At 56.3% G+C, this 57671-nt stretch carries 54 protein-coding genes (1 of these 54 running past the window's edge); 33 read left to right on the forward strand and 21 right to left on the reverse strand.

Annotated features, from left to right (window positions below; genetic code table 11):
* From AC5S3R_RS09945 to AC5S3R_RS09955, 3 genes are all read right to left on the reverse strand, one after another.
* Positions 1 to 1438: YXWGXW repeat-containing protein (locus tag AC5S3R_RS09945; RefSeq protein WP_494266879.1), on the reverse strand; the 1438-nt coding region annotated here is incomplete at its 3' end.
* An 80-nt stretch (positions 1439 to 1518) separates the two neighbouring features.
* On the reverse strand, positions 1519 to 2409 hold the full coding sequence (locus tag AC5S3R_RS09950; RefSeq protein ID WP_494266880.1) for a hypothetical protein: 891 nt from the start codon (positions 2407 to 2409) through the stop codon (positions 1519 to 1521).
* Positions 2409 to 4019, reverse strand: coding sequence for a UbiD family decarboxylase (locus AC5S3R_RS09955; protein WP_494266881.1), 1611 nt, complete (start codon positions 4017 to 4019; stop codon positions 2409 to 2411). The genes AC5S3R_RS09950 and AC5S3R_RS09955 overlap by 1 nt, the downstream gene beginning before the upstream one ends.
* A gap of 174 nt (positions 4020 to 4193) precedes the next feature.
* Between AC5S3R_RS09955 and AC5S3R_RS09960 the strand changes: the two genes are divergently transcribed.
* Positions 4194 to 5546 (forward strand): S53 family peptidase, encoded by a 1353-nt coding sequence (locus AC5S3R_RS09960; protein WP_494266882.1) that lies wholly within the window; start codon positions 4194 to 4196, stop codon positions 5544 to 5546.
* A gap of 796 nt (positions 5547 to 6342) precedes the next feature.
* Here AC5S3R_RS09960 and AC5S3R_RS09965 read toward each other — a convergent pair.
* Both AC5S3R_RS09965 and AC5S3R_RS09970 read right to left on the reverse strand, forming a co-directional pair.
* A complete protein-coding gene (locus AC5S3R_RS09965) occupies positions 6343 to 6780 on the reverse strand; it encodes a (deoxy)nucleoside triphosphate pyrophosphohydrolase (protein WP_494266883.1) in 438 nt (145 codons plus the stop codon).
* A 99-nt stretch (positions 6781 to 6879) separates the two neighbouring features.
* The gene (locus AC5S3R_RS09970; RefSeq protein ID WP_494266884.1) at positions 6880 to 7608 is read right to left on the reverse strand and encodes an HAD family hydrolase; all 729 of its coding nucleotides are present in this window, start codon (positions 7606 to 7608) and stop codon (positions 6880 to 6882) included.
* A gap of 223 nt (positions 7609 to 7831) precedes the next feature.
* Here AC5S3R_RS09970 and AC5S3R_RS09975 point away from each other — a divergent pair, with 223 nt between their 5' ends.
* Positions 7832 to 8815: a tyrosine recombinase gene (locus AC5S3R_RS09975; protein WP_494266885.1), complete on the forward strand. Its 984-nt coding sequence runs from the start codon at positions 7832 to 7834 to the stop codon at positions 8813 to 8815.
* Entirely contained in the window at positions 8812 to 9798 is a 987-nt protein-coding gene (locus tag AC5S3R_RS09980) for a tyrosine-type recombinase/integrase (protein ID WP_494266886.1), read from the forward strand. The genes AC5S3R_RS09975 and AC5S3R_RS09980 overlap by 4 nt, the downstream gene beginning before the upstream one ends.
* A 124-nt stretch (positions 9799 to 9922) precedes the next feature.
* Here the strand turns inward: AC5S3R_RS09980 and AC5S3R_RS09985 are convergent, their stop codons facing one another.
* Positions 9923 to 10630, reverse strand: a complete 708-nt coding sequence (locus AC5S3R_RS09985) for a thiamine pyrophosphate-dependent enzyme (RefSeq protein ID WP_494266887.1) — start codon at positions 10628 to 10630, stop codon at positions 9923 to 9925.
* A gap of 58 nt (positions 10631 to 10688) precedes the next feature.
* On the reverse strand, positions 10689 to 11948 hold the full coding sequence (argJ, locus tag AC5S3R_RS09990) for a bifunctional glutamate N-acetyltransferase/amino-acid acetyltransferase ArgJ (protein WP_494266888.1): 1260 nt from the start codon (positions 11946 to 11948) through the stop codon (positions 10689 to 10691).
* A gap of 54 nt (positions 11949 to 12002) precedes the next feature.
* Here argJ and AC5S3R_RS09995 point away from each other — a divergent pair, with 54 nt between their 5' ends.
* Positions 12003 to 12800, forward strand: coding sequence for an ABC transporter ATP-binding protein (locus AC5S3R_RS09995; RefSeq protein WP_494266889.1), 798 nt, complete (start codon positions 12003 to 12005; stop codon positions 12798 to 12800).
* 208 nt (positions 12801 to 13008) lie between these two features.
* Positions 13009 to 13890: an aldo/keto reductase gene (locus AC5S3R_RS10000; RefSeq protein ID WP_494266890.1), complete on the forward strand. Its 882-nt coding sequence runs from the start codon at positions 13009 to 13011 to the stop codon at positions 13888 to 13890.
* Positions 13891 to 14059: 169 nt separating this feature from the next.
* Here AC5S3R_RS10000 and AC5S3R_RS10005 read toward each other — a convergent pair whose 3' ends face one another.
* Positions 14060 to 14200: a hypothetical protein gene (locus AC5S3R_RS10005; RefSeq protein WP_494266891.1), complete on the reverse strand. Its 141-nt coding sequence runs from the start codon at positions 14198 to 14200 to the stop codon at positions 14060 to 14062.
* A gap of 434 nt (positions 14201 to 14634) precedes the next feature.
* On the opposite strand from AC5S3R_RS10005, the gene AC5S3R_RS10010 reads away from it, so the two are divergent.
* Positions 14635 to 15861: a tyrosine-type recombinase/integrase gene (locus AC5S3R_RS10010; RefSeq protein WP_494266892.1), complete on the forward strand. Its 1227-nt coding sequence runs from the start codon at positions 14635 to 14637 to the stop codon at positions 15859 to 15861.
* Positions 15862 to 16638: 777 nt separating this feature from the next.
* Here AC5S3R_RS10010 and AC5S3R_RS10015 read toward each other — a convergent pair.
* The 3 genes from AC5S3R_RS10015 to AC5S3R_RS10025 all read right to left on the reverse strand — a co-directional run bounded on the left by AC5S3R_RS10015 (position 16639) and on the right by AC5S3R_RS10025 (position 19727).
* Positions 16639 to 17214, reverse strand: coding sequence for a hypothetical protein (locus tag AC5S3R_RS10015; protein ID WP_494266893.1), 576 nt, complete (start codon positions 17212 to 17214; stop codon positions 16639 to 16641).
* A 572-nt stretch (positions 17215 to 17786) separates the two neighbouring features.
* Entirely contained in the window at positions 17787 to 19169 is a 1383-nt protein-coding gene (locus AC5S3R_RS10020; protein WP_494266894.1) for a phage major capsid protein, read from the reverse strand.
* Positions 19170 to 19400: 231 nt separating this feature from the next.
* Positions 19401 to 19727, reverse strand: a complete 327-nt coding sequence (locus AC5S3R_RS10025) for a hypothetical protein (protein ID WP_494266895.1) — start codon at positions 19725 to 19727, stop codon at positions 19401 to 19403.
* Positions 19728 to 20504: 777 nt separating this feature from the next.
* On the opposite strand from AC5S3R_RS10025, the gene AC5S3R_RS10030 reads away from it, so the two are divergent.
* The gene (locus AC5S3R_RS10030) at positions 20505 to 20684 is read left to right on the forward strand and encodes a hypothetical protein (protein ID WP_494266896.1); all 180 of its coding nucleotides are present in this window, start codon (positions 20505 to 20507) and stop codon (positions 20682 to 20684) included.
* 4 nt (positions 20685 to 20688) lie between these two features.
* Here AC5S3R_RS10030 and AC5S3R_RS10035 read toward each other — a convergent pair whose 3' ends face one another.
* Both AC5S3R_RS10035 and AC5S3R_RS10040 read right to left on the reverse strand, forming a co-directional pair.
* On the reverse strand, positions 20689 to 21183 hold the full coding sequence (locus AC5S3R_RS10035; protein ID WP_494266897.1) for a hypothetical protein: 495 nt from the start codon (positions 21181 to 21183) through the stop codon (positions 20689 to 20691).
* A gap of 15 nt (positions 21184 to 21198) precedes the next feature.
* Positions 21199 to 21612, reverse strand: a complete 414-nt coding sequence (locus AC5S3R_RS10040) for a hypothetical protein (RefSeq protein ID WP_494266898.1) — start codon at positions 21610 to 21612, stop codon at positions 21199 to 21201.
* Between the two features lie 263 nt (positions 21613 to 21875).
* On the opposite strand from AC5S3R_RS10040, the gene AC5S3R_RS10045 reads away from it, so the two are divergent.
* Complete coding sequence (locus tag AC5S3R_RS10045; RefSeq protein ID WP_494266899.1) at positions 21876 to 22733, forward strand: DUF4238 domain-containing protein; 858 nt, start codon at positions 21876 to 21878, stop codon at positions 22731 to 22733.
* A gap of 730 nt (positions 22734 to 23463) precedes the next feature.
* Here AC5S3R_RS10045 and AC5S3R_RS10050 read toward each other — a convergent pair.
* Both AC5S3R_RS10050 and AC5S3R_RS10055 read right to left on the reverse strand, forming a co-directional pair.
* The gene (locus AC5S3R_RS10050) at positions 23464 to 23682 is read right to left on the reverse strand and encodes a hypothetical protein (RefSeq protein ID WP_494266900.1); all 219 of its coding nucleotides are present in this window, start codon (positions 23680 to 23682) and stop codon (positions 23464 to 23466) included.
* On the reverse strand, positions 23679 to 23843 hold the full coding sequence (locus tag AC5S3R_RS10055) for a hypothetical protein (protein WP_494266901.1): 165 nt from the start codon (positions 23841 to 23843) through the stop codon (positions 23679 to 23681). The genes AC5S3R_RS10050 and AC5S3R_RS10055 overlap by 4 nt, the downstream gene beginning before the upstream one ends.
* A 109-nt stretch (positions 23844 to 23952) precedes the next feature.
* On the opposite strand from AC5S3R_RS10055, the gene AC5S3R_RS10060 reads away from it, so the two are divergent.
* The gene (locus AC5S3R_RS10060; protein WP_494266902.1) at positions 23953 to 24132 is read left to right on the forward strand and encodes a hypothetical protein; all 180 of its coding nucleotides are present in this window, start codon (positions 23953 to 23955) and stop codon (positions 24130 to 24132) included.
* Between the two features lie 397 nt (positions 24133 to 24529).
* The gene (locus AC5S3R_RS10065; RefSeq protein ID WP_494266903.1) at positions 24530 to 25954 is read left to right on the forward strand and encodes a glycosyltransferase family 87 protein; all 1425 of its coding nucleotides are present in this window, start codon (positions 24530 to 24532) and stop codon (positions 25952 to 25954) included.
* Positions 25955 to 26073: 119 nt separating this feature from the next.
* On the opposite strand, the gene AC5S3R_RS10070 is transcribed toward AC5S3R_RS10065, so the two are convergent.
* Genes AC5S3R_RS10070 through AC5S3R_RS10085 form a run of 4 tightly spaced genes read right to left on the reverse strand, consistent with a single transcriptional unit; the run spans position 26074 to position 28635 of the window.
* Entirely contained in the window at positions 26074 to 27054 is a 981-nt protein-coding gene (locus tag AC5S3R_RS10070; RefSeq protein WP_494266904.1) for an ABC transporter permease, read from the reverse strand.
* On the reverse strand, positions 27051 to 27932 hold the full coding sequence (locus AC5S3R_RS10075) for an ABC transporter ATP-binding protein (RefSeq protein WP_494266905.1): 882 nt from the start codon (positions 27930 to 27932) through the stop codon (positions 27051 to 27053). Before AC5S3R_RS10075 ends, AC5S3R_RS10070 begins: the two co-directional genes overlap by 4 nt.
* Positions 27933 to 27935: 3 nt before the next feature.
* Positions 27936 to 28352, reverse strand: coding sequence for a GntR family transcriptional regulator (locus tag AC5S3R_RS10080; RefSeq protein ID WP_494266906.1), 417 nt, complete (start codon positions 28350 to 28352; stop codon positions 27936 to 27938).
* The gene (locus AC5S3R_RS10085; RefSeq protein ID WP_494266907.1) at positions 28342 to 28635 is read right to left on the reverse strand and encodes a hypothetical protein; all 294 of its coding nucleotides are present in this window, start codon (positions 28633 to 28635) and stop codon (positions 28342 to 28344) included. Before AC5S3R_RS10085 ends, AC5S3R_RS10080 begins: the two co-directional genes overlap by 11 nt.
* 221 nt (positions 28636 to 28856) lie before the next feature.
* On the opposite strand from AC5S3R_RS10085, the gene ftsY reads away from it, so the two are divergent.
* From ftsY to AC5S3R_RS10190, 21 genes are all read left to right on the forward strand, one after another.
* Positions 28857 to 29828: a signal recognition particle-docking protein FtsY gene (ftsY, locus tag AC5S3R_RS10090; RefSeq protein ID WP_494266908.1), complete on the forward strand. Its 972-nt coding sequence runs from the start codon at positions 28857 to 28859 to the stop codon at positions 29826 to 29828.
* Positions 29829 to 29980: 152 nt separating this feature from the next.
* On the forward strand, positions 29981 to 30922 hold the full coding sequence (locus tag AC5S3R_RS10095) for an FAD:protein FMN transferase (RefSeq protein WP_494266909.1): 942 nt from the start codon (positions 29981 to 29983) through the stop codon (positions 30920 to 30922).
* Entirely contained in the window at positions 30912 to 32219 is a 1308-nt protein-coding gene (locus AC5S3R_RS10100) for a Gfo/Idh/MocA family protein (RefSeq protein ID WP_494266910.1), read from the forward strand. The genes AC5S3R_RS10095 and AC5S3R_RS10100 overlap by 11 nt, the downstream gene beginning before the upstream one ends.
* Entirely contained in the window at positions 32216 to 32437 is a 222-nt protein-coding gene (locus tag AC5S3R_RS10105; protein WP_494266911.1) for a hypothetical protein, read from the forward strand. The genes AC5S3R_RS10100 and AC5S3R_RS10105 overlap by 4 nt, the downstream gene beginning before the upstream one ends.
* A gap of 742 nt (positions 32438 to 33179) precedes the next feature.
* Complete coding sequence (locus tag AC5S3R_RS10110; protein WP_494266912.1) at positions 33180 to 36671, forward strand: carboxypeptidase-like regulatory domain-containing protein; 3492 nt, start codon at positions 33180 to 33182, stop codon at positions 36669 to 36671.
* Positions 36672 to 37011: 340 nt separating this feature from the next.
* Positions 37012 to 39000 carry a hypothetical protein gene (locus tag AC5S3R_RS10115; RefSeq protein ID WP_494266913.1) on the forward strand — a complete coding sequence of 663 codons (1989 nt, stop codon included), beginning with the start codon at positions 37012 to 37014 and terminating at the stop codon, positions 38998 to 39000.
* Between the two features lie 340 nt (positions 39001 to 39340).
* On the forward strand, positions 39341 to 39901 hold the full coding sequence (locus tag AC5S3R_RS10120) for a HEAT repeat domain-containing protein (protein ID WP_494266914.1): 561 nt from the start codon (positions 39341 to 39343) through the stop codon (positions 39899 to 39901).
* A gap of 474 nt (positions 39902 to 40375) precedes the next feature.
* Positions 40376 to 41056: a DUF305 domain-containing protein gene (locus AC5S3R_RS10125; RefSeq protein ID WP_494266915.1), complete on the forward strand. Its 681-nt coding sequence runs from the start codon at positions 40376 to 40378 to the stop codon at positions 41054 to 41056.
* A 9-nt stretch (positions 41057 to 41065) separates the two neighbouring features.
* The gene (locus AC5S3R_RS10130; RefSeq protein ID WP_494266916.1) at positions 41066 to 43099 is read left to right on the forward strand and encodes an LVIVD repeat-containing protein; all 2034 of its coding nucleotides are present in this window, start codon (positions 41066 to 41068) and stop codon (positions 43097 to 43099) included.
* Between the two features lie 295 nt (positions 43100 to 43394).
* The gene (locus tag AC5S3R_RS10135) at positions 43395 to 44162 is read left to right on the forward strand and encodes a VOC family protein (RefSeq protein WP_494266917.1); all 768 of its coding nucleotides are present in this window, start codon (positions 43395 to 43397) and stop codon (positions 44160 to 44162) included.
* A 1079-nt stretch (positions 44163 to 45241) separates the two neighbouring features.
* Complete coding sequence (ribD, locus tag AC5S3R_RS10140; RefSeq protein ID WP_494266918.1) at positions 45242 to 46396, forward strand: bifunctional diaminohydroxyphosphoribosylaminopyrimidine deaminase/5-amino-6-(5-phosphoribosylamino)uracil reductase RibD; 1155 nt, start codon at positions 45242 to 45244, stop codon at positions 46394 to 46396.
* A gap of 9 nt (positions 46397 to 46405) precedes the next feature.
* Complete coding sequence (locus AC5S3R_RS10145) at positions 46406 to 47080, forward strand: riboflavin synthase (RefSeq protein WP_494266919.1); 675 nt, start codon at positions 46406 to 46408, stop codon at positions 47078 to 47080.
* 48 nt (positions 47081 to 47128) lie between these two features.
* The gene (locus tag AC5S3R_RS10150) at positions 47129 to 47401 is read left to right on the forward strand and encodes a type II toxin-antitoxin system Phd/YefM family antitoxin (RefSeq protein WP_494266920.1); all 273 of its coding nucleotides are present in this window, start codon (positions 47129 to 47131) and stop codon (positions 47399 to 47401) included.
* 2 nt (positions 47402 to 47403) lie between these two features.
* A complete protein-coding gene (locus AC5S3R_RS10155) occupies positions 47404 to 47808 on the forward strand; it encodes a type II toxin-antitoxin system VapC family toxin (RefSeq protein ID WP_494266921.1) in 405 nt (134 codons plus the stop codon).
* Between the two features lie 127 nt (positions 47809 to 47935).
* A complete protein-coding gene (locus AC5S3R_RS10160) occupies positions 47936 to 49135 on the forward strand; it encodes a type II secretion system F family protein (RefSeq protein ID WP_494266922.1) in 1200 nt (399 codons plus the stop codon).
* A 1-nt stretch (position 49136) separates the two neighbouring features.
* The gene (locus AC5S3R_RS10165) at positions 49137 to 50780 is read left to right on the forward strand and encodes a GspE/PulE family protein (RefSeq protein ID WP_494266923.1); all 1644 of its coding nucleotides are present in this window, start codon (positions 49137 to 49139) and stop codon (positions 50778 to 50780) included.
* A complete protein-coding gene (locus AC5S3R_RS10170) occupies positions 50780 to 51697 on the forward strand; it encodes a type IV pilus biogenesis protein PilM (protein ID WP_494266924.1) in 918 nt (305 codons plus the stop codon). Before AC5S3R_RS10165 ends, AC5S3R_RS10170 begins: the two co-directional genes overlap by 1 nt.
* Positions 51697 to 52434 carry a fimbrial assembly protein gene (locus AC5S3R_RS10175; protein ID WP_494266925.1) on the forward strand — a complete coding sequence of 246 codons (738 nt, stop codon included), beginning with the start codon at positions 51697 to 51699 and terminating at the stop codon, positions 52432 to 52434. Before AC5S3R_RS10170 ends, AC5S3R_RS10175 begins: the two co-directional genes overlap by 1 nt.
* Entirely contained in the window at positions 52431 to 53102 is a 672-nt protein-coding gene (locus AC5S3R_RS10180) for a hypothetical protein (protein ID WP_494266926.1), read from the forward strand. The genes AC5S3R_RS10175 and AC5S3R_RS10180 overlap by 4 nt, the downstream gene beginning before the upstream one ends.
* On the forward strand, positions 53099 to 53713 hold the full coding sequence (locus AC5S3R_RS10185) for a hypothetical protein (RefSeq protein WP_494266927.1): 615 nt from the start codon (positions 53099 to 53101) through the stop codon (positions 53711 to 53713). Before AC5S3R_RS10180 ends, AC5S3R_RS10185 begins: the two co-directional genes overlap by 4 nt.
* A complete protein-coding gene (locus AC5S3R_RS10190) occupies positions 53713 to 54675 on the forward strand; it encodes a type II secretion system protein (RefSeq protein WP_494266928.1) in 963 nt (320 codons plus the stop codon). The genes AC5S3R_RS10185 and AC5S3R_RS10190 overlap by 1 nt, the downstream gene beginning before the upstream one ends.
* A gap of 81 nt (positions 54676 to 54756) precedes the next feature.
* Here AC5S3R_RS10190 and AC5S3R_RS10195 read toward each other — a convergent pair whose 3' ends face one another.
* Positions 54757 to 55125, reverse strand: coding sequence for a HesB/IscA family protein (locus tag AC5S3R_RS10195; RefSeq protein WP_494266929.1), 369 nt, complete (start codon positions 55123 to 55125; stop codon positions 54757 to 54759).
* 345 nt (positions 55126 to 55470) lie between these two features.
* Between AC5S3R_RS10195 and AC5S3R_RS10200 the strand changes: the two genes are divergently transcribed.
* Positions 55471 to 55743: a hypothetical protein gene (locus AC5S3R_RS10200; protein ID WP_494266930.1), complete on the forward strand. Its 273-nt coding sequence runs from the start codon at positions 55471 to 55473 to the stop codon at positions 55741 to 55743.
* Positions 55744 to 56162: 419 nt separating this feature from the next.
* Here AC5S3R_RS10200 and AC5S3R_RS10205 read toward each other — a convergent pair whose 3' ends face one another.
* Positions 56163 to 57365, reverse strand: coding sequence for a VWA domain-containing protein (locus AC5S3R_RS10205; protein ID WP_494266931.1), 1203 nt, complete (start codon positions 57363 to 57365; stop codon positions 56163 to 56165).
* Positions 57366 to 57494: 129 nt separating this feature from the next.
* Here AC5S3R_RS10205 and AC5S3R_RS10210 point away from each other — a divergent pair, with 129 nt between their 5' ends.
* Positions 57495 to 57671, forward strand: partial view of a SpoIVB peptidase S55 gene (locus AC5S3R_RS10210; RefSeq protein ID WP_494266932.1) — the 5' end (the start) only. It continues 1608 nt past the right edge of the window; the window shows 177 of its 1785 coding nt (coding positions 1-177); it begins with the start codon at positions 57495 to 57497; the stop codon falls past the right edge of the window.

Here is a 57671-nt window from a genome sequence, read left to right on the forward strand (position 1 = left end):
GGGCTTGATGTTGCTGTTGAGCCTGCTGCTGTTGGCGTTGTTGTTCCTGCCGTTGCTGCTCCGCCCGCTGCTGTTGTTGCTGCTGGGCTTGATGTTGTTGCTGCTGTTGCTGCGCCTGACGTTGCTGTTCCTGCTGCGGCATCTGATGTTGCTGCTGTTGTTGCTGGACCTGGCGCTGCTGCTCGCCTCGCTGTTGCGCCTGTCTCTGCTGCTCAGTCTGTTGTTGCTGCAGAGCCTGGCGTTGCTGCTCCGCCTGTTGTTGCTGACGCTGCTGCCCAAAACGCCCTGCTTCCTGCTGTTGCTGCGGCCCACCCGGACGCTGCTGTTGCGGCTGGCCGGGCTGCTGGCCGGACCTTCCTATCTCGGGCCGTTGCGTCGGCGCATAACGCACTACCGCTGGCGGTTTCACATTACGGTCCGCAATAATCGGACGATTGTTCACCAGCGTCTGCGGACGACCATTGTTCACATGCGCAAAGTTATTCTGGTTCGCACGCGCCTGCTGCACCATCTGCCTCTGCGAATTCATCGGCGGCGTATGCTGCTCGTGCAGAGCCACCAGTTCCGCCGCACGCGGACGGTAATTCACGCCGCCTCTGCCGCCGTTGAAGCTCACACGGTTCCCGTTCACGTTGTTGATATGGTAGTCATACACATTCCGCACATTCGTCGTGTTGATGTTGTTCACCGTGCGGTTGTAAGAGAAGTTATTGCCGCGCCAGTAACCACCCTGGTAGCCCGAGCCGACATATCCATTGCCATAGTTAATGCCGCCATAGTAGCCAACATGCCGGCCCCAGTAGCCTGGATAATACGCATACCGGTTGCCGCTATAGCCCCAGTAGCCCGGCGTCCACAGCGCGCCGACATAAGGAGCCATCACCCACGCGCCAGTCACCCAGTAGTAGCCGGACGACGCATAATGCCAATACCCCGGAGTCCAGATATATCCATCCCCAGGGCAAGGCGGCTGGTCATACTCAGGCAGCGGCGGAGGCGGTTCCTGCGCATAAGTTTCAGCCTGCACGCCATAGCCGTTATCCGCGTTATATTCCGTATCCGGATATTGCTGCTCCACACTCTGATCCGTAGGAGCCTGGTAATCGTCTGAATAAGCAGCCGGCTCCGCATCGGGAGCGGGCGCTGGAATCGGAGCCGGGGCCGGAGCAGCCGCTTGAGCGGGCGCAGGTGCCGGTGCCGGAGCGGGTGCCTGGGAAGGAGTGGAAGCAAATGCAGGAGCACTTGTCGGACTATTCGACACCGGCACCACATTCGCATTCGCCGGATCCTGAGGCTGCTGCAGTCCCTGGTCTTGTGTTGCATTTGTATTCGTATTATCAGCAGTTTGGGGAGCGGGATTGCTCTTGCATCCACCCACAGAGAGCGCGAGCGAAGTTGAAAAAGCTGTAAAAACAAAAGCCCTTGAGAATCTATTCATATACGTCCCTCTAGGCATCGTTGGATGCCTGGAGCTCCAAGGCCGTTGCACACAGGCACAAACACAAGCCGTTCCGCCAATCAGTTATGCTTCGGCTTGCTCCCCGGCGGCGCGCTCCGCCCCTGCGCATTCGCCGGCGGAGTCGTCACCACTCTGCGCTCCGTCCGCGCATGCGGCACAATCCCCACGCACACATCCGAATCCTGTCCCCGCGCCAGCCCAGCGCCCTGTACCGTCTCGCCGCACAACCGCACCTTCATCGCATCCGCATCTTTGCTGCCCAACGTCATAAAGCGGTCCAGCCCCGTCTGCGGATCGCGGTCATAGCGAAACACATAATCCTGCTCCGGCTTCGCCTTTCCAAAATCAAAGTGGTTCCACACCGCCAGAAACTCACTCCCCGCGCCAGCCCCTGTCTTATCTCCCACACCCGTCACCGGCAGCACCGCATACACTTGCGTCTGCGTCACATCCGCCTGCGTCGCATTCGTCCACACCGGAACCCCTTGCGTCCCGCGTAGCCACCGCGCCACAAAAATGTGCTGCCGCAAATCATAGTGAAACGCCGTCAGGTAAGTTGTAGCCGCGCATTCGCTGCAATCGTCATACAGCACTGCGGGCTCACGCGTCCCAGCCACAAGCTGCAACCCATCCAGCCAACGCAAATTCACGCCTTTCAAAACCGGCGTCAGCAAATGGCTCTTCAGCGAAATGTTGTAAATCTGAAACGTATCCGCCGCAGGCGAAGCATCCGCCGCAGCCCTCAGCGTAGTCACCACCAGCGCCTGGTCATACTGCACGCCAATCTCGCGAATCGCCGACCACTTCTCGCCTTCCAGCGCCTTCGTCACCCAGATAACAATGCTCTGGTCCTTGTCGGAGTGAAAGTCCACCCAGCGAAAGCTATCCTGCGCACCGGCAAATATCGCCGCGCACAACATCCCAGCAAGAACCAGAAAAAGTCGTCGCATCAAAGTCCCAGCTTCTCCCAAATCGAATCCACACGCGCCTTCGTCGCCGCATCCATCTCAATCATCGCGGGCCACGGCCTCTCAAACCCTTCCGCCTTCCACTTCCGCGTAGCATCAATGCCCATCTTCGACCCATAGTTCGGCAACCGCGAAGCATGATCCAGCGAATCCACCGGCCCCAGCGTGAACTGAATATCCCGCTCCGGATCGATGTTATTCGCCACGCGCAAAGTCACCTCGCTCATGTCATGCACGTCGCAATCCTCATCCACCACAACAATGATCTTCGTAAACATCGCCTGCCCCAGCGACCAGATCGCATTCATCACCTTGCGCGCCTGCCCCGCATAGCTCTTGCGAATCGAAACAATCATCAAGTTGTGAAACACCGCCTCAACAGGCAAATGCACGTCCACCAGTTCAGGAATCTGCATCTTCATCGCCGGCAGAAAAATCCGCTCCACCGCATGTCCCATCCACGCATCTTCCATCGGAGGCTTGCCCACAATCGTCGCCGCGTAAACCGGATTCTTCCTATGCGTAATCGCCGTCAGATGAAAGACCGGATACTGATCCTCCATCGTGTAGAACCCCGTGTGATCGCCAAACGGTCCTTCCGTCCGCATCTCACCCAGTTCCACATATCCCTCAAGCACAATCTCCGCCTGCGCCGGAACTTCTAAATCAACGGTCTCGCACTTCACAATCTCAACCGGCTTGCCGCGCAAAAATCCCGCGACCAGAAACTCCTCAACCTCTGGCGGAGCAGGCACAATCGCCGCAAACGTCGTCGCCGGGTCCGTTCCAATCGCCACTGCCACTTCCAGACGGCTTCCCTTCTGCTTCGTCAACGTAACCTGCGGCAATCCGCCAATCGGTCCATCGGGAATCGTCACCGAACCACCCGCCGACTCCGCCATCACCTGCACGCTAGCCGTTCGCGCATCCTCACTCGCGCCAGTCTCAGCCGCAGCCCGCAACGCATTCCGGTAATGCTCCGCCGCAACCTTCTGCCGCTGCCAGTGCATCCCCGTCGTCTGCCCATCAAACACCTGCATGCGATACATGCCAATGTTCCGCTTGCCCGTCTTCGGGTCCTTCGTATGCACCAGCGGCAGCGTAATAAACCGCCCGCCATCATGCGGCCAACACTTCAACACCGGAAACGCATTCAAATCAAAGTTGTCTTTCAGCACAACCTCTTTGCAAGCCGCGTCCTTCGCGCTCACCGTCTTGGGAAACGCACTCACCAGTTCCCCCAACTGCGGCAACATCTTCAGCTTGTCCAGAAAACCGCCCGCAGGCGGCTTCATATTCATCAGCGCGGAAATCCGCTCCGCAATCTCATCAACTTTCTTCACGCCCAGCGCCAGCGCCATCCTGCGCTCGCTGCCAAACTGGTTCATCAGAACCTGCTGCCCCGGAAACCCCTTCACATTCTCAAACAGCAGCGCCGGACCACCCGCGCCCCACTTGCCGTCTTTCATTTTGGACACGCGATCCGTAATCTCCGTAATCTCCAGCTCCGAAGAAACCTCTTCGCGGATGCGCTTCAGCTCGCCCTCTTTTTCCAGCGTCTTAATCCAGTCGCGCAAATCGTCGTATGCCAATGTCTCGTAATCTCCTTCCCTGATTCTAAAGCGCACTCACCATAGTGGACCTCCGTGCCATTGCCGGGCACACTCTCTTGTGTCACACTCGCAGGCACGTAACGGCCTCAGTTCCCCACCACTATCCAGACGCGCTCGCTTACGTCGAACACAGCCATAAGGAGTCACCTAAAAATGAGCACTCTTCCGGCAATACCCAATAAACCCTATTTCAAACGCCGCAAAATCTTCTCCCCGCAGGCCCGTGCCGCCAAGGCCTCCGGAGCAGCCCCCTGGAGCGTCCCCGCACTCGCCACCGCCTACAACTGGCCAACCAACCTTTCCGGAGGAGGCGTCATCGGCATCATCGAACTCGGCGGAGGATGGGTCCAGTCCGACATGACCGCCTTCTTCCAGTCCATCAGCCAGCCCAATCCATCCATCACAGATGTCTCCGTAGACGGCACCACCAACAGCCCCAACCAGAACCCCGGCTCCGCCGACGACGCCGACTACGAAGTAGCCCTCGACATCCAGGTCGCCGCAGCAGCCTACTACGCCGCCACCGGCAAAGCCGCCACCGTCCGCGTCTACTGGTCGCAGGACATCGCCACCGCCGTCCAGAAAGCTGCCTCCGACGGCGTAGACGTCATCTCCATCTCCTGGGGAGCCGACGAATCCAGTTGGGGCACCTCCGCCGCCGAGCAGATGGAGTCCGCCGCACAGGCCGCCACCGCCGCCGGAGCCATCGTCTTCGCCGCCGCCGGAGACAACGACTCCTCCGACGGAGGCTCATCCGCCGCCAACGTCGATTGCCCTGCCTCCTGCCCCCACGTCATCGGCTGCGGAGGCACCCTCAAAACCAAAACCGCCGAAACCGTCTGGAACGACAATCCCGGCGAAAACGACGGCGAAGGAACCGGCGGCGGCTACTCCACCATCTTTCCCACGCAATCCTGGCAAATCGGAGCCCCAACCCCCTCCACCACAAAGTCCAAAGCCAGTTCCGGCGCTGGCCGCATGGTCCCGGACGTAACCGGCAACGCCGACCCCAACTCCGGCTACGAAATCTACGTCCATGGAGCCAGCACCGTCGTAGGCGGAACCTCTGCCGTAGCCCCGCTCTACGCCGGCCTCTTCGCCAGCTTCGGAACCAAGCTAGGCTTCGTCACTCCCACGCTCTGGGAAAACCAATCAGCCTTTACCGACATCACCAGCGGCAGCAACGGCGCATACTCGGCAGCCGCGGGCCCCGACCCCTGCAGCGGCATCGGCGCCCCCATAGGCAACAAAATAGCCGCCCTCTTCACCACCGGCAGTTCCTCAACCACCACAACGGCACGCCCCACCACCACGCAACATCCAACGACCACAACCCCACACCCCACCACCACACATAAACAGACGACAACCACGCATCCCCCAGCTACCACCACACACCATCCGACCACGACGACAACGCCCCGCCCCACCACGACGCACCATCATCATCCAACCACCACCACCCCGCGTCCCACCACCACGCATCACCACAAGCACCACAAGTAGCCGCAACTTCCGGCGGGTGCCCCCGGTCCCTAATTTGGGGACCGGGGATACCCATACCGCCAGCCCTTCCGTTTTTCGTGCACCCACAAAAATAACGTTGTCATCCTGAGCGAAGCGCATTGGGGCCCCGCGAACGGCATTATCGTTCGTGGCGTAGGCGGAGTGAAGGATCTGCGGTTGCCCTTTACATAGCTTTTGCCCTTTACGGCCTTTCCATCTTTTATGTTTTTGCCGAGTATCTAAAACCCCTTGCCCCTTGCTCTCTGTGGAAATCTCTTGTCAAGCTCTGCGAGCGAAAATATTTTCTAACTCATTGATTCCATTAAGCAAAAAACCTCAAACAGTTTGCGCTCAATTATGGTGCTTTATGCCAAACTAAAAATAAGCAGAAATAAAGCAGAAAAACGGCCCGATTCCTTGGGAATCGGGCCGTTCTGTTTTTATCCACTAACTAGCCAATACGAAAGAAAGGAGATCCCAATGCACTCAAAGGCAGGCACAACCCTCTGTAACCTGACACATGAAACCTGTAACCTGCCTTCCCCACAGTTCCACAGTTCACAAATAAAGATTCTGCACAGGGACTGTGCAATCCACCGCAACCCAAACAAAACAAATGGCTCCGAAAACGGGGACACTGTGCTTATACACACAGAACATCAAAAAACGAGCAACCGCCAAAGCCCACACACAAGAAAAGAGGCCTCCGCCTCCGACATACGCCTTTTATCTATAACGTCTTTCCGTTCTTTATCTAAAACCCTGTACCCTGCACCCCGTTACCCTATCCCCTGCTTTAGAGCAGCTTCCCCTGCGCCAGATCCCGCACCAATCCCCGATCCGCAGGCAGAAAATCATACTCCGGCAGCTTCTCCAGCGGCGACCAAACCACCTGCGCATAGATATGGTTCACAATCTCGCCGGAAAACTCCCGCACCGAGAAGAACTGCAAATCCACAGCCCCGCCATTGCGGTAGTTATGCCGAATCCGCGTCACCAGCGGCCCAACCGTCGCATGAATGCCAAGCTCTTCATGCAACTCCCGCTGCAGCGCCTCTTCCGCGCTCTCGCCCTGCTCAATCTTGCCGCCCGGAAACTCCCACTGCAACGCCATCGGCTGGTCCACCCGCCGCTGCCCAATCAGAATCTCATTTCCGCGCACAATCAGCGCCGCCGCCACAAACCGCAGCGCGCCAACCGGACGATTCAGAGATTCGTGCTGAGGATTCTCCACGAACCCAGTCTACTCGCACCCGGCTCCAAGCACATCCGCAACCCGCGCAAAGGTAACGAGTTAAGCACCTTGAAGCGCAATTGCCATAAGCGCTTACATTTACTTTTTCAGCAAAAGCGTATCGTTCGGCTGAAAATATCCCCAGCCCTTTGCCGTCAGCACTTCCAGCAACTCCGCCGTAGGATTGATCGGAAACGGATGCGCCGCAATCTCCAGCATCGCCAGATCGTGGATAGAGTTGCCAAAAACAGCATCCGGCCGCGTCACGCCGGCACGCTTCAGAGCCTCAGCCTTGCCCTCATCGGTCGGCACATCCACCAGGTCGCTCGTAATCACGCCATTCACAACCGCAACCTCGGCAGCCAGCACGCGGCTCTCCGGAATGCCGAACTCCCGCACGCCTTCCGCCACAACCCACTTGTTGGTGGAGCTAACCGCCCACAAATCCGCGCCGGCCTTGCTCAGTCCGGTCACCAGCTTCTCCATATCGGCAAAAACATCCTGCCGCACAAACTCGCGAACATACTCCGCCGCCGCCTTGCGCACTTCGTCCTCACGCAGCCCGGCATAAATCTGCACCATCTCGCCGCAAATCTGCAACTCGCTCACATCCCCTGCGCGATACCCCCTGTAACGCGTATCAATCCAGTCGCTTGTGGAGCGCGAAACCAGCCCCTGCTCAATCGACCACTCCATAAAGCCCACGCCGGAATCCAATCCCCAAAGCGTCCCATCGCAGTCAAACACGGCCACCGCAGGCTTTACATCCTGAACCTTAGCTTCCAACTCACCAGCGCTCCAACGCGCGGCTTCCAACTGTGTTGTCATCCAGTCTTCTTTCCCGTACCCAAAAAATCTCTTCCCACTATTTTCCGTGAATCCTGACGAATTTGCACGTAAACGTTTCTTAACAGGACTACCTCACTTCAACAATCCGCTGCAATTCACTCGTATTGCTGGTCATATTAGCATCCTTGATTCCGTAATTAACCAGATGCCGAACCACTCCGATAATCCTCCGCCGCGAGCAGAGCGGGCAGATAATCGACCTGTGAACCCAGCCTCCAACCCGGCACTGCTCAAGGACTACCAGTCCTACCTGCGCGTCGAAAAGGGCTTGCGTCCACTCACCTGCGAAGCCTACTTGAGCGATCTCCGCACCTTCGCCGAGTTCCTCGAATCGCGCCACGGCGTGCTTCTCTCCGCCACACAAGAAGATGTTTCCGCATTCCTCGAACACCTCCGCACCCACAACATTGACTCACGCTCCTCCGCACGCAAACTGAGCTGCCTGCGCGGCTTTTACAAGTGGCTCCTACTCGACCGCCGCATCCACCACGACCCCACGCTCAACATCGAGTCGCCCAAAGCGTGGAAAGTCCTTCCGAAATCGCTTGCCGAGCCGGAAGTTTCCGAAATGCTGGAACGCGCCGCACTCGCCGCGACACATCCGCAGGCCCGTGCCACCGCTCTCCGCGACCGCGCCATTCTCGAACTGCTCTACGCCGGCGGCCTCCGCGTCTCCGAAGTCACCACGCTGAATACCAGTGACCTGAAGCTCGATGAGGGTCGCGTCATGGTCCGAGGTAAAGGCGACAAGGAACGCATCGCTCCAATTCACGCGCAAGCGGTCGAAGCCCTCGAAACCTACATCAACGAAGGCCGCCCGCACTTGGCGCGCATCACAACCAAACGCAGCAACCCACACAGCCACGCCAATAATGCGCGCCTCTTTCTTTCCTTGCGCGGAGCGCCGCTCACCCGCCAATGGGTTTGGCACCTTGTAAAAATGGCGGACAATAATGCCAGCCCGCACATGCTGCGTCACAGTTGCGCCACGCATATGGTTGAGCACGGCGCAGACCTCCGCAGCGTACAAACGCTGCTAGGCCACGCCGACATCTCAACCACGCAGGTCTACACGCATCTGGCTCTCGGCAGACTGAAAGAAGTCCATCGCCTGCATCATCCCCGCGCCAAGCGCGCCGCCGCAGAGCCAACACCTGCCCCCGCGCTGCTTGAGGAAACCGCATGACCGCGACTCTTGCCGAGCCCATCACAGCTTCGGCTCTGTACACTCTCGTCGCAGACTACCTCCGAACCTTAGCTAACGAACGCAGTGCATCGGCTCACACCCTTCGCGCCTACGAACGCGAACTAAGCAGCTTTGCAAGCTACGCGGCAGAAGTTCTCGGGGAAGATTCCTCACCCGAAAAAATCGAACACACCCACATTCGCGCCTATCTCGGAGTCCTCTACGAGCGCGGCCTCTCAAAAGCCTCTGCCGCACGCGCCCTAGCCGCCATCCGAAGCTGGTTCAAGTGGCTCGCCCGCACCAATCGCGTCCAGCAGAACGTGGCCTCACTGGTCTCCACGCCCAAGCTGCCGAAGCATCTTCCCCGCGTCCCCTCTATCGAGCAGATGAACCGCGTAGTGGACAACATAAGCGAAGACGCCGCAAGCTGGCCTTCCCGCGACCGAGCCATTCTCGAACTGCTCTACGGCTGCGGCATGCGTAACGCCGAGCTCACCGCACTCAACCTCAACGACATCCATTGGGCCAACGACGCCATCCTCGTCCGCGGCAAAGGCCAGAAGCAGCGCTATGTGCCGCTGGGCGACGCCGCAGCGCAGGCTCTCCGCGAGTACCTGGCCGAGCGCAGCGCACGCCTTGCCGCCAGCGAAGGCAATCAAGCCGCTGCACGCAACACCCAAGCCGTTTTCATCAACCTGAAATTACGTGGCCTGAATCAGCCCGGCGGCGAAGCCCGCCTGACAACGCGCTCCGTAGGCCGCATCGTCAAGCGAGTAGCCATCACACGCGGTCTCTCCTCCGACGTGCATCCGCACACACTGCGGCACGCCTTCGGAACGCATCTACTGGAAGAAGGCGCAGACCTCCGCGCCATACAGGAGCTGCTAGGCCACGAACGCCTGTCCACCACCCAGCGCTACACACAACTAACCGCCGCCCAGCTAACGAAGGTTTACGACGATACGCACCCGAGAGCGAAGTGAAACAGCTATCAGCTATTAGCCCTATACTCAAAATCGAAAATTTGCTTTTTTGCCAAATTCAACAACACTGCGGGTACTGCCACAATCGAGCTAACAGCTAATAGCTAACAGCTAGGAGCTCCCTTTACAGCAGCCCCTTACCAATCAAATACTTTTCCATATTCTCAACCGCATCCGCAGCCACGCGTTTCCCTTCCGGCTTGAACGGCACTCCCTCAATCCATGAAGGCCCGCGCCCTCTGCGCGCCCGGTCAATCGACTCATGCGCCACGCGGTACACTGCCACCACATCATTCGCGTCCACATGGATGCGTGGCAAATACCCTTCACTTGCAGCACTCTTCGCCTTCTTGCTCTTCTTCTTTGCGGCGCGCATCTCCCGTGCCAGATCTTTCTCGTCGATATCCTTTGCACGGCTCACAAAAATCAGCGGCAGATCCAGCCTCTTCGCAAGCCCCAGCGCGTCCGTCCACTCCTCGCTGCACGGCTCGCCAAAAATCACGCCCACCTTGCCGCTCTTGCGCGACTTCGATAGCAGCCCCGCACCCAGCACCAGCCCGAACTCCAAGCTATGCGACGCAGCAGGCTTGCCCTTGCGCTTCAGCCTGACCGGCGCATCGGCAAGTGCCGTAACCACAGCATCGCCATCCACAAGGTCCATCATCACGGCTGCGGGAATTCCATCCACCACTCCGCCGCCGCGCTTTGCCGCCTTCTCGCACTTCTGCAAATCCGCATAAAGCGCCTTCAGCGTCGCATTGGAAATCAGGGAAAACTCTTGTTTCTTCTCCGGCGCAGTCTTCGCAACGCGCGGCTTCTTCTTACCAGCCATCCAGGAAACTCCCTCACATACTTAGCAGTGCTGTGATTGTAGCGTTGAACGCATAAAACTACGTCGAATAATCGGCGTTGATGCTCACATATTCTTTCGTAAGGTCTGTGGTCCAGAAGACGCACTTCCCCTCGCCCTGATGCAACGCGATCGAAATCGTAAACTCGCCCTGCTTCAGGTATTCATGCGCCGCAGCTTCATCAAACTCGTCCGCGCGGCCACCATCGCGGCAAATCCGCAAATCGCCAAACCAGATATCAATCTTTACCGGGTTAATCTGCGCACCGGAGTAGCCAATCGCCGCCACCAACCGGCCCCAGTTCGGGTCCATCCCCGCCCACGCCGTCTTAATCAGTGGCGAGTGCGCAATAGCCTTTGCAATCTTCAACGCATCCGCGTCCGTGGCAGCGCCATCAATATGCAACTCGACAACGTGCGTCACTCCCTCGCCATCGGCAACAACCTGCTTCGCCAAGGAAGTTGCAACCTGCGTCAGCGCGTTCGCAAACTCTTCATCGCCCGCAAAAATCTTCGCGCCGCTCGCTCCGCTGGCCAGCAGCAGCACCGTGTCATTCGTTGAGGTATCGCCATCCACCGAGATGCAGTTAAAGCTCACCTCAACCGCCGAGCGAAGATACGCATCCAGCACCGCCGGTTCTACATCCGCATCCGTCAGAATATAAACCAGCATGGTGGCATGCGGCACAAGCTGCGGATGAATCATCCCCGAGCCCTTACAGACCGCTGCAATGCGAACTTCCTTGCCGCCAACATCCAGCCGCGCAAACGCCGTCTTCTCCACAATGTCGGTCGTAAGAATTGCCTGCGCCACCTGCTGAAAGTGGTCGCTCTCCGAGCCAATCTGTTCGGCCAGCCCCGGCAACGCTGCAATCAGCTTTTCCGCAGGCAGAGGCACGCCGATAATTCCTGTGGAAGACGGAAAGACTTCCGTCTCGTCGCAGCCAAATACCTTTGCCGCAGCAGCGCACGTCGCATTCGCGGCATCAATTCCCGCCTGCCCCACCGCGCAGTTCGCATTGCCCGCGTTAATGGCAACCACGCGAACCTTGCCGCCCGTCGCCTTCAGATGTTCCTTATCGACAGCCAGCGGAGCGGCGCTCACCTTGTTGGAGGTAAACATCGCCGCGGCGCTTGCCGCTTCATCCGCCACAATCAGCGCAAAATCCGTGCGGCCACTGGCCTTTAAGCCAGCCTTTGCCGCGCCAAACCGAAACCCCTTCGGCATTAAGAATGTAGAAATCTCGCTCATCACACTCACAATCACTGGATTTCCTGCTGGCTCATTGCGTTTGCGCATACTTCAAGCACAGCCCAATGCAAGATTTAATCTAACAAAGAGGACATCAGATACGTGAACACATCATCCACAGCCGCTCCCAATTTTCTCGAACTCCAAAATGTCAACGTCGCCCGCGGCGAGCGCATCGTCCTCCAGAACATCAATCTCACCATCCGCGCCGGTGAGCATGTCGTCATCCTCGGCCCCAACGGCTGCGGCAAATCCACGCTCATCCAGACAATGAACTGCCAGCTCTACCCGCTCGTGCAGCCGGGCATGAAGGTGAGCATCTTTGGCCGCGACCGCTGGGACCTTACCCAGCTACGCAAGCACTTTGGCATCGTCACCACCAATCTCCCCGGAGAGCGCACCGCGACCACCACTGGCCTCGACGCCGTCATCGCCGGATTCTTCTCCGCATCATCGCTCTGGCCCAACCTCCACGTCACTGACGAAATGCGCTCCCGCGCTGTGGAAGCACTCGAACGCCTCGATGCCACGCGCCTTGCCAATCAGCTTGTCGGCGAAATGTCTGCCGGAGAAACCCGCCGCATCCTCATTGCCCGCGCCCTCGTCCACGGCCCGCAACAGCTTCTCTTCGACGAGCCTTCCAACGCGCTCGACCTGGCCGCACAACGTGAACTGCGCGACACCATGCGCCGTCTCGCCAACGAAGGCACCGGCCTTGTTCTCGTTACGCACCACCTCGGCGACATCCCACCGGAAATCGACCGCATCATCCTGATGAAGCAGGGACAAATCATCGCCGACGGCCCAAGAGAAGAGTTATTAACCGAACCGCGCCTGAGCGAACTTTTCAACACGCAGGTCCGCATCGGCCGCGATGATGAATGGCTGCATAGCTGGTAGAAAACAGGGAATAGGGAGTAGAAAGCAAAAACAACGGCAACAGCACCCTCTTCACCCACGCAAAAACAGCTTCGTTCCAAATGGCATTTTGGTGAAAAGGAAACGGGATTTGGTTTTCTATTCCCTGTTCCCTACTCCTATTCCCTGCTTTTCTGCTACCATTCTCCCGTCCGCCCGTCCATACTTCACACGCTCACGGAGGTTCCCGATGAGTTCCTATTCTCGCCGCGATTTCATCAAGACCACAATTGCAGCCACCACCATCGCCGCCACTGCCGCACCCGCTCTTGCAGCCAAGCAGACCGCCACCGATAAAGTCGCCCTCGGACGCTCCGGCGTCACTGTCACGCGCCTCGCTTTCGGCACCGGAACCAACAATGGCTACGTGCAGGCATCGCTAGGTCAAAAGGAATTCAATCGCCTCGTCGCCTACGCGTACGACCACGGCATCCGCTTCTTTGAAACAGCGGAAGCCTACATGACGCCCGCGATGCTTGGCGAAGCGCTCAAGCCCTATCCGCGTGAGAGCTACGTGCTCATGAACAAGGTAACAACCAACGACGGCGATCCGCACAAGCGCTTCGACGACATGTTGAGCACCATGCAGACGCCATACTTCGATATCATGCTGCTCCACTGGCAGCACACGGCAGACTGGTGGGCCACCACCAAGCCCTGGCAGGACGGCATTGAAGCCTTCCAGGCGCAGAAGAAAATCGTCTCCCGCGGCGCAAGCTGCCACGGCCTTCCCGCATTGCGCCTGGTTCCCGGCAACCAGTGGCTGCAGGTTTCGCTCATGCGCATGAACCACAACGGCACCCGCATGGACGGCCCCAGTTACATGGACGGCAACAATCCCAGCAATCGCGATGAGGTTATAGCCCACGCCAAGCAGATTCGCCAGGAAGGCATGGGGCTGCTCGGCATGAAGCTCGTTGGCGGCGGCAGCTTTGAAAACAGCCACGAAAATCGCGCCGCGGCCATGCGCTTCGCCTTCCAGAACGCAGGAGTACAGGCCGTCACCGTAGGCTTCAAGAGCACGCAGGAAATCGACGAAGCATTCAGCAATCTCAACGCCGCATTGGCGTAGCTTCTAATCTGCATTCCCTTGTCGCGCATGGCAATCCTGCGCGACAAGGGAATGCTTTTTCGTTCTACCGGAATGCCGCCCTCAGATAATCCGCCTTCTTGGCCGCTTCCCCCCGGTTATTTCCAGCAGCGCAAACTTATTCTGATTGTGTTGCAACTCAGTTACCAACTCACGATACGCGGTAGTATTCGCTATCCTCTTCAGTAAGTTTCTCTTTGGTGATCCTCTCTATCAGCTTGTTGATCGCTTCGAGCGCTTCCGCAACTGGCTTTGCAACGCTCAGAGCCGTTGCAATCAGTGGTACTGCCATAGAGCACCTCTGCACGAAGCATAGGCCTTCCCAAAATTTATATTCAAGAAAAAACGAGGCTAGCTGTATTCACCCGAAAGCTGATTCCTGGCAGGCAATATCAGCCACAACAGTTTTACCGCTCTTGACGCGCTTCTCCTGGGCGATTAGGTTGTAGTTACACGGGAAAGGAGGATGATCCAGCCTATGAAATTTGATTTACCAAGTAGCTCGGTACGTGAGGTGACTGAGGCCTAGGGCATCGCGCTCTTAGCCCCATGTAAGCTCCCGGCGGAATCCTCCGCAGGGCCTTGGCACTCGCGGCAGCGCGATGGCCTTAGTCCAATCCCAACAGCTTCACCGCTAAGAAAGCCCGCGTAAATCGCGGGTTTTCTTATGCCTCCCGGAAAATTGTGCTAATTTTGTGCTACGAGGATTCCCGCGAAAGGCACTCCATGAGCACACCCGTTATCACGATTTACGTCCGCCACGGCCAAGACAAAAAGACCGGCAAGCCATGCAAGTACGCGGATGATGAAATGTCGCGCCGCTGCAACTGCCCCAAGCACTTCCGTTGGACACAGAACGGGAAGCAATACCGCCGCAAGGCCGGGACGCGCTCTTGGGAGATTGCAGAAGAGATAAAGCGGCAGCTTCAGGACCAACTGACCGGACGCACCCCCGAAACAAGACCTGAGGACAACACACGCCTAATCGCGGAAGCCATTAAGCTCTTTACCACGGACAAGAAGGTTCAGGGAGTAGGCTCCGGCCAAGTCTCCCGGTATGTATGCGAGTTGGGCCGTCTCCAGTCGTACTGCGAAAGCCAAAACGTCTTTACTGTTCCCGGTATCACACGGGAATTGCTCACAGGCTACGCGGAGACTTGGGAGGACCACTACGCGGCAAGCAGTACGCGGGCCGGTGTACGGGAACGGCTCCGCACATTCCTCCGGTACTGCTATGACGCTAAATGGCTGGACCGTGTGCCGGGAATCACCAAGATCGAAGTGGACGAATCACCCACGATGCCACTCGTAGGCAATGAATACGAAAGACTGTTAAAGGCTCTCCCTACCCTTCATCCATTGCGGGGAACGGGCGAACCATCCCCCAACGTGATTACGCCCAAAATGTTGATTGTTGTGCGTGGTGTCATACAGCTCATGCGCTGGAGCGGGTTGGCAATCACGGACGCGGTGGCGCTCCCCAAGGCTTCATTCACTAAGGCCGGAGGATTGTGGCGCGTGGTGACACACCGGGAAAAGACGGGTACGGACGTATCCGTTGTAATCCCGGAAGAAGCGGCTAAAGACGTAATGGCGGCTTGGGAGCTGTCACCCAACAAGAAATATATTTTTTGGAGCGGTGAGGGTACAGCGGTCGCGGCGGGGAATAGGATGGGCAAGCGGTTTATCACGCCCGCGTTTGAATCCGCTGGATTGACGGACGGGACACACATGAAGTCTCACCGGCTCCGGGATACCTTTGCCGTTCATCTCTTGCAAAAAGGCGTACCGCTGCCGGACGTATCCAAGGCACTCGGTCACAAGTCCATCAAGACCACGGAGAAACACTATGCAAAGTGGGTGCAAGGACGGCAAGACCGCCTAGACGCGCTTGTGATGGGAACGTGGCAATCAGCCGGTGCGAAGCGCCGTAAAAAGTCCGTAGCCGCGTAACTCCAGTCTTTTCAGTGGATATGAAATTTGGTATAAAAACACACAAAAATTCCAAAATCCGTAGATTGTTTGTTTATGTAAATTTATGGGTTGCGGCGCTCTATTGCGGGGTTGTTTTGAAGATTTGACCCCACCCCTTATGCCACTAAGCAATTTATAATGAATGATTTAGCAGCAATTCAGAAGTGATATTCGCGCCGTGGTTGTTGCTTGTGGCGTACTGAGTCATTGCCCACGCACAGACGGCATCCGCACAATTCACCCGGCTTGGTCTGGTGGATGAAATGCGGACGGGCGCGGGGATTCGGACACCACTTGGATTGGAACCGTTCTTGTCCCGGTTCGGCGGGTGGGATTGCCCAATTACACACGCAACGGTGCCGGTATTGGTTCACGTCAATTCCTCCAGATTCCCGATGAAGTTTGCGTCCGTCCACTGTCACCAAGGCGTATTCACTGTCACCACACGGCATGACTACACTTGGTGACAACCTAAACCATTGTTATTGTGCGACTTGCGGTGTCCGTCACCACTGTCACCACTAAAACACCGCGCCTAGAGAGAAAGAAGGTAATAAAAGGACGTAAGTATATGAAAATATATATATTTAATTATTATTTTTTATCTACTTAGGTCTTTCTCTGTGCCAACGGATGTTTTTCTCCCTATCTAGGGCACCCATTTTGGTGGTGCCAATGGTGACAGTCTCTCTAACTTATTGATATTGAATTGGATAGATTGTCACCACCTGTAGTCATGGCCATTGGTGCCAATGACTACGGCTTGGTGACAACCCACATACGCTTTGGGTGTTCGGCATCCGGCTCAAGTGTCAGCTCACCCTCATCCACCAACGTCTGCAAGCACGCATCAAACTGCGGCAGTCTTGCGGCATGGAGCTTGCGTTTGAGGTCACGCAACGGCATCCGTTTCACCGGCTCCAGCGTGGCAAGGATAGCGTCCTCAATGTTGAATGAGCGGACTTGCTCCGGCTCTTCCGTGGAATTGTTGATCGGCTCCGGCTTAGTGGTGCCTTCATAAGCGGCTAAGTAACCGGGCGGTGTCTCCAACTCCACGGTGACGCGATACCGGCCCAACAGTTTGGGACCACCGGCAACGTCCATTCCCCAACGTGGCTGCTCAAAGACGCTGATAAAGTGCCGCTTTCCTTCTGGACGATATTCCTGCTCTGGAGCGGAGAAAGGGCCATTGCTCCACGCGGGACAACGGCCCCAATCTGTAAACCGGAATACTTTTGTTTCTGGGTCTGGAGTGTCAATCACTTCACATACAGCCGGGAGCGCATTCATCCCCTCTTTTCCCGCCGCCATTACTGCTCTTGTCGTTTCCATATCTGCTGTCTCCAATCTTGAATCTGCGCGCCTACAATGCCCCGTAATCGCATTACAAAGCCCGTAGGCGCATTGCTACTGCTGTCCGGCGGCACCCCTAGCTTGGGTTTTTGCAGTATGCCTACCCCCCGGTTCCCAAGCGTTCACTCTCCACTTAAAAGTCCCGTTGCACGCCCCCGTCCAAGAAGAAACGTGCCACAGTTGGAGCCGCAGATAGCGCCTTGCCAAGCGGAACCGCTACGGCGCGGTTACAGCGGCCCCGGCTGCTCAGTTCGGAGCCGCAGTCTCAAAAGGTGTCCGGCTTTCCACCGGACTCGTCCTCTACAACCAATCACGCGGGTCATGGCTGCTTTGGCTTGCCTATGCCCGTCCCATCCGTAACGGCATAAGCAGGTTCTCCGTGCTGCTGAATCTAGGCGGACCTGATACGCCTTGTGGGGACAGCACGGAGAATGCACCCCACACTCTGAATGTGTGGCTACTTCCGGGACTGGCCCCAACACTCCCCGGTTGAGGCCGTCTCCCGTTTCGCTCAAAGCCCGTTTACATCGGCGCGGGCCAAGCCGGTTGGTTTACGAGTGGGAAATCTTCACGGACTGCACGGCCTCCGGCATCACCACGCGGCCATCAACGCGGCGGTACGCCAGAATTGCTACCTGCCCCTGAAGCGCAAGCGGCTGATCGAGCACCTTCACGTTGATGCCCGCTCCACCACGCACACCAATGTAGTAAGCGCGTTTGAAGTCACCGTAGAGGATGGGCAGCACACCCGCGCTTGTTGCCGTAGGCAGCGCCGGAGCGTTCTGGTCGTAGTAGACCGGGCGGCCAAGCAGCAAGTGGGTACCATCCGCGCCCTCCGTCCAGACAGGCGCAAAGAGGTTGGCTTGCATCTGTGCGCGGCGGATTGTCAAGCCGGTTGCACGGCTCATAATCCACGATGCGTTGGACTGATACAAGGACTTTAAGGTGGACGTAACGTCGAAGAGCGAGTTGAGCAAGAGCTGTCCGTCAGTGGCCGCGCCGGTCAACTCATACGCATTGCCTGTGCCGGTCCCCGTATTGCCAAAGACACCCTGAGCCTGTCCAGTCCCAGTGCCATTTGCAAACAGATTCGCTTCATAGATACGCTGCGAGTTCAGCAAGTCCCCAACGATGAACTGCTGGAAAATGTCCACGTCCTGCAACAGTTCCCAACTCGCAATGGCAACACGGCCCGCCATATACGCATCAAGCTCAACCTGCCCAAGCGTGAAGTCCGTCCCTCCGAAGCTGCTCGTAGTGCCGGTGCTCTCAGCCTTTGCCGCTGACGTACCAAAGGCCGTTTGCGTGGGCAGTTTGATCGGCGTGGCGGTGGGAATAACCGTGGCCGCATCATAAATGCCCATGTCGGGCAGACCAAGCGGCACAATTTGCTGAATGGTAGGCACGTTAAGCGCATAGCCACCCGCCGCGTTGGAACTGCCGCCAGCGCCCTCATACAGCGCCGCGCTCATCCCCGGTGCCGGAAGGAAGGCACTATTGGGACCGCGCTGCCGTGTGTACAGTTCGGAACCGGGGAGATGGTATCCCCCGTTACCGTCCGCGCCCACAACCAGTTCATCACCGTGAGCCTTGCCGCCCGTCCTGAAGAAGCTCATCAGCGCGGTTTTGTATTCCGGGCGCTGCGTTCCTGCAAAATCGGGGGCGGTCGCAATGGTCTGCATGAAGCCTACCGGCTGCGCGGCGTTGGGGGAAAGGCCGGGGGTGGGGAATGGCGTGCCGTTCGCAAACATTCCACGGATGGTGTTGACGGATTCACTTGCCTTGATAAGCGTCTGAGTATGCGCGGCCTGTGCCATGTGCGACTCATACGCCGCAGTCTCAGCTTGGGTCATGATGTGGTCTTTACCACCAAGCAGCGCTTCCGCCGCATCCAGAGATGCCTTGTACTGCTGTTTCAAATCGTGCAGATTCATTTGGAGAGTTCTCCTAATTCCTGTTACGGTTCAGGCGCATGAGCGCGTTTGGACGCACGGCCTCCCCTGCCGCATTAACAGCTATTTGCGCGTGTCCTTGCTTATGCCGCTAACGCGCACGGCCCCGTCCTCATGCCCCTCTTTGGGGGATTAGGATGAAGCCAGCAAACTTGTACGAAAGTGAAAGCTCGAAAGGTGAAGCTCGAAAGGTGAAGCTCGAAAGACGAAGCCCTATGCGTTGAAGGGCGCGGAGATATACTGCCGGGTGAGCCAATCGTAGTAAGGTTCCCCGTTAATCAGTGTGCAGACGTACTCCCGGAATGCCTTGAGGATTACGGAGACCGTCTCCGCTGCCAGCGGCTCTTGAGGAACGAAGACGGGTTGCAATCCCTTCAATGCGACTACACCAACGGGCCGCAACTTCCGGGAGACGTAATCAGCCTTGTCCGGCGTAGCGTCCAGCGGTTCCATGCTGATGTCACGGTTATCCGGGCTAAGCGAAACCATGACGGACACGGCGCTTCCGATAGCGGCAGATGCCGCCCGTTCGATATACATTGCTTGCATCATTCCTCCGTCCCCCTCTTAAAGACAGTACCGTTAATGTGACCGTATCCCCCTTATACGGTGAATTTTTTTGCCCTACATCCACACTAGCGAAAATGAAGAGCTGAAGTTTACAAGGCAGAATCTTTTTTCTTAAAGACGGTCTGCCATTCGTTCCCGCCAATGACCCGTCAGCACTCTACTTTTTTTCGTGCTCTTTCAACTTCATTGAACCATCGACTATGGACTTATCCCCGTCAGCGCCCCGATTTATTTATCGCATCCGTTTTTGCCGATGTGCCACACAGCGCATTTTTCTTTAGAGCTTGCCGTTCATGTCACGTTTAGAGAGTAACGTTAGTTTTGCCACAGGTGTCTTATGCGGCAGAATCTTTTTTCAAAAAGTTTTCAGCCTCAGCTTTGCGACGGCGGAGCAGCCCCGGCAGCTCAACGCCACTACTTTTTTGAGCTGCTTCACTTACACCCCATAGTGGCATGGAGTCCGCCGTTCCTGTCGTGAGCGTTCCGCATTTATTTTGTGCTCCACTGAAACCGCCATCTCACGGGTTTTGCCGTATTCCCCATGTGAGCACATTTTTCTTTTGCGCTTTCTGTGCTAATGAAAACGTCCTTTTTGTGCTAAATGAAAATGGCCCCTCCGCTGAACTACTACGAAAAGGCCACTTAGGTACTACTGCTTTGTGTCAGGACATGATCGCAGCAATCTCACAGCGTGAAACATGGTGAAGCGGGTGTGGCATTCTTGCTCCAAGCAGGGAGGATTTGCGAATGACATACCAAAAAATCAACGTACTTACTGAGTTGCGGAAACTAGCCAAGGGCAAGCCAACAAAGACACCGGCATGGCTCATTGCAGAGCTATCAATTCCGCGTGTGCAAGCTGGTATGCGAAACCTTGAGATTGAAAAGTTGGAAAGGCTCTTTGATCTACCGGACACAAGAGATTAAGCGCCTAGCGCCTTTTGAGTATGCCCTTGATTGCCGCTATTAGCTCTTTCTCGATTACGGTTGAGCTTACGGTGTCATCCGGGCCTATGCGGAGAATTACATCCTCCCGGTATTCATTCTTTTCGTCCACGCGCCGCACAATGAGCACAAGCGGGTCACTCGGATGATCGCCTTTCTTGATGCCAGCGGAGCGGGCCTTGAATATTTCCGTTATCAGCTCAATCACGCTCTTTGCAAGAGACAAAGCACCGGCAGCCACGGCCAGATAAAGTAGTAACTCCGGGCCGCTTTCATGCTCAATGACATCCAGTTCCATGCGCTCCGGCTGCTTCCTAAGCCATGCGTCAATGATCTTGTACGCTTCTGGCGAGTGCTCCCGATGAAAACACCCGGACTCCACACGCACCTTGACTGAGACAACATCCCCACTGCCCGCTTGCCGCTGCTGAAAATCACCAACGGTATGCCGAAAGCCCGCTAACCAATGCTCATCCACCATAAGGCGCATCCTTTTTCAATCAATCCCCGTGAAGTCCTTTTCTAGCCAATCCTTCATGTCCGGCCACCAAACTCCCGTTACGTCCGGGTCATCCGCCACATAAGAGCCGTCTTGCTCAAGCACCCGTTGAGTGGGAACGTATTCGATTGGTCCCCAATACGGCGCGGCTTGGACACCTTGAGGCACCATAGGATTTTCTACGATGCTGTCTGTATTCCCGTCAATCAACTCCCTCCCAACGCGCACCCATGCGTGTTGCCATGTGTGTTGCCTCTTGCCCTTTGCGGAGAGATACGTTGCCGTGCCGGTTACGGCGAAACTGTTAAACCCGATATGCCGCAACGCAAGATTGAGCAAGCCCGCGAACTGAAGGCACATATCCGAGCGCCCGCCCACGTTTTCATCAACCAACTCGGCAACCTTGTCCAAGAGCGCGGCTCTTTTCCCCGGTGTGAGCATGGCGGACTTGTCTATCAGAGTTATAGAGGGCCGGGCGCGAGAGTCTGACTCTTTCTGCGCCCGGATTCTTGAGATGATGCCTTGAAGCGGAGGCGGTATCCGTGAGACGTACTCGTCAGCGGACACGTTTAGAGCCGGGGATATTTCACGCTTCTTGGGCATTACGCAAGGATAACGCCAAGTACCGGGCCTAATCCTGAAAGTCTTTTTGGTTCCGCGTTACACTTTCCGTAATGTCACAGCGTCAGAAAGCCAAGAAGCAACGCGGCAGAAAGGACCATTGGCTCCCGCAAGGGTACTTGCGCGGGTTTATAGCTCCGTCCCACGCTACGGATGACAAGCCGCTTTGGTGTTTCCAGCGGCACTCACAAAAATGGGAGAACGTAAGCACAAGTGAAATTGCTTTTGGAAAGGGTTTCTATGACTACGCAAGCGGGACGGATTACTCCGTAATAACGCACCCGGATTCTGTTTTTGCACGGCTAGAGCGGGAGTTTCCGCAAAGACGTGAGCAAATGGCCGCTAATCAGTTTGCGACATGGGAGCAGCACAAAGATTTTCTGTTGGAGTTTATGCAAATGATGAGGGCGCGGTCCCCGCTTGCTATGCAGCAACAGGAAGCGGAAGCCCGCCAAGTCCGCGCCTCAACCATTACAAGCATCAGCCCGGACAGGCGCTCAGTCACCGTAGATTCATTAGAGCTACGGCCATTAAATGAGCAGGGCGTGAGAAATTTCACCATCTCGCGGATGCTGCAAGATGTCCGAAACGGGATTGGGTGGGCCAAAGACTTTGATTGGTGCCTACGTTATACCGGCAACGAAAATGACCCGTATTGCACTATGGACCAACCTTCTTTTGTTGAAGGGACAACGCCGGGGCCGTCTACGCTTGCAGAGGGCGGGATGGAATTGCTCCATCACCCGGATACTGTTGTGTTCTTTCCGCTCTGTTGGCAAGCGTGTCTATTTGGTAGCCCACGGAAGTTTGATGTGTCCTATGACCAAGCGGACCCAAGGCAACTTGTTAGCTTACGGAGCACCCAAAAAGAGCGTGCTAACCGTTTTGTAATATCTCCCTTTCCGTACTAATGCGCAGGCACAAAAAGAGGCCGCCCGAACTGTGCCGGACGGCCTTATTTCAAACGGATGTGGCCCGTAGCCATTTCACCCACTCTACGAGTGCATCGAAGTTTGCCAACGCCACCAGCATGGCTAGAAACGCCAGCAATAGGCCAATTAGCGGAACTACTCGGCCCCTCATTCATCCCCGCCCAATCGAATGACAGGGCATCCGGCATGAATCATTGCAGGGCCGTTGTTTTGAAGGCAGAGAGCACGGTTGCCACCCTCCAACTTGCGGAATGTCAGCGTAATCTCTGGCGTGTCTATCTTGAAATGCTCACCCGCTGATAACTCTTCAAAGGTTGTGGTTTCGGTGCTGCTCTCGTCTGGGCTGCATTGACCGGATACCCGGCAACACGCCCAAGCGATAAGCGCCGCCAACGCACCGGCTAAGATGAGGAATGCGCTAGTGGCAACCACGCCCGTGGACTCCCCGCGAAGGACACACGCAAGCGTTGCAACCATTAGCGCACCTCCCAAAACAATTCAGCCCAAAAAGAGACTGGACGGTATGGACGGCGCAAGAAGATTGCATGAGCCTTGGGGTTGTCCGCATCCGTCCATAGGTATTTAACGGAGAATTGCGGGCCGTAAGCGTGGCGGACGTATTGGACAGCGGCTTCGGGTGTCTCCGCTTCGCAAGTGACGCGAAACTCCCCCCGGTACATGGCAGTAGAACTGAGAATCTTGGGGACGCTCATGCCAGCACCACCTTTGCGTTGGCTGCTTGAATCTCGGCGGCAACTTTCCTCCAGTGATCGCACTCAGCAAGGGCAAAGACCCGCGTGGCCGCGTTGTTGCCGGGGTGTTGGGCTACGTTATGCCAGAAATGCGCCATCTCCAAGGCATCGTCCTCATAGACGTGCAAGGCCGGTGTCTCCGGCGGATAGGGTGTATTGCAGTTGGGGCAATTCATCCGCGCACCTCCCGCAGTTCAGGCTTTAACTTGAATGCGCCACGGGCAAGCATTAGCGCCATGTAGAACGCGCCGGATGCGTCACCCGCAGCTATGCAGTCCTGCATTGCTTGAAATTCCATGCCCATCCACTTGCGGATACTCTTGTGTGTCTGTGCCATTCTGTTGTCCTTTCAGACCCGAAATATCGGGTGAGGGCACTTTATCTGGCTTTCTTGTTTTCTAGCAAACTAGAAATCTCGCATTATGGAATGGTGGTATTCTTGCGGCATGACAGAAACGCAGAATGACGAGTTGGTAGCCGTTGGGACGCGCCTCCCCAAGTCTCTAATCCGCCGTCTCAAGCTGGTAGCCCTAGACACAGACCGCTCTTTTCAGGCCGTGCTCATCGAAGCCGTGGAGACGTTTCTTGTAGGACTGGAGAAACCCGCGAAGAAGCCGGGCCGGTGATACAGTCGGACCGCCGGGTGGACCGGGGATTTTGTGCTAATTTGTGCTACGGACGCGCCTATGCTGCCTATGATGCCCATTATGCCTATTGAAAATAAAGTAACTTATAGATTCTATTGAGTAAGATTCTGTCCAATCCCAACAGTTTCACCGCCAAGGGCCTGAGAAACTCTCTCAGGCCCTTGTTGTTTTTGGACGCCCACCGAATCGCTTCCATCGGCAATCGCGGCTCATGCCGCCCTTACCCCGTGCCTTTTTACCATGGCTGTGATTTAGCATGGTAATGATCCTTTTTCGATACAATTAACCTCACTTGCACGGGGCTGCAGGTGTATATCTCCTCAACTACAAGCAGTTAACGGCCAAAAACCTTACCTAAAGGAAAACAACCGAACTCATGTGCCCACTCACCAGGAATAGTGTCCAGGAAAATGCGCAATCCGCATCCACCCCCCGGAACAGGGGTCTTTTAATCGCGCTGCTCATCGTCTTCGCGCTTGTCGGACTCTTCAAGCTGGTGAAGCAGGATACTTCCTCGAAATCTGTTCTTAAGCCGGATGATTTTTCCTTCCTTTACTTCGCGTCGCAAACATGGTTGCATGGGCATCAGCCATTTACCCGGGCGAGTGTGGCGGAAGAGAGCCTGAGGCAGCTTGGCCCGGTTGAATCCATTCCATACCAGCGCCTCGATATTTTTTATCCTCCCACCGCATTTGTTCCCGTACTGCCGTTTCTGGCCTTTCCTTTCAATACAGCCACACTGCTGATTATGTGGTTCTCGCTTGCGGCGTTTCTGTATGTCGCGTTCCTGCTTTCACGTGGCTTTCCCGCGCTTGAGCGCGCTGTGTTTATCGCATTTGTCTTCAACTTCGCGCCGCTCCACGCCGGGTTGCGGCCAAGGAACATCACGCTCCTGATGCTGATGATGATTTTTGTCCCATTCCTCAAAATGATTTTCCGGCCGGCCTCCTCCTATTGGTGGTTCATCCTCGTGGGCCTCGCCATCGGCATCAAGCCGGTCATCGGAGTTCCCTTCATGCTGCTGCTACTGGCGCTTGGTGAGTGGAAACGCTTCTGGATAGCGACGGCCACGGGAGTGGCGGCTACAATTGTGACCGTGGGATGGCTGGAGATCCATCACATTCAATGGCTCCCGGCCCTGCTGCTGAACCTGCATAACGGCCCCTCGGGAGCGGAAGCAGCGAACAACTCGAACCTGTCATTTGTTTATAACGGCGTGGCCAATTTCCGGCTTCTGAACCTGGCTCCGCTCGTGTTTCTCTTTACGAGCAGCTATTCGATTTCCTCGCTGCTTCCGCTCGTGCTCACGTTCGTGATGTTCGTAATCCTGGTGATTGCCGTGTGGAAGGCGCCCCCGCATATCAAGCAGAGTGTTCCGTTCCAATTCCTCGCGCTTGGACTTACGGGAACCATTAGCCTGCTCCCCGTTTACACGCGATTTTATGGAGCGCTTGTCCTGCTGCCGCTTTTTGCATGGCTGTGGACACAGCGCAAAGAACGTACGCTTTGGATTATTCTGCTCGTCGGCGTCGTACTCTTCTCGCTACCAGTTCCTCAATTCCCGCTTATATGGGATGGGGTCGTGGATTACCTGCATTCCGGTGGCGGCATCTCGCATCTTCTCCAGTCAATCTCCAGTTCAAGGGACTTTGGAAGAATTCATCCGCCTCTGTGGCAGGAGATTATCTCCGCTCTTCCCAACGTCTTCGTGCTCGCAATTTCCGTATTTGGCCTGAGGATATTAACCCGCTCCGCTCTCTCCAAAAGCACGGATGCAAAAGAAGGTGAAATTCCTTCTTAGAACCCGCCGCTGAGGTCGCATCGGCGGGTAGCCTAGGTCTTAGGTTGCCTAATCCACTAACGTTGGGGGCAAAACTGGCTTTCTTAAAACCTGTCCACCCGCCTGCTGGTTGTTGTTTTTTAGATCACCCCGCCGGAGCGGCGCAGCCGCACAGCTCCCGCAACGCATATCGCCGCGAACAGCAATCCCAGCCACAGTGCTGGATTCGCCAGGAAGTGCAGCGGTGTTAGCTCAGGCATCACACCAAAAGCCATGCCGCCTAAGTTGTTCACCATATCCCCTGCAGAATGCCCGGACAGCCTGTCCTGCAGCAGCGAAAATACATTGGAAGTGCCGAAGGCAATCTTCTCTACCACGCCCAAAAGCACCGGAGGAAGAACGGCCCACAAGAACGGAGCGCGTTTTGCCCATGCGGAAACCACCAGCGCGTAGCCATAAATCGGCGCGTACCAAAGCACATGAATCGTGATCAGTTGGTAGAAAACAACCAGCCAGATATGCACAATGTTTGCCGCGCTCCAGATACTCATTCCCTGCTGCCCCGCTGAAGCGTGTGCCACGGCGTGAATCAATGCAATCAGAATTTGCGTGACAATCATCAGCACCCAGGTAAAGGCCGGTAGAAGCGCTGCCGGAAGCGCCAGCTTGGCAAGCACCGTCGTCAGGTCAGAGACCGGCAGCGACTTCCAGAACAGAATGCTGCGATCCTGCCGTTCCCCATGCAGTGCGCCAACGCAATAAAACAATGCGGCCAGAAAGGAGACTCCCATAATCGCCAGCATCGATACCATGAAGACCCCATCTCCGCTGCCATGAACAGTCGTCACCGTGCCGCCCGGCGTCATCACCATATTGGTGGTCTGCCCGGCGCCATCTCCGTTTGTTGTGGTCATGTTGAACTGGATGGTTCCGCGGCTGACCCCGATAAGCACACCAAGAATTACAAACACCGCCACAACCGCCGGAGCCAGAAAAACACCGAAGTTCTCCCAAACCTCGCGCCGCACGCTCCAATAAAAGCGCCGCCACGGCGAAATTACCTGCACCGCAGACTCCTGCAAGGCAAGCGATTCATTTACGACATTCGATTGCGTGCTCATTGGCGCACTCCCTTATACGAATCTGGCGCCGCAGCGCCGCCTACAACGGCTACAAACACATCCGCAATACTAGGCGTGCGAACCTCACCCAGCGATGCCAGCTTCCGCCGGTCCACGCCATCAAACAGTAGCGTGCTGCGGCCCAGCACTTCACGCTCGTAGATGGGCTTCAACACCCGCGCCTCGGCAGCATGCTCTGCCCCAACCGAAGCCTCCACATACCGCATCTCAAACTCTTCCATGCTGGCGCTCAGCACAATCCGCCCGCCGTTCAAAAACATCACATCGGTGAGAATGTTCTGAATCTCCTCAACCTGGTGCGTGGTCACAACAATCGTGCGCTTCAGGTCAAAGTAGTCATTCAGTAGCGAGTCATAAAACTGCTTGCGATACAGCAAATCCAAGCCCAGCGTCGGCTCATCCAGCACCAGCAACTTCGCGTCAATCGCCATCACCAGTGCCAGGTGCAGTTGCGCCACCATGCCCTTGGACAGCTCCTTCACGCGACTCGTGCGCTTAATCGCCGTGCGCGCTAGAAAAGCCTCTGCCTTTGCGCGATTAAATCGAGGATGCACTCCCGCCGCATAATCCAGAGCCTGCGAAACCCGTATCCACCGCGGCAAAATCGCCACGTCGGCAATGAAGCAAACCTCGCGCATCAACTGGTCACGCTGCGTCCACGGATTCAGTCCCAGCACCTTCAGCTCACCCTCAAACGGAGCCAGCCCCAGGATCGCGTTCAGAGCCGTCGTCTTGCCTGCGCCATTCGGCCCAATCAGCCCAAGAATCCGCCCCCCATCCACCATGAGGTCAACCCCGCCCAGCGCAACCGTCGAGCCATATCTCTTGCTCAGCCCATGTGCCTCAATCAATGTCATCGTCTAACGAGCCTCCCTCTCCTCTGGATTGTTTCCATTTCCCGCTGCCGCGTTGCCTGCCGCTTTGCAGCTTGGTGAGCGCAGCAGCTCCTCCGCGCTCAGCCCCAGCCGCTGGATCATCGCGCAAACCCTCGGCCAGTCTTCCGACAGAAACCGTTCGCGCTCTCCCTGCAGCAGCACGCCGCCGGCATCGTCCTTCAAAAACATGCCGCGCCCGCGCCGCGTCTCCACCACGCCCTCATCCGCCAGTTGCTGGTATCCCTTCAGCACCGTCAGAGGATTCACGCGGTACTCCGCCGCCACCGTGCGCACCGAAGGCAGCGGGTCGCCCTCCTTCAACGCACCATCCAGAATCATCGCCACCACCCGGTCGCGAAGCTGGCGGTAAATCGGCTGACTATTGTTCCACTCAATGTCCATAGGCCTTCCAGAAACCTTCCCTTGCCTCTGCAACTGCGCTGCAACCAATTTGCAGTCCCATACGGCTCGCCGCCGCGCCCAGTTCCAACCCCACCAGCGCCAAATCCGCAACGGGCCGCGTAACCGCCCTCGATACAGACTTCGCAACCGCTCCTGCCCCGGCCTCGTTCTCCGCAGCCAGCACCTTCACCCGTTCAAAAGCCCTCTGCACGGAAAACTCCGCCGCTGACAAAGCCGAAACCGTCAACAGCACCGCCAGCAAAATACGCATTACCGATTCCATCTCCCCTCCCAGACCCAGTTCCCAGAATTGGTTCTCGTCCGAACGGAGCAAGATTTACTGTTATACATAACTAAAACACTAAAACAATGTCAAGTATTTCTGAAAAATTTCTTACCCGGCTTGTCGAGCACTCAAGCCTCTGCTTTTCTTGTTCCCTCGTTCCCTTGGCGCCTTGTTCCCTTATTCCCCATCCCATGCTCTAAACTTGAACCAGAGCCGCCATGTCTTTAATCAGCCTTTTTGGAAGCCTCAACGAACCCGAGCCGGAGCCTGAAGAGAAATCCGGCTTTTTCAACCGGATGCGCGATGCCGTCACCCGCACCCGCGAGTCGCTGGGCTCCAAAATCGAAGGCATCGTCGCCATCACCCGCACCGTGGACGAATCCGTCCTCGAAGATTTGGAAATGGCGCTGCTCTCCAGCGACCTTGGCGTGCAGACAACGACCGATATCCTCGACAACCTCCGCGACCGCGCCAAGCGCCAGGCCATCGACGGTGGCGAAGAGCTCCGCTCGCTTCTCAAGGAGCAGATTCGCGGCATCCTGGAAGCGCCCGTCAAGCCCATTCCGACCCCCACCGCGCCGCCCAAGGTCACCTTCCTGGTAGGCGTCAACGGAGCCGGCAAGACCACCACCAGCGGCAAGCTGGCCGCGTGGTCGCAATCGCAGAACCGCACCGCGCTCCTCTGCGCCGCAGATACCTTCCGCGCCGCCGCCATCGAACAGCTCGAAGTATGGGCCACCCGTTCTGGTGTGGAAATCATCAAGACGAAACAAGGCGGCGACCCCGCCGCCGTCCTCTACGACGCAGCCAGCGCAGCCAAAGCGCGCAACATTGCCGACCTCTACGTGGACACCGCTGGCCGTCTCCACACCAAAACCGGCCTAATGGACGAGCTGGACAAAATGCGCCGCACCGCCGCCCGCCTGATACCTGAAGCGCCACATGAAGTTTTGCTTGTAATGGACGCCACTACTGGGCAGAACGGCCTGCAGCAGGCCCGCCAGTTCACGCAGGCCGCGGGTGTCACCGGCATCGTCCTCACCAAGCTCGACGGCACCGCCAAAGGCGGCATCGCCGTAGCCATCGCCCGCGAGCTAAGCCTCCCCGTCCGCTTCGTAGGCGTAGGCGAGAAGATGACCGACCTGCTCGAATTCAGCCCGGAAGCCTTCGTGGACTCGCTTTTAGGCTAGCTTCTGTCACGCATTGCCGTGCCCCATCCTTGCGACTTCTTTCTGTCGCAAGGATGGGAAGCTACAAAAACCCAAACGCCAAATTTGAGCCGTAAACCCATCGCATAGTATCTTTCAGTATCCGTAAATTTCTCCGTGGAAGGAGGTATAACGTGACCGCAACCCTCACGCCCTCCCTCCACCACCACACCTGCTTCGCCATGAACACCCGATTCTCCATGGTGCTCATCGGCGTGGAGCCCTCTCAAGCCGAATCCCTCTTCCAATCCACTGAGTGGCAGCTTCATCAGCTCGAATCCCTGATGAGCCGCTTCCAGCCCGGCGGCCCGCTGACGGAAATCAACGAATACGCCGCAGAGCGTCCCGTCACCCCACCGGATGAACTCTGGCAAATCTTCCAGCTCTGCCGCCGATACTGGCAGCAGACCAACGGCGCATTCGACATCACCCTGCGCCCGCTGCAGAACCTCTGGCACAACGCCCAGAAACGCAACCTTGAGCCCACCGAAGAACAACTAGCCGGAGTCCTCCCGCAAACCGGCCTCGACAAGCTAGCCTTCAACGAAGAAGACCGCACCATCCAGTTCCGCGCCCCAAGGCTCACCCTCGATCTAGGAGCCATCGGCAAAGGTTACGCCCTCGACCAGATCGCACAAACCTTCCGCGAAGCTGGTGTACAACAAGCCTTCCTAAGCTTCGGCGAAAGCTCCATCACCGTCCTCGGCACGCATCCCCACGGCCCCTCATGGCCCATCGGCATCCCCAACATCTTCAACCCTGCCGAAACGCTGCACACCTTCAGCCTCAAAGACGCCTCGCTCTCTACTTCCGGAGCTACTCCCGCCAACCAGCATCAGACACTCACCATCCATCCAAAGACCGCGCGCCCCATCCCCGGCATGCGGACTCTATCCGTAGCCACGTCGTCCGCTACCGAAGCGGAAGTCCTATCGACAGCCCTGACCGTTACGCCAGTCGAAGATCGCGAAAGCATCCTAGCCAGTTTTCCCCTCGTCCAATCCGCCATCGAGATCGTCTACAACAACGAAACCCCAACCACACACCTAATCACAAACAGGCCCCATGGAATCTAACAACCCCGAACTCTCTCTCTCCGCCACCACGCCCCGCTCTGGCCGCCGCGAATTCCTCAAGCAGCTCGCCACCGCCGTCAGCGCCTCCGCCATTCTGACCGACCTGCCATGGTGGCAGCCGCTCTCCGCGCAGCCTTCCGGAGAAGCCCCTTCCGACCGCGTGCGCCTCGCCATCATCGGCATCGGAGACCGCGGCAATCTTCACCTCGAAGAGCTGCTCCGCACGCCGGGCGTAGAAATCGCCGCCCTCTGTGACGACTACCCGCCGCATCTGCAAAAAGCACTCGCGAAAGTCCCCAGCGCCAAGGGATATGCCAACTATCACGACGTCCTGAACGACCCCAGCATCGACGGCGTCGTGCTCGCGATCCCGCTCTATCTCCATGCGCGCCTCTGCCTCGACGCCTTCTCCGCGCACAAGCATGTCTATCTCGAAAAGACCATGGCCTACACCATCGAGGAGTGCCAGGCCATCGCCGATGCTTATCGCGGCAGCAGCAAGGTCTTCCAGATTGGCCACCAGCGCCTGTACTCGCCGGTCTTCCTTCGAGCTTATGAACTGATCCAGGCCAACGCTATCGGGCAGGTTACGCAAATCCGCGCCTACTGGCATCGCAACGGCAACTGGCGCCGTCCCGTCCCCTCACCTGACCCTGGCTATGCCCTGGAACACCGCATCAACTGGCGCATGTACCGGCCTTACTCGCTTGGGCTCATGGCGGAGCTGGCCTCGCATCACATCCAGGTTGCTAACTGGTTCCTCAACACGCATCCGCTGAGCGTTACCGGCTTTGGAGCCATCAACTACTGGAAAGATGGCCGCCAGCTCTACGACACCGTTAATGTTGTCTATCGCTATCCCAACGGCACACACCTTGTTTACGACTCGCTCATCAGCAATGCTTTCTATGGAATGGAAGTGCAAGTGATGGGGCCCAAGGGAACCATCGAGGCGGAAACCGGCAAAATCTACGCGGAAAATCCGCCGCCGGCTCCCGGCATTGTGCAGCTCATTAACCAGATCGAGCACAACCTCTTCGACACCATTCCCATTGGCGGCGCAAGCTGGGCTCCCGACCTCAAGAAAGACTCCAAGGGCACGCTGCTCTTTCCCGGCAAGCTCGCGGATGACGGCACTTCGCTGGCTCTTGCAGCCTTTGCCAGCGCCATCCGCCAGAACAAGCCCATCCCGCTCATGATGGAGCAGGCCTGCCACGCCGGAGTCGCCGTCATCATGGGTCAAACCGCCATGGAGCAGGGCCGCGAAGTCACCTGGCCGGAAGGATTCCGCATATGAGCCGCATCGCAAAAGAGATTGCTATCTTCGTCTTCTGCGCCGTCGTGGCCTTCGCCACCAACGTGTGGTCCATCGCCACCTTCCACACGCAATGGAGCGAACTGTACACGACGCTGCACATCACGCTTGCGATTGGGCTTGCCCTCTACATCGTTCTCGCAGTGCTGCGCCTGCTTGCCTTCGTCGTCTTCAGCCTGCTGGGTAGAAGGACGGCTTAATCTTTATGCCGCTGTGTGTATGCGCACAGCGGGGTGCTTTCCCAGTACTTTTGTTTTGTTTGAGTTGCGGGGGATTGCACAGGGACTGTGCAGAATCTTTATTTGTGAACTGTGGAACTGTGCAGAAGGCAGGGACAAGGGACAAGTTGGTTGTGCCTACTGTTGCGTGCATCGGGTTCTCCTTTCTTTAGAATTAGCGAGTCAGCGGAAAAACAGAACGGCCCGATTCCCTGGGAATCGGGCCGTTTTCTTGTTCATTTTTAGTGTGGCATAAATGGGGTTAAATGAGCGCAAAAGTTATCCACAGATTCGGGATTTATTTTCGTGGCAATCGCATTTTGCGGCATGCGAAAAACGGACGAACAGCAGTACAGACACCCAAGCGCTTAAATAAGACCTATTGGCCCGTATAAATAGAACCAAAAAGATCTAAAACTAAAGGACTAGAAAGGCTAAAAAGTCTCCCAAAACGCTTGACAGTTGTCTGGCCATGCAACCAGAATTTCAAGCGCGTGTGGAATCGTTTCCATTTGGTATGGAAACGATTCCATCTCCGCAAATTAAGCCATGCACGCATGCAAATTCCACAGTTTATGCGCGCAAACGGAAAGGTTTTTCATGGAGGCTGTTAATGAGAAATGTGAGAGGACCCTGGACTACCGCAATTAGTGCCAATCCAACCTCAACAACGCGGCACAACACGAACAACTTTCGTAAAGACATCTATTGGATTGTTGCCGCTTTGTCACTGCTCTTTTTCTTTTCCCCAGCCTACGCCCAGGAGTACCGCGGCACCATCACCGGACAGGTGACAGATTCATCCAAGCGTGCCATTGTCAACGCAACCATCACCGTAACCAGTCCTGAACAGACGTACAACAGTAAGACAGACAGCAGCGGCAACTTCTACATTCCCTACGTACAACCGGGAACCTACTCCATCCAGGCCGAGTCAGCCGGCTTCAAAACCGTCATCCACGCAGGCGTCATTGTGGATGTCAGCGCAAAAATCACGCAGGCGTTCTCGCTTCCAGTTGGAGACGTTGCGCAAACCATCTCCGTGGATGAAAACACGCTGGAGCTCAGCACGGCTGATGCTTCCGGCGGCACAGTCATCGACCCCGACAAAATCCAGAACCTTCCGCTCAATGGACGGCAGGTATACATGCTGCTGGGCCTTACACCCGGTGTGCGCTTTACACAGACCCAGTTCGGCCCCGGAGGCTACTCCGGCACCCGCGGCTGGGATACCTCGAATGCCTACTCCATTACCGGACAGCCCGGAACTACCAACCAGTTCCTGCTGAACGGTGCGCCGATCTCCGTACAGGGAGGCGGTCCGGCGGGCACATGGAACATCTCACCGAGCATTGATGCCGTTTCTGAGTTCAAGATTATGACCATCACCTTCGACTCGCAGTATGGGCGCGTAGGCGGCGGTGCGGTCAACATCATTCTCAAAAACGGAACGCCTCACTTTCATGGAACGCTCTATGATTTCTGGCGCAACTCGGTGCTGGATGCCAACACCTTCCAGCTCAACCAGCAGAATGAAGCCAAGCCGTTTCACAATGAACACCAGTTTGGCGGAACAGTCGGCGGCCCGTTCCTGAAGCACAATGGCTTCTTCTTCTTCAGCTACGAAGGCTACCGCCAGGTGCTTCCTGCAGGCGTTGTAACCACCGTGCCGACTGCCGACCAGTATCCCGACAGCACCGGCGCAGTGGACCTGTCGCAATATCTTGCAGGAACAAGCCGTACGGGAGGAATCTATGACCCGCTTACGACCACCTGCGTAGAGGAAGGCGACTCAGGCTGCGCGACCTACGGACGCCAGCAGTTTGCCGGAAACATTATTCCGGCAAACCGCATCAGTCCGATTGGACTTGCCATCATGAAGCAGTTTCCCGCGCCGAACCGCGCTGGATACATCAACAACTATGTCTTCAACGGCAAGGACCGCTACCACTACAACATGCCGATTGCACGCGTGGACTACAACTTCACCGACGCAACCAAGCTGTATGGCATCTTTGCATGGTGGTCTGGCCACGAATACCGGAACGGTAACGGCCTGGTTGGCCCGGCAATCATGGGCGACATCAACAACTACCGCTCCAGCCTGACGCAGGTGCTGGACCTGACGCACACGTTCAATCCGTCTCTCATCGCGGACGTTCGTGTTTCGTTTAACCGCTACTACTATGCCGATCCGAATGGAGCGGTGTCTGCGGGACTTAGCGATCTTTCCGCATCGGACCTTGGCCTGACCATGCCGCAGATACCGACGACGAACAAGAGCTATGCTCCGGAAATTGACCTTGGCGATAACATGCCTAACATCATCGGAAACCAGGTCAATCCGAATGTCTTTGAGACATACGACGTCGGGCCGTCCATCACGCAGATTCTGGGCAGGCACAGCCTGCATTATGGCGGAGAGTTTTCGCTCTACCATGATGTGCCGTCCGGCATTGGCCGTCCGAATGGCTACTTTGGCTTCGGAACGGACTTCACGCAACAGAACCCCTTCCAGCAGAACAAGGACGGCTCCATTGTTGCCAACCTGCTGCTCGGTTATCCCGACGCCGGCAGCGTGGATTACAACATCGCTCCGTATGAAACGTACAGGTACGCGGGCGGCTTTGTGCAGGATGACTGGAAGCTGCGCCACAACCTGACCATCAACGCCGGCATTCGCTGGGACGAAGAGTTTTCTCCCATCGAGCGGCATAACCGCCTGCTGGCCGGAATGTGCCTGACCTGCGTGAATCCCATTTCAAGCAGCATTCCGTCGCTTGCGCCGCTGTATGGCACAGTGCTTTATGCCAGCGGCAGCCAGCCTGCTTATCCCAACAACACCGAGCTGTGGCAGCCGAAGATTGGCGCTTCGCTTGGATTGGGAAAAACAACCGTCATCCACGGCGGCTGGGTGTTGAACAAGGCCTTCGGCATTGAACTGGGCGGCGCTTCGGCGTGGAACCAGTCAACGGGCTATAACGATTCGCCGGATGGCAACCTGCATCCGTCGAACGCGTTCAACAGCGGCAATCCTTACCCGAATGGATACATTACGCCTCCGGGTAGTTCGCAGGGCGCGCTGGCGCTGGTCGGAACCGGCTTCGGCATCGACTTGCGCGACCGAAAGATTGTTCACGTGCAGCAGTGGACCTTCGGCATTCAGCAATCGTTCCCGTTCCAGATGATTGGAGAGATTGCTTACCTCGGCTCGCACACAAACAACCTCCGCGCATCGAAGCAGTTGAACGGCATCAGCGCGGCGGACTTTGCACAGGGACATGCTGACCCGAATTACCTGGACCAGCAGGTTGCCAATCCCTTCTATGGAGTTTTGCCCACGAATGTATCGCTGGGACAGAACCCCACAATCCAGGCACGCTATCTCAAGGTTCCGTACCCGGCCTTTGACGGCAACATTTACGACTACACGTATCCGGGCGGATACAGTAACTACAACGCACTGCTGGCCAAGCTGGAAAAGCGGTTCTCCGGCACAGGAGTGCTCTCCAAGGGGCTTAGCTTCCTGACTTCGTTTACGTGGTCGAAGCTGATGTCCGCGACGGGGCTTCTCAACAACAACGGCGCAAGCCTTGTTGACGACAAACCGTACTATACCGTGGATGGTGGCGACCGTCCGTGGGATCTGGCGTTCAGCGGTCTGTGGGGGCTTCCGATTGGCAACGGTGGGGCAGTCTTTACCAATGCACACGGATTTGTCGGACAGCTCATCAATGACTGGCAGATGGAGTGGACCTTCCAGAACGATGGCGGCACACCTGTCGGCTACCCGAACGGCTACAACTACAACTGCGGAAATTACAACATCCTTCCGCAACAGAAAAGCTGGAAGAGCTACCTGAACAACTCCAACAGTAGCTGCTTCTCCACATTCGCCGAGTACACGGCAACAACGCGCTTGCCGAATACAACCGTCATTCGCAATCCGTGGGCACAGCAAACAGCTCTCGGCTTTGAAAAGAAGTTCGCCATTCGTGAGGGAACGACGCTGCAGTTCAAGGCAGAGGCGTTTAACCTTACCAACACGCCAATCTTCGGAGGCCCCAATACCGGGTCGCCCGACCAGGAATTGTCACGCAACACCAGCGTAACCAGCGACAACCAGCCTGGTTCCTGGTCAGGTTACGGAACGATTGGCTCAACGCAGCAGAACTTCCCGCGCCAGATTCAGATGTCGTTGAAGCTGCAGTTCTAGCAGGGAAAAAGCGAGCGCCGCAGGTCCTGTAACAGGGCCTGCGGCGCTCGAATTAGATACTTAAGATCTACTTTCGATGAGACAAATAAATAGGAGAGATATCACCATCAGAAGGCACGGGTGCGGGGACACTCGACTGTGATTATAAATTCATATTGGCACAGTTGTGTAATTATGCCAGCATTCTCCCGCCTGTAAATGCTCCCTCTGAAAGCAGGCAGTTTCTAATTGCCAAGTTTCTCGGGCTCTTCCTCGCTTCGATTTACTTAATGAATTTGTGTGATGCGATACAGCGACGTGATGGACTTCGCATGCATATGCACATTCGCAGGAGACTCCTGTGACACATAAAGCACTTACAACTTCACTTGTGTGTTTTGCGCTTATTTTCACATTATCGTTTGGCAGGTATAAAGTGATTGCGCAGTCTCATGGTGTGGCCCAACGATCCTTAGTCAGGCAGACTCGCATGCAAGAAGGCGCACAAGCAATGGTGAATATGCCAAGCATAGCGCCACTTTTTCTCGAAAACTCAAAATTCTCAAGCACTCTTTACATAGTGAATGAAGGCAACCCTCCCGCAAACGGGAGAATCCTCTTGCTAAGTGATGAGGGGCATATTTTAGCGGATAAAACAGTTACTGTGGCTGGCCATGATAAGTCAGAAGTCCCTATCCGCTCATTGCTTACTTCAGTCCATATCGACAATATTCGGGGAAGCTTAGAACTGTTTGACGATAATGTGAATGGTTCAACACTGGTCGGCGAACTTATAATCACGCAGCACGATAATTCATCTTCAGTAAATCTTGATGAAGAATTGCTAATGCCAACAATGAGCCAATCTCATCAGTTGCGTGGGCTGGCTGTGAAAGCAATTGCAAGTCCAATCATCGCAGTCAGTAGCACATCAGAGCAACCCGTTGATGTGAATGTGCAATGCGTGAGAGAATCAAACAAAGTTGTTCAATTGACGTTGCATATTAATTCCCACGAAGTACTCGTCCTTCGACCATGTGATCGTGAACCCCCTTCTGCGAACACTTCTGATATTTTCAGCTTCAAAGAAACTGAACTCGGCCATGCAGAGGCAATGGGAATTTTGGTCAGTTCTTCAGACCCTCGCGCAGAAATTCAAGCATTCGGTATTTCTCCGACATTAGTGAGCGGAACACAAAGCTTTACCTCCGTTTCATTTCATGATCCAGACGATGCGCTTTCTTCTCAGGTCGTATATCCAGGTGTACCAATTGGCCCGATCAAGGGCCTAGAAGGTGCTAGCTATCACCCAAAAGTGTCCGTACAAAACTTCTCGTCGGACACCCGGAAAATCACAATACATCTTGGACAAACCTATGAAGGTATATCAAGTTACAATTCCATTGCTACATTTGAAGTCAGCCCTCATGCAGTAATAACTTCAGATATTTCTACGCTCGCTGTAAACGCCCACGCCTCTCTAAACTCTATCGTGGTAGAAGCAGACGGGAATCCATCAGACGTCCAAGTACAAATCTGGTCTGATAGCGACTCTAATTCAAGCCCGATAATTTTCACTGGCAAAGATTTCAATGATGATCGAAACGCTGGCATGCACCCGTGGAGCATGACAACCGGTAACGAGGATGTATTACTACTTTATAATCAAACAGATGAGAAGCAACCAGTTAACTTAAAGATTAGTAACCGTAAGGATTTATGGCAAAAAATCATTACATTAAAACCACACGAAACTACACAGATTTCCCCTAAAGAAACTGCAGATTCAGAAATCCGGGACGACTTTAACAAACTATTTGAATATGGTTTGGAAGAGGGAGAAATTAGTTGGTACACGAACGAAAGTGGAAAAGTGAAAGGACGTGTTCAACACGTAAATAACCACACAGGTGTAATTTCCAGCTTTCAGTGCGCGGGGTATGTTATTTTTTGTGGGCTTGGGGGATCAATTACCGGCCCTTCCACTGTCTCTCTAACACAAAGTGCTTCATATAGCGCAGGGAATCCTGAGTCCTGTGTCAATAATGAAGCTCCACAACTATGCTATGGAACAGCGAATGGCGCTTGGACAAGCCTGACATGGCAATGGACTGAATTGGGTCCGTTTACAGCCCAAGGATCAACTACCGAGAATATTCTCAATGTACAAGCATCGGGCGTAAACGCGACCTCTTTACAGGTTGAGGCAATTCCAAACGGCTCAGATGCGATGCTTCTCAGTCAAAATCAGTGCAAGTGCTTCCTCCGAAATACTTTTTCAGTCCGTCGGAGACAGTTGTTTCACAACCATCTGAGTGTACGCAGGCAGGAGGAACTGGAAAGTACTTAGATGTGTCGTATTATATTGCGGACTCAAATGGAAGCAGGATCAATCATTCAGGAATGGCTCCCGGCGAAAACATTCAAGGGACTTGGCATGATGCATACTCCACACCGACAACCACCCGGTCAGATGGAAGCTTTGATGATGTACCATTCGGAGCTTGTTATGGCATTTCAGGACATTTTTGTGCTGCTGGGGACTCGCAACAATTTAGAGTTACTATAAATGGGACTTACTACTCAATTAGTACAAACACTACTTCAAAGATGTGTACGGATGGTATTCAACTAATCATCCAAGGTAATCCCGCCTCGCAAAACAAGACCTACACAGAAGGAAATGTGCAATGAAAATAAGAAGCATTGCAATCTTATTGTTCATTATGTGCGTCTGCTTCGTAATGTATCTGGAAGAATTTTCTCCTATTTACGCTTGCCCCCAGACATCCGACCAGCAATCGAATATTGCCACCATAAATGTACAGCGAGTTATGACAGAATCCTTTTCACGATGCTTTTCAAGCATGAATGGCATCCAAGTAATTTCATGGAAACCACCAACCGCAGACGAAATGGCAACGGTCAAATCTTTTGGAGATCTAGCAGTTCCACCATTGCGGGATTATCTGACGACGAAGAAAGGTGGTATTAGGCAGTTGTTGGCTGTTAAATTTCTTTCGGCAATCGGGACTACTTCTGCTTTTATTGCCCTTGAACAAGGACTTACTTCCGACCAATGGGAAGTAACGCGAGCACAGGCGCTTGCATCAATGTATGCAATATCTCCAGCGGAAACACAACCCTACCTAAAAAAGGCACTTAACGATTCATCCCAACTGGTTCGAAAACGCGCTAGTGATCTTCTTCTTCTTGACATGCCCAAAAGCGTCCAAAAGAATACATATTAAGTCACTGCTTACAGATTGACTGCGCCTTGCTGTGCCAGACATCGAGCCGCATAGACAGATGGGACAGCTTGACGCTCGCATATTAGCGAATCGTTACTTGCTCAGGTAGCCCTCATCATTGATAAGCAGCATGGAGGGATGCGGCCCTGGGTCCGTCGGAATGTCCGATTGTGAGCGCGGAAGTTATCGCGTATATAAAAACCTCTTAGAAATTTCATCCCGCAGGCAAATTTTCTACCCCAGCCACCCATAACTTTCCAAAAATCCTTATGCGTTCCTATATTGCACTCCAGACCTGCCGGATATATATTGATTCCCAACACATTTAGCACTCACGTTCTAAATCCCCCGTCTGCTGCTGTTTCTGTTCCAGAACGACCTTTCCCAGGCCCGCAGCAAGTCCGCCCGGCCAATCCAATCCCCCCAACCGTCCGGAATCCGGGCGCTCATGCATGCTTGCATCACGTTAGAGTCATGAATCGAGAAAAGTTGTCTCCCATAGTCCTCTCCGCATTCGCCGCATCCATGGCGCTCTGTGCAGGCGTTGCGCCCGCACAGCAGTCCGCGCCGCAGCAAGCTCCCGCAATCGTTCAGCCCGGAGCTCCCGGAACCGCCAACAAATCCCTCACCACCAAGGCCGCCAACGCTGGCGAAGCCCTCAAGCCTCCCTCCAAAGCCGACGTCGATTTTATGCAGGGCATGATTATGCACCACAATCAGGCCGTCGAAATGACCGAGCTGCTGAAGACCCGCACCAAAGACCCCGCCGTCCAGGAGCTGGGCCACAAAATCGATGTCTCGCAAACCGACGAGATGCGCTGGATGAAAGCGTGGCTCACCGAGCGCGGCCTTCCCATCGACCCCATGGCCGGCATGGACATGGGCAACATGAAGATGGACATGCCCATGATGCCCGGCATGCTTACCGAAGCGCAGATGAACGCACTACGTAAATCTACGGGCCCCGAGTTTGACCACCTCTTTCTCACCGGAATGATTCAGCACCACACCGGCGCGCTCCAGATGGTTAAGGACCTCTTCGCCAATCCCGGCGCGGGACAGGACCCCTACCTCTTTGACTTCGCCAACGACGTTGACAACACGCAGCAAGCAGAAATCGACATCATGCGCCACATGCTCGCTCACATGAATTAAGGAGAGACAATGAACTGCCTCACTTCCCTTTTCGCCACACGCAAGGCTGCCGTCTTCGCATTCGCAGCCGGTCTTTGTGCCACGCAGGCACTGACCGCTCAGACTCCCGCCACACACTCGGAAGTCAAAGCCGTCAAGCCGCCCTCGGTCTTCGTCAACCCGCGCTCTGACTCCAGCGACCCGCGCGTTGGCCTGAAGGGTGGGCTCTACGATGCAGCCTCCGCCATCTCCGGCATGCAGCTTGTGCTCACCACGCCAAAGCCCGCTGGATTCGCGCCTGACATCGACTCCATCAAGGCCGTGGACGCCACGCCTCCGCCGCCGCCTGTCGATCCCGATGCTCCGCGCCAGCGCGGTCCGCAAGGCCCGCCCAGCGGCCCCCGCGCCAACTACGGCGGAACCAACTCCGACCTCGCCTTCAACTCCAAGTACCTCTTTAACGGCAATTACAACGGCATCAACATCTACGACATCTCCGACCCGGCGCACATGTCGCTCGTAACCTCCATCGTCTGCCCCGGCGGACAGGGCGACGTCTCCGTCTACAAGAACCTCATGTTCATGTCCGTCGAAGCCGCCAACGGCCGCATGGACTGCGGCACGCAGGGCTTCCCCGTTCCCGCAGGTGAAGCGGCCCCCGCGCCGCCCACGCCCACCGGCGACGCAGAAAAAGACCGTGCCGCGATGATGGCCTTCCGCATGCGCCAGCCACCCGCCAGCAAAGACCGCGTCAAGGGTGTCCGCATCTTCGACATCTCTGACATTCACAACCCCAAGCAGATTGTTGATGTGCAGACCTGCCGCGGCTCGCACACGCACACCCTCGTCATCGATCCCAAGGATAAAGACAACGTCTACATCTATGTCTCCGGCTCCGCTGGCGTCCGCCCTTCCGAAGAGCTGAATGGCTGCTCCGGCGGCGACCCCGACAAGGACCCCAACTCCGCCGTCTTCACCATCGTCGTCATCCAGGTGCCACTCGCGCACCCTGAGCTGGCCAAAGTCATCAACAGCCCGCGCATCTTCTCTGACCCCGAAACCGGCAAGGCCAACGGCCTCTGGAACGGCGGCAACCACGGTGAAGGCACGCAGACCACCTCCGCCACCCGCGGTTGCCACGACATTACCGCTTACTCATGGCTCGGGCTCGCCGGCGGCGCCTGCTCCGGCAACGGCATCCTGCTCGATATCTCCGACGTTGCCCACCCCAAACGCATCGACGCCGTTACCGATCCCAACTACGCCTTCTGGCACTCCGCCAACTTCTCCAACGATGGCAAGACCGTCCTCTTCACCGACGAGTGGGGCGGCGGCGGCCAGCCTCGCTGCCGCGAATCCGACCCCATGGCCTGGGGCGCGGACGCCATCTTCACCATCACGCCGGACAAGAAGCTGAAGCTCGACGCCTATTACAAGATGCCCGCGCCGCAAACCGACAAGGAAAACTGCGTCGCCCACAACGGCTCCATGATCCCCGTCCCCGGCCGCAACATCGAAGTGCAGTCGTGGTACCAGGGCGGCATCTCCGTCATGGACTACACCGACCCCGCGCACCCCTTCGAAATCGGCTACTTTGACCGCGGCCCGGTCGATGACAGCCGCCCCGCCATGGGAGGCCAGTGGTCCACCTACTACTACAACGGTTACATCTACGGCTCTGAGATCGCCCGCGGCACCGACGTTCTCAAGCTCATCCCGTCGAAATACCTCACGCAGGCTGAAATCGACGCCGCCGCCCAAGTCTACCTCCCTGAGCTGAACGTCCAGAACCAGCCGCACATCGAGTACCCTGAAAACTTCGTCACGGCCAAGGCGTATCTCGACCAGCTTGCCCGTGGCGACAGCCTCAGCGCGGATAAGATTGCGGCCATCAAAGCCAACATCGAAGCCAACAATAAGAAGAAGCTGAAAGCCGACGCCAAGGACGCCGAAAAGGCTGCCGCCACTGCGAAAACCTCCGCAGATGCCGACCGCCTCAAGGCCCTTGCGAAGATCCTCGCAAGCCCCAAAGCCTCGGAAGCCGCTCCCAAGGCTGGCATGTAATTCCACAACCCCGTATTCCACCCTTGCGACAGAAATTAAGTCGCAAGGGTGGGATACCAATCCCCTTCTTCCCTAACTCCGTTCTCCCTCCAAAATAGCCATGCCATCCTGAGCGAAGCCGCTTTCCAGGCGGAGTCGAAGGACCTGCCGTTGTTTCTTGTCCCTCTGTCCCTTTGTCCCTGCCTTTCCATCCCCCCTTCTTCCACCAAAATTAACCTTTCCCCTATTGACACCCTCAATTACGTTGACATCAACTAAGTGGCGCTGACAGAACCCGAAAGGAGAAGGCTCAAACATGTTTACGCCAAAAGGAAAATTCACCTGGTACGAGCTGATGACCAGTGACACCGCCGCTGCAGGCAAGTTCTACTCAGACGTTGTCGGCTGGACAACCCGGGAGGTGCCCGGTGACAGCAGCTCGCCGTATACAGTCTTCGGCATCGGAGAAGCCGGAATCGCCGGCATGCTGAACATCCCCAGCCACACCGCCTGGGTTGGCTACATCTCCGTCGAAGACGTGGATGCCCACATCCCAAAAATCGTGGAAGCAGGCGGCAAGCTCCTGCGGCCCGCCGCGGACGTTCCCGAAATGCTCCGTTTCGCCGTAATGTCCGACCCGCAGGGCGCGGCCATCGTGGTCTTCACTCCCAACCCCAGCATGCCCACGCCCGAGCGCCCCGCGCCGCCCGCCCCCGGCACCGTCGGCTGGAATGAGCTCTACACCACCGACCTCGACGGCTCAATCGACTTCTACAGCAAGCTCTTCGGCTGGACCAAGCTCAGCGACATGAACATGGGCCCCATGGGCATCTACCGCATTTTCGACGAGGGCGACCACAAGGAGATGGGCAGCGGCGGCATGATGGCCAAGCCTCCGCAAGTGCCCGTCTCAAGCTGGAATTTCTACTTCCACGTTGACTCCATCAGCGCGGCCATCAAGCGCGTAGAAGCAGGCGGCGGCAAGGTTACGAACGGCCCCATGCAGGTCCCCGGCAATGCGTGGATTATCAACGGCATGGATCCGCAAGGCGCAGCCTTCGCGCTAGTCAGCGATAAGGAATAACACCGAAGCTTTTCCACACCCCTCCCGTGCCCCACCCTTGCGACTTTTTCTGTCGCATCGGGGCCCCCGGCGAGCGATTTGTGCTCGCCGGGGTGGAGAAGGGTGGGACAGCACTACCGCCAGACTTGAGCCGTGTATCAGGGCACGACTTCAGTCGTGCCGAAAGCGTCAATAAAAAGCACCGGGCTTTAGCCGGGTGCCGGGTGCCCCGGTCCCTGGCAATTGGGGATCGGGGATACCGATACCGCAAGTTCCCCCATCTTGGTTCTCCCACACAATCCCAATTCCCGACCACCGGGAGGGTCACAAAAGTCTTGTGGCGCGCCAAGCGCGCAGCCGCTGCATGCAATGCAAAATAAATCCCAAATCTGTGGATAACTCTTGCGCTCAATTAAACCCTTTTGTGTCACACTAAGAATCAAGCAGAAAAACGGCCCGATTCCTTTGGAATCGGGCCGTTCGTCATTCCGCCCTAAAAAAGTTTTTTCGGGCCATTTTTTCTGCAAAGTAACCACTTTTCAGAAACCTATTAGCCAATCAGTAAACACAAAATTTCGCGCCTAACCGATTGATTCAAAGCATTCTACGAGAGAACCAACAATACCGGACGCATCAGGAACAAAGGGTAGGCGGGGATTTATCCCGGGCAATCAAACCAGCAAAAATATGTTGGGCCTTTAGGCCCTGAGGCACGCTTTTACAGCTTTACACCTTCGCGCTATAGCCGTATCTTCCAGGCCAATGCCCCTCTCCTGCATCTTCGGGCATTGAAATAGGAACCTGACCAATCCTCCGAAAAAGGAAAGAATTTTTATTTTTTTGGAAAAGTAACCACTTTTCAGGAACCTATTAACCAATCAATAAACACAAGTTTTTCTGATGATCTCGTTAATTTTCATTGCTTTACATTGTTTGCAATAGCGCGGGAGCCATTCAGCACAAAAGGCAGGCATAAGCCTCAGCCCCGGCAATCAACTCAGGAGCGTCCCCCACCCTCCTCCCTCAGAATCTGTAACTCTATGGGCAAGCACGCCCCCGCACGCTGTACCCTGTAACCTGTCATTTGTAATCTGCGCGCCATGATAGCTACCGACCAAGACGTTCAATGGATGAAGCAAGCCCTGGAGCTGGCCGAGCGAGGCACAGCCCTTGCTTCCCCCAACCCAGCCGTTGGCTGCATCCTTCTCAACCGGGAAGGCCAGCTCATCGGCAAAGGCTGGCACGAGTACGACCGCCGCGACCACGCCGAAGCTGCCGCCATCAAAGACGCACAACAGAATTATCCTCAACAACTTGCAGGCGGAACTGCATACGTAACTTTAGAGCCCTGCAACCACACCGGACGCACCGGCCCCTGCACAGAAGCCCTCATCGCCGCCGGCATCAAGCGAGTTGTAGCCGCCACCGCCGACCCGAACCCGCACGTCTCCGGCCATGGCATGGAACGCCTCCGGGCCGCAGGTATAGAAACCGTTCTGGGTGTGTGCCAACGGGAAGCCCGCCGCCTCAACGAGCCGTTCGCCCGCTGGAGTCAGACCCGCCACCCTTTCGTGCTGATGAAAGTGGCCATGACTCTCGATGGCCGCATCGCCCCGCCCCCCGGCAAGCACTTGCCCGGCACCCCATTCTGGATTACCAGCGAAGCCTCCCGCGCCCATGTGCAGACGCTGCGCCACCAGGCCGACGCCGTCCTCACCGGGGTCGATACCGTCATCGCCGACAACCCGCTGATGACCGACCGCAGTGGGCCAGCTCAAAACGGCTTGCCGCGCCGCCGCCCGCTCCTTCGAGTAATCCTTGATTCTGCGCTTCGTATCCCATTGGATTCAAAACTAGTTAATACCGCGCAAAATGATGTACTGCTTTACACGATTTCCACAGACGAAAGCCGCATCTCCGAACTGCGCAACCGCGGTCTTCGCGTCGAAGTTCTGTACTCCGAGGCTGGCCGAGTCCCGCTTGAAACAGTCCTAGACAAGCTGGGAGCCGAAGGAATCCTGAGCCTTATCACCGAGACCGGAACCCGTCTCAACACCGCGCTCCTCGCCGCCAATCTTGTAGACCGCTTACACATTTTCGTCAGCCCCCAGATCATGGGCTCCGACGCCATTCCGGCCTTTAAGAGCCTCATCAGCCCGGCCACCCTGCCTAACGTGGAAGTCGAGCGCTACGGCAACGACCTCGGCCTCCTCTCCCTTCTCCGCAACCCGTGGCCTGAGCCGAATCAGCAGTAAACTAGAACTATGTTCACCGGAATCATCGAACAAACCGGCACCCTTGTAGGCGTGGAAACGCACGGCAGCATCCAGCGCATCACCGTAGAGGCACCAGAACTGGCCGCCCGCCTCCGCGAAGGCGACTCCCTCGGCGTCTCCGGCGTCTGCCTCACCGCGCTCGACGTAAATCCCAAGTACTTTTACGCCGACCTCGCCCAGGAAACGCTGGATAAAACCTCGCTCGGCGAGCTCAACCCCGGCGCAAAACTCAACCTGGAGTTGCCCGTTGCCGCTGGCTCGCCACTTGGCGGCCACATTGTGCAGGGGCACGTGGACGGCACTGGCACCCTGACCGTTCTGGAGCCGGTCAACGACAGGCAAAGCCCGGATTTCGACGAGCGCACTACCGACTGGACGCTCAAGGTCAAGGTTCCCGAGAGCCTGCGCCCGTACATGATTCCCAAAGGCTCCATTGCGATTGAAGGCATCAGCCTGACTATCGCCGCCGTGGAGGATGACACCATTCGAGTCGCCATTCTGCCGCTGACCTACTGGCGGACAAACCTGCACGCGCTCAAGGCCGGCGCACCCGTCAATCTCGAAGCCGACGTGCTCATCAAAATGGCCGTTGCCCGCCAGTCCGAGGAGCAAAAAACGGAATTCGACCTGACGGAAAGCTGGCTGGTTGCCAACGGGTACTGAACCCTGATCTGTGCTAAACTGCGACTGGTCGTTTGACTGGTCAATTTCATGCAGACTCTGGAAACCACAACCCGAACCATGCAGGCTTCAGAAGCCAAGACGCATTTTCTGCGCATCCTCGATGAAGTTGAGCGAGGGCAGAGCGTTTTAGTTACGCGCCACGGCCGCACAATCGCCCGCATTGAGCCTGTTCAAGAGACCGAACAGGAGCGCCGTGCACGATTTGAGCACGCGTATCAGGCAATTCTTGAAGTTCGCAAGCACACCAAGCCGGTTTCAATCGAGGAACTCCTGTCTGCTCGAGACGAGGGACGCCGCTAACCGTGCCCTTTGTTCTCGACGCCTCAATTACGGTCACGTGGGCGTTGCCCGGTGAATCTCACCCCGTAGCAGAGGCAGCGCTGCAGGCGCTTCGGAACGGTGAATATGCATTTGTTCCGGGCATATGGTGGTATGAGGTACGAAATATTTTCGTCGTCAATGAGAGGCGCAAGCGCATTTCGCCACCAGCTTCCGTACGATTTCTCGAAGGTCTGCAGAATTTCGACATCACGATACACACCGTGTTCGACAATGCCGAAGTGCTCGTTCTTGCTCGTAGTTTCGGACTAACTGTTTACGACGCTGCCTATCTCGCCCTGGCAAAGCGTGAGGGGATTCCCATTGCCACGCTGGACAAAGCACTGCAGACAGCAGCCACAGCCGCGGGGATTCCGCTTCTGGTTTAAAAGCAAACGCAACTGCCCTGCACCGCGTCTATTGACCAACAGGCGCTGTTACCCTTGAAAGTGGAGAAAGCTACAGACAACGCCGAGCGCATTGCCGGATAAAATCCGGGCGCCGGCAGCGGCAATTATGGCAGAGTTCGTCATCAAGCTGGCAGATGAGCGTGGCCGCGTTCAGGAGCAGGTGCAGACCGCCGCTACCGCCGAGGAGCTGCGCGCGCGTTTCACCCACGCGGGCTATCACGTCTTCTCCGTCAAATCGCGGAGCGGCGGCATCGGCTTTGGCAAAAGCAAGGTCAAGCTGGAGCCCTTCCTCATCTTTAATCAGCAGTTCCTCACGCTCATTCGCGCTGGCCTGCCGATTCTTGGCTCGCTGGAAATGCTGGGCAAGATTCAGAAGAACCGCCAGTTCGCCGGGCAACTCTCTGACGTGGCAGGCCGCGTGAAAACCGGCGAATCGCTGTCAGCAGCCTTTGAGGCGCAATCCGGCTTTCCGCCGATGTACACGACGACGCTACTGGCGGGTGAGCGCTCCGGCAATCTGCAGGAAGTGCTCGAACGCTATGTCAGCTTTCAGCGCGTCACGCTGTCATTCCGCAAAAAGCTTGTTGCCTCGCTGATTTATCCCTGCGTGCTGCTGGTGCTTGTGGGAGCGGTGATGGTGTTTCTCTTTACCGTCGTTATTCCGGAGTTTGCCGAACTCTATAGCCAGCTTGGAAACAAGCTGCCGCCGATTACTACTTATCTTCTCGGCTTCGGCACATGGATGCAGCACAACTTTCTCTGGATTGCGCTTGCCATCCTTGCACTCGCGTTTGGATTGTGGCGGCTGGCTTCTGGAGAGCGTGGCCGCGACGTTATCGATGGCCTGCGCGTTCGTCTGCCTGTCCTTGGCCCCATCTGGCTCAAGTACCAGGTTGCGCTTTTCTCGCGCACTCTCTCCACGCTGCTCACCGGCGGCCTGCCGCTCGTACCTTCGCTGGAGACCGCGGCCCGTTCAATTTCTTCGCGCCGCGTGGCGAAGGGTGTCTTCTCGTCCATTGAAACTGTTCGCGAAGGCAAGAGCCTTGCAGATTCGCTCATGTCTACCAAGGTTTTCCCCGGCCTCTCCACGGAGATGATTGCCGTTGGCGAGCAGACCGGCGCGCTGCCCGCAATGCTTAACTCTGTTGCGGAATTTTTCGAGGAAGATGTTTCCACCGCTCTCACTGCTGCGCTCGCGCTAATTGAACCGGCCATCCTCATTGTCATGAGCGTGGTGGTAGTCTTCATCCTCATCTCTCTCTACCTGCCCATCTTCTCCATGGGCTCAGGAACAACGGGGCAATAATATGGCGAACGCAACTGTACTTCCTACGCCTCTCACCACACCGTTCAACGGCGGAGATGAGCACTCCTACGCCGAGCAGCTTGCCGCACGCTACCACGCAGAGTTTGTCGATCTCAAGAACTTCAAGATTCAGCACGACCTTCTGCGCACGGTACCCGTGGAGCTGATGTTCCGCTACAACTTTGTGCCCATTGAGCAGCAGAACAGCACACTGGTGATTGCTGTTTCCGATCCTTCACAGCTCATGGTACTCGACGAGATTGCAGGGCTGCTTGGGCAGCGCATCATTGCCCGCGTTGCGACGCTCTCACAGATTACAGACCTGCTGAAGAAGACGGAGCAGTCGCAGCGCGTGCTGGATGAAGCCAGCGAAGGACTCACCTTCGACGTGTTGGATGGGGAAGACAACTCGGACGAAAACATCTCGATTGAGAAGCTAACGCGCGAAGAAGACATCAGCCCCATCATTCGGCTTGTTGATACGACAATCTTCACCGCTCTTGAGCGGCGCGCTTCGGATATTCACATCGAGACGCAGGATGATTCCGTTATCGTGAAATACCGTATTGACGGCGTATTGCAAATGGCCATGGCTCCAATTGCACGCGAGCACCACTCAACGATTCTTTCGCGTATCAAGATTATGTCCGAGCTGGACATTGCCGAGCGACGCGTTCCGCAGGACGGTCGCTTCCGCGTGCGCTACAAGGGACGCCTCATCGACTTCCGTGTTTCCATCATGCCGACGGTTCATGGCGAAAATGCCGTGCTTCGCGTGCTCGATAAAGAATCCATGAGCGAGAAGTTCCGCAACCTTACGCTGGATGTGGTGGGCTTTGCGGAAAATGATCTGAGGCGTTTCCGGCATTACATTCGCGAGCCTTACGGCATGGTGCTTGTGACCGGGCCTACCGGCTCCGGCAAGACGACGACGCTTTACGCCGCGCTGAATGAGATCAAGAGCGACGAAGACAAGATCATTACGATTGAAGATCCGGTGGAATACCAGATTCGTGGCATCACGCAGATTCCGGTCAACGAGAAAAAGGGGCTGACCTTTGCGCGTGGACTGCGCTCGATTCTGCGTCACGACCCGGACAAGATTCTCGTCGGCGAAATCCGCGACCAGGAGACGGCGCAGATTGCGATTAACTCCGCGCTCACAGGACACCTTGTTTTTACTACTGTTCACGCGAATAACGTTCTGGATGTGCTGGGACGCTTTCTCAACATGGGTGTGGAGGCTTACAACTTTGTCTCCGCACTCAACTGCATTCTTGCGCAGCGACTTGTCCGCACGGTTTGCGAACACTGCGTGCGCACTGTTCACTATGACGACGAAACTCTGGAAGCCTCAGGCCTCGATCTGGCCGAATGGCGCGGCTTTGATTTCCGCGAGGGCTTAGGCTGCATTGAATGCGGCGGCACGGGGTATCGCGGACGTACCGCAATTCACGAACTGCTCGACCTGACCGACCCCATTCGCGAAATGATTCTGGACAAGAAGCCCACAAGCGAAGTGCGTAAGCTTGCGCAGAAAGAAGGCATGGCCTTCCTGCGTGAATCCGCAATTGAGCGAGTGCGAGGCGGACTCACTACACTGAAAGAAATCAACAAAGTTACCTTCATCGAGGCATCGCGATAGTGTCGATACTGGACAAAATCAAGCTGCAGACCGCGCCCTCTGGCCGCCGTCCTCCCGCTGCCGTGGAGTTAGCGCCGGAAGGCGTGCTGGCGGCGTCTCTTTCTGGGGCAGGTGCGGCTCCGGTACTTGCTTACGCTGTGCTGCCTGCGGGTGCACTGGTTCCCGGAATTACCGAAGCAAACCTGCGTGCTCCTGAAGCTGTTGCCTCGGCGCTGCGCTCTGCGCTCGACCAGGTTGCTCCACGCACGCGTAGCGTCTCCGTCGTGGTGCCTGACACTTCGGCACGCGTCTTTGTGCTGGACTTTGACACACTTCCCACGAAGGCTGCCGAAGCGCTGCCCGTTTTGCGCTTCCGCTTGCGCCGCGTGGTTCCCTTTGATGTGGAACAATCAGCCGTCAGCTATCAGATACTCTCGCAGCAGCGGGATAGTGTGAGGGTGCTCGCGACTATCATGCCTTCCGCAATTCTGGCCGAGTATGAAAGCGCCGTTCGCGCTGCAGGCTATGAACCGGGAGCAGTGCTTCCCTCCGCGCTTGCTTCGCTGGGTGCGCTCGATACGGCTGAGCCATTGCTGACTGCGAACCTCAACGATATTTCTCTCACCACGTCCGTCACGCGCGGCAACGATCTGCTGCTCTACCGCACCATTGAACTGCCTGCGGAACCGTCGGAACGACTGTCCGAAGTACAGCGCGGAGTAGCCGTCGCGGCGGCGTATTTTGAGGACCGTTTGAGCACGCCTCCCACGCAATTGCATTACGCGGGTACCGCTGCGGCGGCTGACTTTATGCAGGCTGTTGCGCACACGCAGTTGCCGGTTACGGAAATTGCTCCCATGCCTGCAACAGGCTCGGTTACAACGCATGGTCCGGTTGGGTTTGCCGGAGTTGCCGGTGCATTGGCGGGGGCTGCCTGATGCGTATAACCATTAATCTTGCGACACGCCCCTTCGCGGACATTGCTCCTGCACTCAAGCGGCTGCGCATTGCCATGGGCGTGCTTGCTGCGTTGTCGCTTCTCTTCTGGCTTGGCATGCACCTGGTACATACCAAAGCTGAGGCTGCACGCGCGCGGGCGCACTCGCTGGATGGCGCACTGGCAAAGCTCAATACGGAGCGGCAGGGCTACCAGCAGCAGCTTCAACAGCCGCAGAATGCGAAGGTTCTTACGCAGGCACAGGCTCTGAATCGTCTCTTTGATGAAAAGTCCTTCTCGTGGACGCTGGCAATGAAGGACCTTGAGACCGTTCTTCCGCCCAGCGTGCAGGTTGTGAGCCTTGAGCCGGTGCGCGACAAGACCGGAACCATCACGCTGCACTTGCGCGTGCAAGGGCCGCGTGACCGCTCCGTGGCGCTGATTCAGAATCTTGAGCACTCACACCGCTTTCTGCAGCCGCGCATTGTGAATGAGACTGCAGATACAGGCAACGGACCGAATCAGCGCCTGGAGCCTGTGAGCGATTCCAATCGCGTGAACTTTGACTTGCTGGCAGACTACAATCCGGCAACACCTGCGGAGCGCAAGGCGGCGGCGAAGAAAATCGACGTGAGCAAGCCTGTTGCGGAAGCACCAGCACCCTTTCATGTCAGTCCCGGCACGCAGCGGCCTCCTTATACCGGGCCGCAGAAACCGCATGCGGGAGGTGCGCAATGAGTACGGCTACTCCTTCTGTTTGGCGGGAACGGCTGGCTTCTCCGCTGACGTGGCACTTCGCCGGCTGCGGTGTGCTGGCAGTGCTGGCGGTTGTGCTTGGCACTCGTTTCTTTATCGATTGGGCAGCAACGAGTGACCGCTCTGCTGATGCGTTGGCAAGCAAGCAGTCTGAATTGAAGCTGCTTGAAATACAGACTGCACCTCTGCGCGGACTCGACAAGCGCGTTGCAGTAACACGGGATGAGATTCAAGACTTTTATTCGAAGCGGATTCCGGCGAACTACTCGGCGATTGAATCGCGCATTGATGATTTGCAGGTAAAGTCCGGGGTCCATCTTTCGCGGTTGCAATACACGCAGGGTAAGACGATTACCGGGGCGGGCAACGACCTGACTGAGATTGAGTTGGATGCAGGTATCAGCGGCGATTATCCGCAGATCATGCGATTCATCAATGGGCTTGAGCGCGATAAGAACTTCTTTGTGATTCGCGCAATGGCTCTGACGAGCCAGCAGGGCGGGCAGGTGAATTTGCGGTTGCGTGTGTCCACATGGCTGCGGCCCGCGGATGTTCCGAAGGGACTGCCGAGTGAAGAAAGCCTGGATGCTGCTCCTGAAGCGAGTAGCGCAGCACAGAACGCCAGCGGAAAGGAGGGTCAGAAAGAATGAAAATCGGCGCGGAAGATAAACGCAAAGTCATGATCCTCGGCGGACTGCTGGTTGTCATTGTGCCGCTGGCCATCTGGGAGCTCTGGGGCATATTTGCTACGCCATCCCAACCACCGCGGCCTGCTCCGGCTGTGACTACAGCGAGAAGCGCCACGCCTGCGCGTGTAACGGCCTCTGCTGCTGCACCAGCCGCGCAGCGCATCACGACCAGTGACATTACGGATGTATCGCTGCACCTGGACAAGCTGGCGGCGAGTGAAGATGTGGAGTATGCAGGCGGCGGACGGAATATTTTTTCTGCGAACTCCGAGCCTGTTGATATTCCCAAGCCAGTAAAGGCAGCGCGTGAAGTGGCGAAGAACAACCTGCCTTCTGTTCCACAAGGGCCGCCGCCCCCGCCGCCAATTGAGCTGAAGTACTTTGGCTACTCGCAGACGAAGGACAAGTCGATACGCGCCTTCCTTGTGCATGGCGACGATATCTTTATGGCGCATACGGGTGAGGTTGTGGACCATCGCTACAAGGTGGGCATGATTTCTCCGGGCAGCGTGCAGATTACGGATCTCTCGTACAACAACACGCAAACACTTCCAATCAGCAACCAGCAATAATGTTTCGCACAACTCTAATTCGCGGCAGGAAAAAGCTCCGCCCCGTAAAGCCGGGCGAAGAAGGCTACATCCTTCTTGGAGCGATTATCCTGCTTGCTCTCTTCGTCATTGCGCTGGCTGTGGCCGCTCCGCGCGTAGCGAAAGAGATTCAGCGCGACCGCGACCTGGAGACAATGCACCGCGGCAAGCAGTACACCCGCGCAATTCAGCTTTACTATAAGCGGTTCCATGCGTATCCGCCGAACCTCGAAGCACTGGTGAAAACGCAGGAAATTCGCTTTCTGCGCAAGCGGTACATTGATCCGACGACTGGCAAGGATGACTGGAAGCCGATCTTCTTTGGGCAAAATAAAACGCCGTTGGCGATGGGCTTCTTTGGCCAGCCGCTAGGCGGAACAGGCGGCAACGTGGTTGCCGGAACCGGGCCAAGTGGCGGCAACGGGCTCGACAACGGCTCCTCGTCCAGCGCGGGGAGCACTTTTGGAAGCTCCTCTTCCGGAAGTACATTTGGCGGCTCTTCTTCGGGGAGTTCTTTCGGAGGCTCTTCTACGTTTGGCTCATCCACGGGCGGCTTTGGCAGCAGTCCAACTGGAACCGGGACTACGAGTGGAACGGATTCCAGCGGCAACAGCAGCAGCGGACTCGGCGGGCAGAACGGGCAGACCTTTGGAGGTGGTGGCGTGATTGGCGTTGCACCAATGAGCCCGAGGCAGTCGCTGATTGTCTATAAAAAGATGAACCACTATAACGAGTGGGAGTTTCTTTACAGCCCGCTGAGCGAGATGCAGACAATTCCCGGCGGAAGCGGCAGCTCCACGATTGGCGGGCAGCCGGCTAGCGGGATTGGCACACCGACCAGTACTACCAACCCGACGAATCCAACGGGGAATCCAAATCCGACGCCCCCGCCTCCAGGTGGTGGAGCCGGTGAATCGGGTACAGCGCCTCCTTCTCCACAATAGTCAGGGAACAATGCGTGTTTGCAAATACTAAGGCCCACTCCTCAGAGGAGTGGGCCTTTTGAAATTCAAGCAGCGCGGTGCTTAGACGGAGAAGGAGGAGCCGCAGCCGCAGGTGGACTTGACCTGCGGGTTGTCGAACTTGAAGCCAGCGGCTTCGAGAGTCTCGACATAATCAACGGTGCAGCCGTTGAGGTACATGAGCGAGGTGGCATCGACGAAAACCTTGAGATCTTCAAAGCTGAAAACCTTGTCCATCATGCCGCTCTGATTCTCAAAAGCCATTGAATACTGGAAACCAGAACATCCGCCGCCTACAACGCCAATGCGCAGGCCGGCAGGCAGAGGATCCTGGGTGGCCATGATTTCACGAACCTTGGCAACGGCCGAGGGGGTGAGAGATAGAGGCGCTTTCTTGACTTCCTGTTCGGGTACAACGGCGATAGTGGCCATAACTTCTCCAGTGCTGCTGATTTCTACTTGAATCCTATGTTACCGGGCCTCTGCCTTAGAAACAAGACCGATTTGGTCCGGCTGTTTATTCGATGCAACTGTGGGCAGGAGGATTCCTAGTTTTCCCGCATTGATTTTGCATGACTTCCGCGCAATATTTGAGACAAACGAACAGACTTTGCACCTTATAAACAACGGTGAGCTGCGTCACTGTTGCGCGATGTGGGAATTGGAGTATTATTCCTTCCCGAAAGGCCCCTCTACCCCGAGCCCGCGCCCAGTTCCCGTTCACACGGACCCGCCGGCATCTGGGACCTTACGCCGCTGTTTCGTATGGAGGTGTTTATGTCTTTCGCTCCCGTGATGTGGATTGTTTGGGGAGTATTAGCCCTGATTGTCGCCGGGGTTCATTTTTACAAATCCCGGCTGGAACGCGATGAAGATGACCAGATCTTCCTCGATGACTCGTTTGACCACATGAAGACTGCGAACGCCGCAATTGTGGCCAGAGTGCAGAAAGTAGAGCCGGTTGAACGCGTTGCATTGTGGGCAGCTACGGCTGCTACCGTCTTTGTGATTGGCTATTACATCGTGGAATTCATTCATCAGTTCCAATAGGAACTCCCCCCTCGGGGAGATCTATCCGGGGAAACTGGCAGGGCCATATCGCGAGATGTGGTGCTGTGAAATTGGATAAGGCTGTTGCGCGCCGCCTGTCTCTGGGTGGTGGAATAGAGAGTTTTAGTCCGTAAAGCGCTGCGACACCTGCCGGTTCCCTATTCCCTTACTTCGCAAATTTGTTTCCGCTACAAGGGTTTCATTTTTTAAATATTTGATTTTTTTATTAAGTTATTACGTAAATCATATGTTAACTTTAGAGTTAATCCATGTGGTTACCTTAAGTGGTCAACCTAACTTCAGTCTTATCCATAAGTACGCCGGAAAAAGACAACGGCCCGATTCTGTTGATGAGAATCGGGCCGTTTTTTATTCCTACAGCTCGGATAAAACAGCGCGCCGTGCCGGGATTGCTGCTCCTACTCCACTTCCGGCTTGGCGCGGTAGCCGTCGCGGGCCAGCACATCGTACTTAAGCGGTTTGTGCTTTTCATCCTGAAACTGCAATGGATGCCCTTCATCATCCACCAATTCGACACGAAGCTTGCGCCATGTGCCGTCCTGCTTGGGGTTGGTGGGATGATAGACAAGCTCGTACTTCGACCGGATGTTCTTGTTGATGTCTTCAAAGATGTCGGGCATCTCCCCAGTGAAGCGCGGGAAGTAGCTGTTGCCGCCGGTGACCTTGGCGAAGGTCTTCATCTCGTTATCGGCCTGCAGGTAATCCATGTCGCGCATGGAGCCACGCATGCCGCCCATCCCCTCTGTCATGGCACGCATGCCGCCGCCGGTGGAGACGGTGAAGATGGTGATGTTCGGCGTGTTCTTTACCTTCTGCAGAATCTTGTCGAAGGTGAGTTTGGAGAGCGTATCGCGGCCTGAGGCGATGACGATGATGTATTTCTGGCCGTCGATGCGGCTGAGGCGGTCTTCCGCTTCGTAGAGGGCGTCGAAGAGATTGCGCTCCTGGAAGCCGGGGATGCGCAGCATGTTGATGGCTTCTAGAAGCTGGCGCTTGTCCTGCGTAAAATCGGTGACAATCTGCGTGCGCAAATCGAAAGTCATGAGGGCAACGTAGTCCTGCGGCCGGAGCTGCTGCGCGAAGGCCCATGCGGCGTTGCGCATGTCGTAAATGAAGGGCCAGACCGTGGACGAGAACTCGCAGAGCATGAGAGCGGTGATGGGGGCTTCGACGCGTTTGAAGCCGACAACTTTCTGCTCGACGCCGTCTTCGTAGACTTTGAAGTTCTGCGGCTTGAGACCGGGAACGAACTGGTGCGTCTTTTCGAGAACGACGCCTACATCCACTGTCACTTCCGGCACGTTGATGCGGATAGATGGGATATCGAGGCCAGCGGGATTGGTGACCTTGGGCGCGGCGGGAGCGGGCGGCGGAGCGGCGTCGGCGGGGACATCCTTCTTCTTCGGCATGGCCATGGGGCCTGTGTCGCCGGTGGGACCGCCGGAGTCGGGCGCGGACTGGTCGGGCTGTTGCTGCTGCGGCTTCTGGGGTGTCTGCTGCTGCGTGGGCGTCTGGGCAAAAGTCAGCGAGGCGGCCAGAAAAACAAATGCAAGCAGCCGGAGATGGGACCAAAGATCGGAATTGGTACGTCGAATACGCATAGGAGCCTCAGTGGCAACAGAATACAGGGGACAAGGGACAACGGAACAGGGACAAAACCTTAACGCCCGTTCGTCCCTGAACTGCGGGGCCGGTTTACAGTTATAGACGTGAGAATGGGTGTTATGGGCATGATTTTTCGGGCAGCGGTGGCGGCAGTACTGGCTGCGAGGATGGTGGCTGGCGCGCAAAATGCAGTTCCGGATGGACCGCCGGCCAGCAAAGGCTTCTTTCCGCTGAGCGAGGTAAAGCGCGGTCTAACCGGCACGGCCTGGACGGTTTTTGAGGGCACGAAACCCGAGCCGATG

It is taken from the genome of Occallatibacter sp. FHG110214_02, assembly GCF_059115385.1.

Bases quoted from the DNA above. Each gene is read 5' to 3' on its own strand.
- AC5S3R_RS09950 (WP_494266880.1), bottom strand. From the start codon at position 2,409: ATGCGACGACTTTTTCTGGTTCTTGCTGGGATGTTGTGCGCGGCGATA.
- AC5S3R_RS09960 (WP_494266882.1), top strand. From the start codon at position 4,194: ATGAGCACTCTTCCGGCAATACCCAATAAACCCTATTTCAAACGCCGC.
- AC5S3R_RS09970 (WP_494266884.1), bottom strand. From the start codon at position 7,608: ATGACAACACAGTTGGAAGCCGCGCGTTGGAGCGCTGGTGAGTTGGAA.
- AC5S3R_RS09980 (WP_494266886.1), top strand. From the start codon at position 8,812: ATGACCGCGACTCTTGCCGAGCCCATCACAGCTTCGGCTCTGTACACT.
- AC5S3R_RS09985 (WP_494266887.1), bottom strand. From the start codon at position 10,630: ATGGCTGGTAAGAAGAAGCCGCGCGTTGCGAAGACTGCGCCGGAGAAG.
- argJ (WP_494266888.1), bottom strand. From the start codon at position 11,948: ATGCGCAAACGCAATGAGCCAGCAGGAAATCCAGTGATTGTGAGTGTG.
- AC5S3R_RS10000 (WP_494266890.1), top strand. From the start codon at position 13,009: ATGAGTTCCTATTCTCGCCGCGATTTCATCAAGACCACAATTGCAGCC.
- AC5S3R_RS10005 (WP_494266891.1), bottom strand. From the start codon at position 14,200: ATGGCAGTACCACTGATTGCAACGGCTCTGAGCGTTGCAAAGCCAGTT.
- AC5S3R_RS10010 (WP_494266892.1), top strand. From the start codon at position 14,635: ATGAGCACACCCGTTATCACGATTTACGTCCGCCACGGCCAAGACAAA.
- AC5S3R_RS10015 (WP_494266893.1), bottom strand. From the start codon at position 17,214: ATGGAAACGACAAGAGCAGTAATGGCGGCGGGAAAAGAGGGGATGAAT.
- AC5S3R_RS10020 (WP_494266894.1), bottom strand. From the start codon at position 19,169: ATGAATCTGCACGATTTGAAACAGCAGTACAAGGCATCTCTGGATGCG.
- AC5S3R_RS10025 (WP_494266895.1), bottom strand. From the start codon at position 19,727: ATGTATATCGAACGGGCGGCATCTGCCGCTATCGGAAGCGCCGTGTCC.
- AC5S3R_RS10030 (WP_494266896.1), top strand. From the start codon at position 20,505: ATGACATACCAAAAAATCAACGTACTTACTGAGTTGCGGAAACTAGCC.
- AC5S3R_RS10035 (WP_494266897.1), bottom strand. From the start codon at position 21,183: ATGGTGGATGAGCATTGGTTAGCGGGCTTTCGGCATACCGTTGGTGAT.
- AC5S3R_RS10045 (WP_494266899.1), top strand. From the start codon at position 21,876: ATGTCACAGCGTCAGAAAGCCAAGAAGCAACGCGGCAGAAAGGACCAT.
- AC5S3R_RS10050 (WP_494266900.1), bottom strand. From the start codon at position 23,682: ATGAATTGCCCCAACTGCAATACACCCTATCCGCCGGAGACACCGGCC.
- AC5S3R_RS10055 (WP_494266901.1), bottom strand. From the start codon at position 23,843: ATGGCACAGACACACAAGAGTATCCGCAAGTGGATGGGCATGGAATTT.
- AC5S3R_RS10060 (WP_494266902.1), top strand. From the start codon at position 23,953: ATGACAGAAACGCAGAATGACGAGTTGGTAGCCGTTGGGACGCGCCTC.
- AC5S3R_RS10065 (WP_494266903.1), top strand. From the start codon at position 24,530: ATGTGCCCACTCACCAGGAATAGTGTCCAGGAAAATGCGCAATCCGCA.
- AC5S3R_RS10070 (WP_494266904.1), bottom strand. From the start codon at position 27,054: ATGAGCACGCAATCGAATGTCGTAAATGAATCGCTTGCCTTGCAGGAG.
- AC5S3R_RS10075 (WP_494266905.1), bottom strand. From the start codon at position 27,932: ATGACATTGATTGAGGCACATGGGCTGAGCAAGAGATATGGCTCGACG.
- AC5S3R_RS10080 (WP_494266906.1), bottom strand. From the start codon at position 28,352: ATGGACATTGAGTGGAACAATAGTCAGCCGATTTACCGCCAGCTTCGC.
- AC5S3R_RS10085 (WP_494266907.1), bottom strand. From the start codon at position 28,635: ATGGAATCGGTAATGCGTATTTTGCTGGCGGTGCTGTTGACGGTTTCG.
- ftsY (WP_494266908.1), top strand. From the start codon at position 28,857: ATGTCTTTAATCAGCCTTTTTGGAAGCCTCAACGAACCCGAGCCGGAG.
- AC5S3R_RS10100 (WP_494266910.1), top strand. From the start codon at position 30,912: ATGGAATCTAACAACCCCGAACTCTCTCTCTCCGCCACCACGCCCCGC.
- AC5S3R_RS10105 (WP_494266911.1), top strand. From the start codon at position 32,216: ATGAGCCGCATCGCAAAAGAGATTGCTATCTTCGTCTTCTGCGCCGTC.
- AC5S3R_RS10120 (WP_494266914.1), top strand. From the start codon at position 39,341: ATGAAAATAAGAAGCATTGCAATCTTATTGTTCATTATGTGCGTCTGC.
- AC5S3R_RS10125 (WP_494266915.1), top strand. From the start codon at position 40,376: ATGAATCGAGAAAAGTTGTCTCCCATAGTCCTCTCCGCATTCGCCGCA.
- AC5S3R_RS10130 (WP_494266916.1), top strand. From the start codon at position 41,066: ATGAACTGCCTCACTTCCCTTTTCGCCACACGCAAGGCTGCCGTCTTC.
- AC5S3R_RS10135 (WP_494266917.1), top strand. From the start codon at position 43,395: ATGTTTACGCCAAAAGGAAAATTCACCTGGTACGAGCTGATGACCAGT.
- ribD (WP_494266918.1), top strand. From the start codon at position 45,242: ATGATAGCTACCGACCAAGACGTTCAATGGATGAAGCAAGCCCTGGAG.
- AC5S3R_RS10145 (WP_494266919.1), top strand. From the start codon at position 46,406: ATGTTCACCGGAATCATCGAACAAACCGGCACCCTTGTAGGCGTGGAA.
- AC5S3R_RS10150 (WP_494266920.1), top strand. From the start codon at position 47,129: ATGCAGACTCTGGAAACCACAACCCGAACCATGCAGGCTTCAGAAGCC.
- AC5S3R_RS10160 (WP_494266922.1), top strand. From the start codon at position 47,936: ATGGCAGAGTTCGTCATCAAGCTGGCAGATGAGCGTGGCCGCGTTCAG.
- AC5S3R_RS10165 (WP_494266923.1), top strand. From the start codon at position 49,137: ATGGCGAACGCAACTGTACTTCCTACGCCTCTCACCACACCGTTCAAC.
- AC5S3R_RS10175 (WP_494266925.1), top strand. From the start codon at position 51,697: ATGCGTATAACCATTAATCTTGCGACACGCCCCTTCGCGGACATTGCT.
- AC5S3R_RS10180 (WP_494266926.1), top strand. From the start codon at position 52,431: ATGAGTACGGCTACTCCTTCTGTTTGGCGGGAACGGCTGGCTTCTCCG.
- AC5S3R_RS10185 (WP_494266927.1), top strand. From the start codon at position 53,099: ATGAAAATCGGCGCGGAAGATAAACGCAAAGTCATGATCCTCGGCGGA.
- AC5S3R_RS10190 (WP_494266928.1), top strand. From the start codon at position 53,713: ATGTTTCGCACAACTCTAATTCGCGGCAGGAAAAAGCTCCGCCCCGTA.
- AC5S3R_RS10195 (WP_494266929.1), bottom strand. From the start codon at position 55,125: ATGGCCACTATCGCCGTTGTACCCGAACAGGAAGTCAAGAAAGCGCCT.
- AC5S3R_RS10200 (WP_494266930.1), top strand. From the start codon at position 55,471: ATGTCTTTCGCTCCCGTGATGTGGATTGTTTGGGGAGTATTAGCCCTG.
- AC5S3R_RS10205 (WP_494266931.1), bottom strand. From the start codon at position 57,365: ATGCGTATTCGACGTACCAATTCCGATCTTTGGTCCCATCTCCGGCTG.